The following is a 57,671-nucleotide window of genomic DNA, read 5'->3' on the forward strand; positions in this document are numbered from 1 at the left end:
TGGAAGGCGCGCAAGGGCGACCCCTGCGGCGCCGTCTACGCGCCAATCGGCACGTTGCTGGGCAACCGCAGCGGCTACGTGCTCGACGCTCAACTCAACCTGCAACCCATCGGCGTCGCCGGTGAGCTGTACCTGGGCGGCGAGGGCGTGGCCCGTGGTTACCTGGAACGTCCGGCGCTGACCGCCGAACGCTTTGTGCCGGACCCGTTCGGCACGCCGGGCAGCCGCGTGTATCGCAGCGGCGACCTGACCCGTGGCCGTCCGGATGGCGTGGTGGATTACCTCGGTCGCGTCGACCACCAGGTGAAAATCCGTGGTTTCCGCATCGAACTGGGGGAAATCGAAGCGCGTCTGCGTGAACAGGACGGCGTCGGTGAAACCGTGGTCGTCGCCCAGGATGGCCCGACCGGCAAGCAGTTGGTGGCGTATGTCGTGCCGGCCGATGGTTCGCTGGCCAACGACACCGAGTTTCGCGAAACCCTGCGCCGTGGATTGAAAACCCATCTGCCGGACTACATGGTCCCGGCGCACTTCATGTTCCTGGCCCGGATGCCGCTGACCCCCAACGGCAAGCTTGACCGCAAAGGCCTGCCGCAACCGGATACGGCGCAGTCGCAAGGCGCCTGGGTGGAGCCGGTGACGCCGTTGCAGCAGCAGGTCGCGGCGATCTGGGCACAGGTGCTGGGGGCCGAGCGTATTGGCCTGAACGATCACTTCTTCGAGCTGGGCGGGCATTCGTTGCTGGCCATGCAGGTGATCTCCCGTGTGCGTCAGTTGCTTGAGCGGGAAGTGGCCCTGCGCACCTTGTTCGAGCAACCGCAGCTGGAAAGTTTCGTACTGGCCTTGCAGGCGACAGACCAGGCGCTGGCGCCGCCGATGCTGGCGATCGGGCGTGAGCAACCGTTGGCGTTGTCCTTCGCCCAGGAGCGCCAGTGGTTCCTTTGGCAACTGGATCCGCGCAGTGCGGCTTACCATATTCCCAGCGTGCTACGCCTGACCGGGCGCCTCGACCAGCAGGCCTTGCAGCGCAGCTTCGACGCTCTGGTGGCGCGGCATGAGAGCTTGCGTACCCAGGTGTACCAGGACGGCGAGCGCGCGTTTCAGTTGATTCGCCCAGCGACCGCCCTGGTGATCGCGCGGGTGGAGGCCGACGCCGAGAACCTTCAACAGCAGGTCGAAACCGAGATTGCCCGGCCATTCGATTTGCAGGCGGGCCCACTACTGCGCGTTACCTTGCTGCGCCTGGCCGACGATGAGCATGTGTTGGTGCTGGTGCAGCACCACATCGTGACCGATGGTTGGTCGATGCAAGTGATGGTCGACGAACTGGTGCAGCTGTACGCCGCCCACTGCCAGGGCCAGGCGCCGCAATTGCCGGAACTGGTGCTGCAATACGCCGATTACGCGCACTGGCAGCGCCAATGGATGGCGGCGGGCGAGCGCGAGCGTCAACTGGCGTATTGGCGGCAATTGCTCGGCGGCGAACAGCCGATGCTGGAACTGCCTACCGCGAACGCGCGGCCAGCGGTGCAAAGCTATCGCGGTGCAAGCCTGCAACTCGAATTGCCCCAAGCGCTGGCAACCGGGCTCAAGGCCTTGGCCCAGCGTGAGGACGTGACGCTGTTCATGGTGTTGCTGGCGTCTTTCCAGAGCCTGTTGTACCGCTACAGTGGTCAGCCGGACATCCGCATCGGGGTTCCGATTGCCAACCGCAACCGGGTTGAGGTGGAGCGCGTCGTCGGTTTCTTCGTCAACACTCAAGTGCTCAAGGCCGATATCGACGGGCAGATCACCGTCGGCCAGTTGTTGCAGCAGGTCAAGCGCCGCAGCCTGGATGCCCAGGGCCATCAGGACCTGCCGTTCGAACAGTTGGTGGAAGCCCTGCAACCGGAGCGCAGCCTGAGCCACAACCCCTTATTCCAGGTGATGTTCAACCACCAAAGCGATGCTGGCCTGATGACCTCGGGGCACTCACTGCCGGACCTGCGTGTAGAAGGGCTGGATTGGGGCAGCCACACCGCACAGTTCGACCTGAGCCTGGACACCCAGGCCTCGGCGGATGGCATCCACGCCACCCTGACTTACGCGACCGACCTGTTTGACCCTATCGTGCTCGAGCGCATGCTTGCCCATTGGCAGAACCTGCTGCAGGGCATGCTCAATGACCCGCAGCAGCGTGTCAGCCAGTTGCCGTTGCTGGACCCTTGCGAACAGCAGGTGTTGGTAGCGCAATGGAATGCCACCGCTCGCGATTATTCGCGCCAGCCGGTGCATCATTTGATCGAGGCTCAGGCGGCGCAGACCCCGGACGCTCCGGCACTGGTCTTCGCTGCCCAGCGCCTGGACTATGCCGAGCTGAACCGGCGCGCCAATCGCCTGGCCCACCGCCTGATCCGTGCGGGCGTCGGCGCGGATGTGTTGGTCGGCCTGGTCGTGGAGCGTTCCGTCGAAATGGTCGTCGGCCTGCTGGCCGTGCTCAAGGCGGGCGGCGCCTATGTGCCGATGGACCCGGACTACCCGCGTGAGCGCCTGGCGTACATGCTCGAAGACAGTGGCGTGAAACTGCTGCTGACCCAATCCCATCTCCTGCAACAGCTGCCGATTGCCCAAGGCGTCGAATGCCTGGTGCTGGGGGAGTCGGCGTTCGAGGATTACCCCGACACCAATCCTGACATTGTGCTGGACGCTGAAAACCTCGCGTATGTGATCTACACCTCCGGCTCCACCGGCCAGCCCAAGGGCGCGGGCAACCGTCATTCGGCACTGGCCAACCGCTTGTGCTGGATGCAGGAAGCCTACGCCTTGAGCGCCAGCGATACGGTCTTGCAAAAGACACCGTTCAGTTTCGACGTCTCGGTGTGGGAGTTTTTCTGGCCACTGATGACCGGCGCGCGGCTGGTCGTTGCGGCGCCGGGTGATCACCGTGACCCCGCCAGGCTGGTGGCGCTGATCAACGCCGAGCACGTGACGACGTTGCATTTTGTGCCTTCGATGTTGCAGGCGTTCATGCAGGATGCGGCAGTGTCCAGTTGCCACAGCGTGCAACGCATTGTATGCAGCGGTGAAGCACTGCCGGTGGATGCCCAGCAACAGGTATTTGCCAAATTACCCGCAGCCGGCTTGTACAACCTGTACGGGCCGACGGAAGCCGCCATCGACGTGACCCATTGGACCTGCATCGATGAACGGCGTGACACGGTGCCCATCGGCCAGCCCATAGCCAATCTGCAGACCTATGTGCTGGATGCCCAGTTGCAAGTGGTGCCCGCAGGCGTGGCGGGCGAGTTGTACCTGGGCGGCAAGGGGTTGGCGCGTGGCTACCATCGCCGTCCCGGGATGACCGCCGAGCGTTTCATTGCCTCGCCGTTCGAGTCGGGTGCCCGCTTGTATCGTACCGGTGACCGTGTGCGCCAGCGCAGCGACGGTGTGATCGAATACCTCGGGCGCCTGGATCACCAGGTCAAGTTGCGGGGCCTGCGGATTGAACTGGGTGAAATTGAAGCGCGCCTCCTCGAAACCGCTGAAGTGCAGGAGGCGTCGGTGCAGGTTGTCGATGGCAAGCACTTGGTCGGCTATCTGGTGTTGCAGGCGCCCAGTGAACACTGGCGCGAAGCGCTCATTGCGCACCTGGCTGCGCATTTGCCCGACTACATGGTGCCGGCCCAGTGGGTGCTGTTGGAGCAGATGCCTCTGAGCCCCAACGGCAAGTTGGACCGCAAGGCACTGCCCAAGCCCGATGCGCGCCAGCACGAGCAGGTATTCCGCGCCCCGCAGAACGAGTTGGAGCAACGGCTCGCGACGATCTGGGGCGAGGTGCTGGACGTCGAGCGCGTTGGCCTGGATGACAATTTCTTTGAACTGGGCGGTCATTCGCTGTTGGTGTTGATGCTCAGGGAGCGCATCCGCAAGGCCACCGGCAGGGTGCTGTCGGTCAGCCAATTGATGCTTAACCCGACGGTTGCCGGGCAGGTGAATTGCCTGGGTAACGGCGCGGGGCCTTCGTTGATCGTCAAGCTCAACAGCCAGACGCAAGGGACGCCGTTGTTCCTGTTCCACCCCAGCTATGGCTCGGTGCATTGCTATAAGGCCATTGGCTTGGCGCTGCGCGAGCAACGGCCGGTGATGGGCGTGATCTGCCGTGCACTGGCCGAGGAGGGCAGTGCGGTACCGAGCTGGCAAGCGATGGTCGAGGATTACACCGGGCAATTGCTCGCTGCCTGGCCCGAAGGCCGTTATCGCCTGGCTGGCTGGTCAATGGGCGGCAACCTGGCCATGGAAGTCGCTTATGCGCTGGAGCAAGCCGGGCGCGAGGTGGAAGTGGTCGGTTGGATCGACGCCTCGCCACCGTATTGGCTCAAGGCCTATTGGGACGCGGCGGTGACGGCGGATGACGATGAACTGTCGGTCAACCAGCGGCGTGTAGAACTGTTGCAGGTCATGTTTCCTGCCTCGAGCCAGCAGATCCACGCGGCGTGGCAGGACAGCCAGGCGCTCTTCAGCGATGAAGTGCAGCAATGGCAGGCGCTGGGTGCCTGGGCTGAAGACGCGTTGGGTGAGACGTTCCGGGAGATCAAGGCAAGCTTGCTTGAGGGGGACGAGGCGCAGATTTCCTGGGAACTGGACCGCACCCTGGGCCAGCGCCTCAAGGATGCCGACTTCAAGCCGCTCAAGGCGCCGATCAGGTGCTGGTGGGCCGCCGCGAGCCGTGCGGGACAGCATCGCCGGTTGATCGAAGCGACCATGGAGCAGGTGGTGGGCCGCGCGTGCGTACAGCAGTCAGTGATGATCGACTCCACCCACGACCGCATCATCGATAACGCCGCGTTCGTACAGAGCTTCGCCGATGCCATGAAGTAACTGTCCGCGTTATCCAACGCCCCTGGCCCAACGGCCAGGGGCGTTTTTTTTGCCTTGCCTGCGTGTTGTGCGGGCAGCAAAAAGCCCCTGGTCATTGCGCATGGCCAGGGGCTTGGGGCGGTGCGTCTAGCGTCTATGCATCAGAAGTTCCAGCGAGTGCTGAGCATGATGTTACGCGGGTCACCGTAGTAAACCGAGTTGTAGAAGCCGATGTTGGTGTAGTACTTCTTGTCGAAGACGTTGTTGACATTGAGGCTGGCCGATACGTTCTCGGTGACCTGGTAGCGAGCCATCAGGTCCACCAGCCACAGGGGATCCTGGGAGAAGTTATCCTGGCTGCCGGTGGTGTAGTTGTTGGTCAGCAGCTTCCAGCCCGTACCCTGCCAGCGCACGCCGCTGCCCAGGGTGAGTTTGTCCAGGGCGCCGGTCAGCTTGTAGCTGGTGTAGATATTGACCTGGTCTTCCGGTTCCCAGGTGGAGAGTTTTTCACCCTCTTTGTCACGCATGATCTTGTGCGTATAACCCGCCTGCAGCTGCCAGCCGGGGGCCAGCTCGCCGGAGATTTCCGCTTCGTAGCCCTTGGTCTTGGCCTTGGTGCCCTTGGACGCATAGTCGAGGCCCGGGTAGCTGTCGGGAATGTAGTCGTTATCGTCGATGGCGCGGTTTTTCTCGTGCACTTCGAAGTAGGCGAGGCTGGCGTTGAGGCGTCCATCGAAGAATTCGCCTTTGAAGCCGACCTCGTAGTTCTTGCCTTCATCCGGCTCGATCGGCTTGTTGTTGCGGTCGCGGTAGTCGTCCTGTGGCAGGTAGATCTCGGTGAAGCTGGCATAGGCCGAGAGGTTTTCGGTGAAATCGTAGGTAAGGCCGGCGTAAGGCACGACCTTGCCGGTGTCCTTGACCTGGCTGGTGCCGCTGACCTCGTAGTTGTTGACCCGGGTACCCAGGATCAGGTGCCAGTCATCAGCGAGGCTGAAGCGGCCGGTGATGTACTGGGCGCTCTGGCGGGTGAGCTCGTCGTTGCGTTTGGTCTGCGGGCCACGGTCAGGTTTGGGAACCTCGCCGTTCCAATTGAAATAGTCGTAGTTGTTGTTGATGGCGCGGGTGTAGTCGCGGCCCAGCCAGCGGGAGCGCGAGACCGAGGCGCCGATCACCAGTTCATGGTCACGTCCGAACAGGCTGAAAGGCCCGGTGGCATAGAGGTCGCCGGTGTCGCTGGTGGTCTCGCCATTGTAGGTCCGCGTGAGCAACATGGACTGACCGGTGGTGACGTTGGGCGCCAGCAGGGCGGACAGCGGTGCCTTGTAGCCATTGATCTGGTGGTTGTACTGGGCCTTGCCGACCCAGCCGTTATCGAAGGTGTGTTCCAGGGTCGCGAAACCGGTACGGGTGTACTGCGCCCACTTGCTGAACTTGGCGCCATTGTTGAACGAACGCGAGGTGCTGATGCGGTTGCCGGCGCTGTCATACAGCGAGGCCGAGCCCGACCAGCTGGAGCCTTGCGGGTCGCTGTCCTGGTAGTCGCCGCCGACGGTCAGCAGTGTGTCCGGTGACAGGTCGAACTCCAGGATGCCGTAGTACACGTTGGTCTTGCGCTGGTAATGATCGAGGAACGTGTGCTTGTCCTGGTAGGCGGCCACCGCCCGACCGCGCACGTTACCGGTCTCGGTGAGAGGACCGCCGACGTCGACTTCCGAGCGGTAGTTGTCCCAGGAACCGGCGCCCAGATCGACGTAGCCCTTGAATTCCGAGGTTGGCTTCTTGCGCACCATGTTGATGGTGCCGCCAGGGCCGCCGGCACCGGTCAGCAGGCCGGTAGCGCCCTTGAGGATCTCGACGCGGTCGTAGATCACCGTGTCGGTCAGGGTGTGGCCGGACGAATACTGGGCATCCTGCAGGATCGGAATGCCGTCGTACTGGAAGTTCTGGATGGCGAAGCCACGGGAGTAGTAGCTGGTCCGCTCACTGTCGTACGCGGCAACGGTGATGCCGGGGGTATGGCGCATCACGTCGTCGATCGACTTGAGGTTGAAGTCATCCATGGCCTGGCGCGTCACCACCGAGATCGATTGAGGCGTCTCCCGGGGCGTCAGCACCATTCGGGTCGCGGTCGCGATGGTGCCGGGGGTATACGAGCCGGAGCCCTCGGTAATGGTGCCGAGCTGGTTGGCGGTCACCTGGGTGGCGCCCAGTTCCAGGGCGGACGAACGCCCGGCCGTGAGCGTCATGGTGTTGCCCTGCAGGTCGTAATCGACCCCCGTCCCGGTCAGCAAGGTGGTCATGGCCTGGCCAGGTTGCATCTTGCCCTTGACCTTGTGACTGCGTTTGCCTTCTACGTCGGACGGGCTGTACAGCACTTGCAGGTTGGCCTGCCGACCAAATTCTTGAAGAGCGCTCCCCAGTGACTGGGCGGGGACATTCAGCTCGATCTCCTGCGCCTGAACATAACCTGCGACTGGCAGGGTCAGCGCAACGGCAATGGCGCCAGGGAGCACGTGGGTGTTCAAGAGGCGGCGCATGGAGAGTGCCTTGCTCAAGGGACTCAGACCAAATGTTGCTGGCATGGGTGAATTCTCTTCTAGGTATTTAGTGGGCAGATTATAAATATTTGTTGTGGTTGGTTCTCATTACCACTAGTGAGACGTTCCTACCTGTGGAAACCGGAAAAGAATTTTCAGGCCGGCTCCATTTCGTGCACCACCTGGCCCGCACGTAGCCGTACCAACTGGTCGGCGATATCGAAATAGCGGTCGTCGTGGCTGATCACAATGATGGTCTTGCCCAGGCGCTTGAGGTCCGGCAGCAGCTCGGTGTAGAACACGCGGCGGAAGGCCGGGTCCTGGTCGGCGGCCCATTCGTCGAACACCAGCACCGGGCGCTCTTCCAGCCAGGCGTTGACCAGTGCCAGGCGCTTGCGCTGGCCGGTGGACAGGTCGGTGGTGCTGAATACGCCGTCCTTGACGCTGACCTTGTGCGCGATTTCCAGGCGCTCCAGGTACTTGGCGGCGCTGTCCAGCGATTGGGTGGCGCTGCCCTGGACCAGGTCGTCGAACAGGTAGTAGTCGGCGAACACTGTGGTGAACAGCTGGCGATAGTCATCACGCGCCGGATCGGTCACCGTTTCGCCATTGAGGCGGATTTCCCCGGCCTCGGGTTGATACAGGCCCAGCAGCAGCTTGATCAGGGTGGTCTTGCCGCAGCCGTTCTCGCCGACGATAAACACGATATCGCCCTGCTTGATGCTCAGGTTGATCGGCCCCAGGTGGAACGGTTGGCTGCCTTCCACCGGCGGCGGGCTGTAGCTCACGCCGCGCAGCTCCAGGCTGTGCACCACCGGTGTCGGCGCTTCGCTGCCGTCCATCAGTAGGTGCGGTTCGGGGGAAGAGAAGCGTTCGGACAGTTCGGTGATGCGCGCAAACGCAATGCGTGCCTTGCCGATGATCGGCAGGTAACCCACCACGTGTTCCAGCGGGCCCTTCATGTACAGCAGCACCAACACAAAACCGGTGATCACCGCCGGGTCCGGGTTCGGGTTGTAGGCCTGCATCGCCAGCGCCAGGCCGATGACCACAAAGAACAGCATCGAGCCGAAGGTCTTGGCGACGATATAGATGTTCACCGAACGCACCTGGATATCGCTGATACGGTCGGCGGTTTCCTGGATGCGGTGGGTGTTCATGCGGTAGCGGCGGGGCCGGTGGATGCGCAACTCCTTGGCGCCGGAAGCGATTGCCGAGTAGTAGCGTTGCAACTCGTCTTCCTGGTCGCGGGCCTCGTCGAAGCCGCGAATGCCCTTGGCGCCGGCAATGAATTGCACGCTGCTGCCGATGACGATCGCCACCACCATCATCAGGAACATCGGCACCGACAGGTACGCCAGGTACCCCAGGCAGCCCAGGGTCACGGTGGTGGCGATGGCCAGCGGGGTGAAGGCAAAGGAGAAGTCGCTGATGGTGTCGACGTCATGGGTCAGCACCGGGATCAGGCGGTGGGAGCGATACTGTTCGATCTGCTCGATGGGCGCCGACAACACCTTTTCGCCGAGATCCTTGCGCAGGGCGGCAATGATCCGCTGGCCCACATAGTTGGTGCCGATATCGGAGACGATCGAACTGGTCAGCGCCAGCACACACAGCGCCGCAAAGCTCAGGATCACGCCCTGGGTCATGCCGGTGGAAGTGTGCAGCGCGTTATTGATGGTCGCCAGCAACAGCGTGATGGCCAGGCCGCCGGCCATGCCCAGGGCGATGGAGACCGTCACGATGGTGCGAAACGGCCTGAGCAATGCAAGCAAACCTGTGAAGGCGCCGCGCTTGGGGTCGGTCATAAGTACTTCCCGGAAAGTGAAAAAGAGGGGGCTGGGCACACAGACCCTTACCCATGACAAACGAAGGATTGGCGCGACTATTTAGCTCGGCGTGCCCGGCGGTGGCGGTGGCGGATAAATTGCGCGTGGGCTGGTTCGTTCTTGTGGTGTAGGCGCTCGCGTATCGGCGCGTGCCTGATTTTTCCAGCGAGAGCGAAACAATGACGAAAAAGAACCTGGTGTACGTGTGGTCCCTGCGCAATGCCGCTGCCGACAAGGCCGGCCAGCCGGTGGCCTACAAGGACCACGAGCGCTACATGAAGTCGGTGCTGGAGTTTCTGGTGGGGTCGCTCAACGACACGTCACTGGGCGAGGCCTACAACCTGGTGGGCGTGGTGTATGACGACGATGAGCAGAACCCGCGGGATCAGCAGTTGGTGGCCGACTACGGCTTTGCCTATAAGCCCGGCCGCCAGTGGCTGTACCCGGCCGACCTGCGAGTGCAGGGGCGCCTGGTCAACGATCTGCTGCTGAGCGTGCCTTCCACCTATCGGCGCCTGCCCCGGGGCAGCGCCGAACATCTCGCCGGCAAGCAGGATTTCGAACGCCGCCTGCATGACACCTTGGTGGAGCTGAAAGCCGATATTGTGGTGCTCGATGGCCTGCTGGTGATCCTGGACGAGCTGGTGCGCCCCGGTGCGCCGTTTGCCCGTCGTATCATGAACATCCACCCCGGTATCACCCGCATCGAATCGCCCTATGAACGCCGGGGTGCCTACGCCACCTGGAATGCCTTGTACGGTGCCCGCGGACAAGCCGTGGTGGACTGGGCGACCAAGCAGACGCAGCCGTGTGAGCCTCTGTACCTCACTGGTGCCTCGTTCCACTACGTGGACAACGGCATCGACTCCGGCGAAGTGTTCCACGACGTGCTCAAGACCGAGATCTCGCCGGACGACACCATCCTCGAACTGCGCTGGAACAACTTCAACAACAGCCTGTTCCCGGCGTTGCATGAAGGCCTGGAGTTGTTGGCGCAGAAGGGGGTCTAAGCCGCGCACGATTTGACTGTGGGAGGGGGCGCTTGCCCGATGGCGGAGTATCAGTCAATGGCGATGTCGACTGCCGCACCCCATCGGACGCAAGCCCCCTCCCAGATTAAATCCCGTCAGCTTCAGAGATCGCGCACGACCCTGAAGCCGATCCAATCACCCCGCGTCTGCGGATAGATCGTGTTGCGGTTCCCTGAGCGCGAAAACACTGGCGCCTCGCCCCAGTCATTGCCGCGAATCATGTAGCCCTCACAGTTTGGCTCCATCCATGCGCTACCGTCGGTGGGGGCGCCGATGTAGCTGGAGTGCTCGCAGTCCGCCACGCGCTCATAGACGTTGCCATGCATGTCATACATGCCAAACGCATTCGGCGGGTAGCTGCCCACGGGCGAGGAATAGCTGTAGCCGTCCGCCGGGCCGTAGGTGTTGGCATGCTTGGCGATGCTGTAGCCCTTGCCCTCGTCGAACGGGAACGGGAATGGCCCGGTGGAGCCGGCGCGCGCGGCGTATTCGCGCTGGGCCTCGCTGACCATGTGGTACTGCTGGCCGGTCTTTTTCGACAGCCAGGCCACATAGTGCTTGATGTCGTCCATGTCCATGCACACCGCCGGCTGGCGCGGGCCCTGGGGATAGCGCGGCTTGCTGGCGATGCATTCGCGGCCGGGGCGGGTGTCGCCGTCGGCGATCTTCACCCCGGTCTGGCGGATATAGCTGTCCCATTCACCGGCGGTGATGTGGAAGCGGCTCATGGCGAATGGCTTGGCGAAGGTCACTTCATGCATCGGGCCTTCGTCCGGTTCGCGGCCGACTTCGTCTTCCGGCGTCCCCATGGTGAAGGTGCCGGCGGGCAGTACCACCATTTCCGGGCAGTCCTTGCAGTCCTTGAACACTTTGCCCGGTTGCGGCGTGGCAGCCTGAACCAGGCCCGGCAGCAGCGCGCCGCACAGGGCGGTCAGTGCCAGGGTCGTCAGGGGTTTGAGTCGCAGTGGCGTCATAGGGGCCTCTCGTGCAAAGGGAAAAAGGCGCGTCACAACCGCTGGCTGAGCAGGGTCATGAAGCGCTGGATTTCGTCGGAGTTGTTGAGCAGGCCGGGCGCCGTGCGGATCACCGGGCCGACGTCGCGGTCCACCGCGTCGATCACCACGCGGTTCTTCTGCATGTAGGCCGCCACCCGATCACTGTCCTGGCCCTTGACCCGGAAGAAGGTAAAGCCGGCAGACAGTTCGGGGCTGCGCGGCGTGACCAGTTCGATCTGCGGGTGCGCCAGCAATTGCGCCTTGAGTTCGGCGTTCAGCCCATGGATGCGCGCCTGGACCGGCGCCTTGCCCAGTTGCAGGTGCAGCTTGAAGGCCTCATCCGCCGCCCAGCGATGCTCGAAGGCGTGATAGCCGCCGGGGGTCATGATGGTGGCGAAGTCCTTGTCTTCGGAGAAGGTCGGCACCATGGGCGTGACGTAGGTGTTTTCAGGGTTGCGCGCGCACACCAGCCCGGTGCCCCGCGGACCGAACATCCATTTATGGGTGCCGGCGATAAAGAAGTCGCAATGCATGTCGGGGAAGTCGAGGTTTTCCACGCCGAAACCATGCACGCCATCCACCACATAGAGGAGGCGGTCCTTGTCGTCGCGGTTGCGGTTGTGCGCCGCCACCAGCTTGCCGATCTCGCCGATGGGCAGTTTCACGCCGCTGCCGGACTGTACCCAGGTCATGCCCAGCACCCGGGTATTGGGGCGGATATTGCGCTGGATATTGCCCAGCACCTCGTCGACAGAGACCTGGCTGGCCCGCTCGAACAGCTTGATCCGGCGCACCTGGGTGCCTTCCTTGAGCACGCGAAAATCCAGCACGTTCTGGGTCGCGTAATGCTCATGCACGGTGGTGAGGACTTCCTGGTCCGGGCGCACCTTGATGCCGCCATAGATCATCGCCAGGCCTTCGGACGTGCTGCCGGTCAGGGCGATCTGCGCCGGGGTGGCCTTGAGGTAGCGGCCGGCCCATTCGCGTACCTGGCCTTCGCGTTTCCAGGTTTCCTCCAGGTCCCAGTCCATAGCGAGCCCTGGGTTGCGGTCGATCTGGGCGCGGTAACGCTCGATGGCCTCGCGTACCGGCCTGGGGTGCGAGGCCACCAGGAAGTTGGAGAAGTGCAGGTAATCCGGGTCCTGGTTGAATAGCTGCTTGAACCCCGTCCATGGGTCATCCGTGGTGGTGGCAGCCAGTGCCTGCGGGATGAGTGCAGCGCCCAATGGCAGGCTGGCGGCGAATACCCCGGCCTGCTTGAGAAACGTACGACGGTCAGTCATGGACTTGCTTCTAGGTGATTAGCGGTTGGCCAAGGGTCTGGCGGCTTTTTGTACCTGGTCCCAGACCCGCAGGAAGTTGCCTCCCCACAGCTTGGCGATGTCGGCTTCGGAGTAGCCGCGCTGGAGCAGTTCGGCGGTGACGTTGCGGATTTCGCCGACGTTGTTCCAGCCGTCGATACCGCCGCCGTCGTTGAAGTCTGAAGCGATGCCGACGTGATCGATCCCGATCTTGCGCACGGTGTAGTCGACGGCGTCGCCCCAGTCCTTGAGCGTGGCCTTGGGTTCTTCCTCAAGAATCCCGTACAGCCCTTGGGCGTACTGGCCGAACTTCTGCTCCGGCCAGGCCGCGATGATCGCGTCCCCCGGCATCAGGGCCATGGCCAGGTTGGGCAGCGGCGGCAGGTCGAAACGCGCGCGCAGGGTGTTGAGCTTGTCCTGGGTCGGCTGGCTCAGGGGGCGTATATAGGCCGGGAAGCCCACCACCTGCACCACGCCGCCGCTGTTCTTGATCAGTTGCAGTTCCTTGTCGCTGAGGTTGCGCGGGATGTCCACCGACGCGCGCGGTGCCGAGTGGGACGCCACCATCGGCGTGCGACTCAGGTGCGCGACTTGCTCCAGGGCCTTGGTCGACATCTGCGACACGTCAATGATCACCCCCAGGTCATTGAGGCGCTGCACCGCTTGCTTGCCGATGTCCGACAGGCCTTCGAGGGCATCGACGGAATCATTGAAAAACGGCAGTGGGCGCGACGAGTCGGACCAGGCGTTATTGCCGATATAACTGAAGCCGAACATGCGCATGCCACGGGCGGCCCACAGGTCCAGCTGGTTCAGGTCATTGCCCAGCGGGTAGGCGTTGAGCATGCTGATAAAGATCGCGAACTTGCCTTCGCCATGCAGGCGTCGAAAGTCATCCGGGGTGTAGGCGATGCCGACCTGATTGGGAAAATCACGCACCATGCCGGAGATGATCTTGTAGCGCACCTCCTGCTCATGGCGGGCTTCCTCGACGAAGCCGTCAGTGGGCTTGTGCGGGGCGTTGGGGCCATTCCAGATTTCCGGCCAGCCGAAGATCGTCAGGGCTGCGCCGGACAAGCGCCCGCGTGCCGCCTTGGCCAGGTCGAACTGGCCGCTGCCGTCCTTGTCCGCCTCGTTGCCGGCGGTGCCGAAGTCCATGGGCACAGTGATGTGGCTGTCGAACGACAGCAGGCGGTCCTGCAGTTCATTGGCCTGCTTGATCACTGCGAGCGGGTAGCCGGCATTGCCCTTGAACCAGTGATCCCAGATCAGGAAACCGGCCCCGGCGCCGATGGCCAGTGCCAGCGGCAAGCCGATGTACAGCGCCTTTTTCGAACGTGGTTTTGTCATTGCCATCTCAGTCAGTTGAGGCCTTCGCTATCAGGGAAGAACGAGTGGTGCGCGGGGAAATTTAGGCGGCGCGGGCAGGGCGGTAAATTTCCCCGGCCTGCAAACGTTCTAGCTCTGATAAAGCCGTTTCCTAAGGTAGACAATGACCATCTCTCGACGTGGGTTCATCGCAGGCCTGGCGCTGACCGGCGCGGCTGTGCCGGCCGCCTTCTATGCCCATCGCGAGTTGACGCGCGAAGAAGAATTCCCCATCACTCCCGGCGAAGCCACCGTGGACCTGGCCGACACCGCCGGGCAGCATCTGGCCAACACCTTGCGCGGGGTGTGGCGCCTGCGCCTGGGAGGCCGCGATGCCGGCCTCAAGGGCCTGCCGCTGCAAGGCCTGGAACTGTTGCTCGACATCGCCCCCCGTGGCCGTGGCCTGCGCGGCTACCTGGACACCGCCGCCAACCTGCGCAGCGAAGGCGAACCGCGCTACCGCGTGCTGGGTGACCTGCTGACGGGCGAGGGCGCCTTGCTCTACTGGCGCCTGATCGATCGTGATGCCGTCGACGGCAGGCCCGCCTATGAGTTCAAGATGACCCTTGATGAGGTATGGGCCGACTTCGCCAACGCCGGCAGCGGCACCCTCAGTGGGCAGATCCTCGACCTGGATCGCCCCCTGGCCTTGACCGAACGTGACAACCGCTTTATCGCCCACAAACAGCTGTTTCCCGAAGCCCGCCAACGCATCGGCCTCAACCCGACCCTGCTGGCCTGGCTGATTGCTCCGGAGCACCGCCTGTTTCACCAGCTGTGGCACGCCACCCGTGACCAGTGGCACAAACTCTCCGAAGAAAAACGCGACGCCCTGCGCGGTATCGGCTGGCAACCCGGCCCGCGCGGCAAGGAGCGTGACGCCCGTGGCAAACACAAAGACCGCAACGGCTCGGGCATCGATTTCTTCTTCATGCACCGGCATATGCTCGGCACCGCGCGTTCCATGCAGGATCTGCCCTCGTGGCCCGTATTCCCCGAGCCGCAACCGGCGCTGGAGCGCGACCGCCTAGGCTTCCTGCGCTACTTCGACAACCACGACGGCTTCGCGCTGCCGCCCACCTGGTCAGCCCCGGACGACAGCGAATACACCCAGTGGGTCAGCGACATCAAGGCCGCCGAGACCTACCACAGCAACTTCCAGGTCTGGGAATCGCAGTACCGCGACCCGCGCTACCTGGCCAGGCTGACCTTGGGCCAACTCGGTTCCGAAATGGAACTGGGCCTGCACGACTGGCTGCACATGCGCTGGGCCTCGGTGCCCCGCGACCCGTCCAACGGCGCGCCGGTCCCCCTGGCCCGCGACCCGGCAGATTTTGCCCCGCGCTGGTACGCGGCGGAAAACGACTTCCTCGGCGACCCGTTTTCATCCCATGTAAACCCGGTGTTCTGGCACTTCCACGGCTGGATCGACGACCGTATCGAGGACTGGTACCGCGCCCACGAACGCTTCAACCCCGGCGAAGTCCGGCGCCTGGACGTCAACGGCGTGGCCTGGTTCGCCCCGGGGCGTTGGGTCGAAGTCGACGACCCGTGGCTGGGCCCGGACACCCATGGCTGCAGCACCACCCCGGGGTTGCAGATGGGCAAGTCGATGGAGATGGACCCGGAGACCATGAAGCTCGCCTTGCGCATTACCTTTGGTGAGGACGAGCACCTGTTGCAGGGCCTGTTCAAGCGCGTGCCGAAGCGGCCCTGGTATGCGCGGCATTTGAAGGTGAAGACCGTCTAGCGACGTTCTCGCTCCCGTTCGGGAGCGATTACCTGCCCTGAAAAAACGTTGAACCCTCGCTGCCTCCCTCTTGTCCCCGCTTCCCATGTCACCCCCCAGCGCCCAAATCCCTTAATTTTCCAACCCTGCCGGAAGCCCCTCCAGGCCTGCGGCTGCGCCTGCATTTTTTTCACCGGGCGCTCCAGCACACCCGATTCCAAACGGCAGCTGAAAACGGACTTTCTTCTCCACCGTGACTTATCAGGCAGGTTACCCCCATGCAGTTCAGCGAATTATTGGCAGCGATTTCCACCCACGCGATCCGTCTGCAAAGGGAAGAAGACGACCTGATTGTCCTGGGTGACGATGAGGCATTGGACGATGCGTTGTGGGATCAACTGATCGCCCACAAACCGCGCTTGCTTACGCTGGTGACCGAGCATGGCGGGGACTGGTTGAGCCCGGCCTATCGCATCACGCCGGACATGGTGCCGCTGGTCAATCTCGACCAGCTGGCGCTTGACCGTATCGTCGCGGCGATCCCCGGTGGGGCGGCGAATGTGCAGGATATCTACCCGCTGGCGCCGTTGCAGGAAGGCATGCTCTATCACCATCTTTCGGCAGCGCAGGGCGATCCCTATGTGTTGCACGCCCAGTTTGTGTTCGATAGCCGTGCACGTTTGGCGGCCTTTGTCGAAGCCTTGCAATGGGTGATCGATCGCCACGACATCCTGCGCACCTCCATGGCCTGGGAACGCCTCGATGAACCACTGCAAGTGGTGTGGCGCAAGGCAACCCTGGCCTGTGAAGAGGCGCACTTCAGCGGTGGCGATGCCCTCGACCGCCTGTTGACGCGCTACGACGCGCGCACTTACCGCATGGACCTGGGCCAGGCACCGCTGCTGCGCCTGGTATTCGCCGATGACCCGGCCAACCAGCGTGTGGTTGCCATGCTGTTGTTCCACCACACCATCCTCGATCACACCGCCCTGGATGTGGTACGCCATGAAATCCAGCTGTACTTGGCCGGCCAGCAAGACCAGGCCCCTGAGCCCGTAGCGTTTCGCCGTTATATCGCCCAGGTGCGCCACGGGGTCAGCGAGCAGGCCCATGAGGCGTTTTTCCGCGAGATGCTGGCGGACATCGACGAGCCGACCTTGCCGTTCGGCTTGCAGGACGTACAGGGCGATGGGCTGGGCATCGACGAGGCGCGTATTTCCGTCGACAGCGATCTGAGTCGCCGCCTGCGCAGCCTGGCGCGGCCGCTGAGGGTAAGCGTGGCGAGCCTGCTGCATCTGGCCATGGCCCGTGTCCTGGGCGTGGTTTCCGGTCGCGATGCGGTGGTGTTCGGTACGGTGATGCTCGGGCGCATGGGGGCGGGTGAGGGCGGTGAGCGGGCCTTGGGCATGTTCATCAACACCTTGCCGTTGCGGGTGGATGTGGGCGCGCAGGGCGTGCGCGCCGGGGTGCAGGCAACCCATGCGCGACTCACCGCGTTGCTCGAGCATGAACATGCCTCCCTGGCACTGGCCCAGCGTTGCAGTGGTGTGGCCGCGCCGACGCCGCTGTTCAGTGCGATGCTCAACTACCGGCACAGCGCCGCGGGCGACATGGCCGCGGTGATTGAGGTCGCTGAGGGCATCCAGGTACTGGGCGCCGAAGAACGTACCAATTACCCGCTGACGGTCAATGTGGATGACCTGGGCGAAGACTTTGCGCTGACGGTGATGGTCGATGGGCACATCGGCGCGCAGCGTGTCGCCGGCTACCTGCACACGGCGCTGGAGAGCCTGGCCCAGGCCCTGGAACACCATCCGGACACGCCCCTCGACCGCCTGGCGATCCTGCCCGACGAAGAGCGCCACCACCTGCTGCACAGCCTCAACCCTAGCCCTCGCACCTACGCCGACAGCGCCTTGATCCACCAGCAGGTCGAACTCCAAGCCGCCGCCCAGCCGGAGGCCATTGCCCTGCGGTTCGACCAGCAGCGTCTGAGCTACCGCCAGCTCAACGAGCGCGCCAACCAGGTCGCCCATCGCCTGCTGGCGCAAGGCATCCGCCCCGACGACCGCGTGGCCATCTGCGTCGAACGTGGCCCGGAGATGATCATCGGCCTGCTGGGCATCCTCAAGGCCGGCGCCGGCTATGTCCCCATCGACCCGGCCTACCCGCTGGAACGCATTGCTTACACCCTGCGCGACAGCCAACCCCTGGCCGTGCTGGTGCAAGCCAACACCCGTCACCTGGTGGGCGAGCTGGCGCCGATCGACCTCAACGGCCTGCGCGGCGAGTCCATCGTCAATCCGCATGTGATGCTCGACCCGCACAACCTGGCCTATGTGATCTACACCTCCGGCTCAACCGGCCAGCCCAAGGGCGTGATGGTCGAGCATCGCCAGGTGGCGCGGCTGTTCAGCGCTACCGAGCACTGGTTCGGCTTCAACCGCAACGACGTGTGGGCATTGTTTCATTCCTTCGCGTTCGATTTTTCGGTGTGGGAAATCTGGGGGGCGCTGCTGCACGGCGGCCAGTTACTGATCGTGCCGCAACTGCTCAGCCGTTCGCCGGACGAGTGCTACACGCTGCTCTGCGAAGCGGGCGTCAGCATCCTCAACCAGACCCCCAGCGCCTTCCGCCAACTGCTCGCGGCCCAGGGCGACAGCCCCCAGGCCCATTCCCTGCGCCAGGTGATTTTCGGCGGCGAGGCCCTGGAGCCGGGGATGCTCAAGCCGTGGTACGCACGGGCGATCAACGCCGGTACGCAGTTGGTGAACATGTATGGCATCACCGAAACCACCGTGCACGTGACGTACCGCGCCCTGGAAGCGGCGGACGCGCAGTTGGTCGGCGTCAGCCCGATCGGCGGGCCTATTCCCGACCTGCAACTGTATGTGCTGGACGCCCACCACGAGCCGCTGCCGGTTGGCGTGGTCGGCGAGTTGTACGTCGGCGGTGCCGGTGTGGCGCGGGGGTACCTCAACCGGGATGGGTTGACCGCCGAACGCTTCCTCAGCGATCCGTCCACCGGACTGCGGATGTACAGGACCGGCGACCTTGGACGCCGGTTGGCCGACGGCAGCGTGGAGTACCTGGGGCGCAATGATGACCAGGTGAAGATCCGCGGCTTCCGGATCGAACTGGGCGAAATCCAGGCGCGCCTGGCCAGCGCCCAAGGGGTGCGCGACGCGGTGGTGATCGCCCGTGAAGATCAACCGGGGGACAAACGCCTGGTGGCCTACGTGATTGCCGAGGGCGACACCCGCGTCGCGGCGCTGCGTGATCACCTGCTGCTGAGTCTGGCCGAACACATGGTGCCCAGTGCCTTCGTGCTGCTGGAACGTTTCCCGCTGACCACCAACGGCAAGCTCGACCGCAAGGCCTTGCCTGCACCCGACGCCGATGCCGTGGCCCGGCGCAGCTACCAGGCCCCCCGGGGGCACGTGGAAACCGCCATCGCCGGCATCTGGCAAGACCTGCTCAAGCTTGATCGCATTGGCCGCGATGACCATTTCTTCGAACTGGGTGGCCACTCCCTGCTGGCGGTCAAGCTGATCGAACGCATGCGCCAGGTGAGCCTCAGCGCCGACGTGCGCGTGTTGTTTGGCCAACCCACCCTGGCAGCACTCGCGGCGGCGGTGGGCGGGCAAGCGGAAGTGCAGGTGCCGGCCAACTCGATCCATGCCCACAGTCAGGTCATCACCCCGGATATGTTGCCGCTGATCGATCTCGACCAGGCCGCCATCGATCACATCCTCCACAGCGTGCCCGGCGGTATCGGCAATGTGCAGGACATCTACGCCCTGGCGCCCTTGCAGGCAGGCATTCTCTATCACCACCTGGCGACCACCGACGGTGACCCCTATGTGTTGCAGGTGCAGTTGGGCTTTGACGATCAGGCTGCGGTGGATGCCTTTATCCTGGCGCTGCAGAGCGTGATCGAGCGCAATGACATCCTGCGCACCGCGATCCTCTGGGAAGGCCTGGACGTGCCGGCACAGGTGGTCTGCTGCCAGGCGCCGCTGGCCGTGGAGCGCATTGAAGCCCCGGGCGTCGATGCCCTGGCGTACCTGCAACAGCGCTTTGACCCACGCCACTATCGCCTCGACCTGTCCCGCGCTTCACTGATGCGCCTGGCCTACGCCGAGGATCAGGGACGTTTCGTCGGCATTCTGCTGCTGCACCATATCCTGCTCGACCACACCGCCCTGCAAGTGCTGGTGCAGGAAATGAGTGCCAGCCTGGCCGGGCGCAGCGCGCAACTGCCGGATGCGGTGCAGTACCGCAACTATGTGGCCCAGGCGCGCCTTGGAGTCAGCCAGGCCCGGCACGAAGCGTTCTTCAGCGAGATGTTGGGCGATATCGACGCGCCGACCCTGGCCTTCGGCTTGCAGGACGTGAATGGTGACGGCAGCGGCATTGTCGAAGCGCACTTGCCGCTGGAGCCGGCATTGAGCCTGGGCCTGCGCGAGCAGGCGCGGCAATTGGGCGTGAGCACGGCGAGCCTGGTGCACCTGGCCTGGGCGCACGTGCTGGGGCAAGTCTCCGGGCAGCAGGAGGTGGTGTTCGGCACCGTGCTGCTTGGGCGCATGCAGGGTGGCGAAGGTGCCGACCGCGCCCTGGGGATGTTTATCAACACCTTGCCGCTGCGGGTCAGCGTCGGCACCGTCGGCGTGCAGGCCGCGGTGCGCGCCACCCATGCGCGCCTGGCAGACTTGCTCGTGCATGAGCACGCGCCGCTGTCCCTGGCCCAGCGGTGCAGTGGCGTACCGGGTTCGTTGCCGTTGTTCAGCACGCTGCTCAACTACCGTCACAGCGCGCCGGCGGACGTGCCGGGAGACAGTCCGTTTGCCGCTTCAGGCATCCGGATCCTCAGTTCCGAAGAACGCAGCAATTACCCGCTGGTGCTTAACGTCGATGACCTCGGCAGCGGCTTCGCCCTCACGGTGCAAGGCGTGGCCAGCCTGGACGCGCGGCGTGTCGGCGACTATATGCTCACCGCCTTGCGTCACCTGGTGACCGCGCTGCAACAGGCGCCCACCACGCCGATGCTGGCCGTGTCGATCGTGCCGCCGGCCGAACGTAACCAACTGCTGGTGGACTTCAATGCCACCGCCCGGGACTACCCGTCGCAGCTCACCGTGCCGCAACTGTTCGAAGCCCAGGTCCTGGCGCGCCCCGAAGCGGTGGCGGCGGTGCAGGGGCCGTTGTCCCTGAGCTACCGCGACCTTAACCGCCGTGCCAACCGCCTGGCCCATCACCTGATCAGCCAGGGCGTGCAGCCAGGGGAAAGCGTGGCGATTGCGTTGCCGCGCAGCCTCGACTTGCTGATCTGCCAACTGGCGATCCTCAAGTGCGGCGCCGTGTATGTGCCGTTGGACATCAATGCGCCGCTCGAGCGCCAGGCGCTTATCGTGCAGGACAGTGGTGCGCAGCGGGTGCTCAATACCTTGGCCGACCTGAATCTGGAGGCGCAGTCGCCGCACAACCCGCAAGTATTGCAGTCATCGGAAAGCGTGGCGTACATCCTCTACACCTCCGGCTCCACAGGCGCACCGAAAGGCGTGCAAGTGCCCCACCGCGCCATCTCGCGCCTGGTGCTCAACAACGGCTATGCCGAGTTCAACCCGCGCGACCGCGTGGCCTTTGCCTCAAACCCCGCTTTCGATGCCAGTACCCTTGAGGTGTGGGCACCGCTGCTCAACGGCGGCTGTGTGGTGGTGGTCGAACAGGCGGTGCTGTTGTCCCAGGCGGCGCTGGCGTCGTTGCTGCAGGAGCAGGCCATCAGTGTGTTGTGGATGACCGCCGGGCTGTTCCACCAATACGCCGATGCACTGATGCCGGTATTGGCGCAGTTGCGTTACCTGATCGTCGGCGGCGATGTGCTCGACCCGCTGGTGATCGACCGCGTGCTCAAGCACGGCAAGCCCCGGCACCTGCTCAACGGCTACGGGCCGACCGAAGCCACCACCTTTGCCACCACCCATGAAATTACCCAGGTGGGCGAGGGCGGTATTCCGATTGGCCGGCCGATTGCCAATGCCCAGGCCTACGTCCTGGATGCGCACCGTCAACTGCTGCCGTTGGGCGTGGTCGGCGAGCTGTATATTGGCGGCGCGGGCGTGGCCAAGGGGTACCTGAACCAGCCGCAACTGACCGCCGAAACGTTTATCCCGAACCCGTTCGGCGCGGGCCTGCTGTACCGCACCGGAGATCTGGTGTGCTGGCAGGCCGACGGCACCTTGCTGTACCGGGGGCGCAATGACCTGCAAGTGAAGATCCGTGGTTTCCGCATCGAACCCGGCGAAATCGAAGCCTGCCTGGCCGCCTTCCCTCAGGTGGACCACGCCGTGGTGCTGGTCCGTGAAGACGAGCCTGGCGACAAGCGCCTGGTGGCTTACTACACCGCTGACGCGCCGCTGCCGATCGAAGCGCTGCGCGCCCATCTGCAGGGGCGGCTGCCGGACTACATGGTGCCGTCGGCCTATGTCTGGCTGGCACTGTTGCCCCTCACTGCCAATGGCAAACTGGACCGCAAGGGCCTGCCGGTACCGGATGCAGGCGCGCTGCTCAGCCGTGGGTATGAGGCGCCGGAAGGCGAGGTGGAAACCCTGTTGGCGCAAATCTGGCAGGATGTGCTCAAGCTTGATCGCGTCGGCCGTCATGACCATTTCTTTGAGCTGGGCGGGCACTCGTTGCTGGCGGTCAGCCTGATCGAGCGCATGCGCCAGGCCGGTCTGAGCACCGATGTGCGTGTGCTGTTCAATCAGCCGAGCCTGGCGGCGCTCGCGGCGGCAGTCGGCAGCGGCCGTGAGATTGCGGTGCCGGCCAATGGCATTCCTGCGGGCTGTACCCGGATAGTGCCGTCGATGCTGACCCTGGTGAGCCTTGATCAAGCGGCCATTGACCGGGTCGTCGCCAGCGTCCCTGGCGGTGCGGCGAATGTGCAGGATATCTACCCGCTGGCGCCGCTGCAGGAAGGCATTCTGTACCACCATATCAGCGCCGAGCAGGGCGATCCGTACCTGCTGCAATCGCGCATGGCCTTCGACAGCCTTGAGCGGTTGCAACGGTTCATGGGCGCGCTGCAACAGGTTGCGGCCCGTCACGACATCCTGCGCACCAGCGTGGTCTGGGAAGGCCTCGACAGCCCGGTCCAGGTGGTCTGGCGTGAGGCGCCGCTGGTGGTTCAGGCGATTGACCTGGACCCGGCGCACGGCGATATCCTCGAACAACTGCATGGGCGTTTCGATGCGCGCCACTATCGCCTGGACATTACCCAGGCGCCGTTGCTGCGTATGGTCTACGCCCCGGACCCGGCCAACCGGCGGGTGGCGGCGATCCTGCTGTTCCACCACCTGGCGCTGGATCACACGGCGATGGCGGTGGTGGGGCGGGAGATGGACGCGTTCCTGTTCAACCAGGCACAGGACTTGCCGCTGGCCGCGCCGTTCCGTAACTATGTGGCCCAGGCGCGTCTTGGCGTGAGTGTGGACGAACACGAGCAGTTCTTCCGCGCGATGCTCGCCGACGTCGATGAGCCCACCTTGCCGTTCGGCGTGCAGGACGTGCAGGGTGACGGGCGCGCTATCGAAGAGGCCGAGCAGGCCGTGGACGCCGCGTTGGCCCAGCGGCTGCGGGAACAGGCGCGATTGCGCGGCGTCAGTGCGGCGAGCCTGATGCACCTGGCGTGGGCGCTGGTGCTGGGGCGTGTCTGTGGGCGTGACGAGGTGGTATTCGGCACCGTCCTGATGGGCCGCATGCAGGCGGGCGACGGCGCCGACCGTGCCTTGGGGATGTTCATCAACACCTTGCCGCTGAAGGTGAACGTGGCCGTCGACGCGGTGGCCGCGCTCAAGGCGACCCATGGGCGCTTGAGCGCCTTGCTCGGTCACGAACACGCCTCCCTGGCCCTGGCCCAGCGCTGCAGTGGCGTGGCGGCTTCCACGCCGCTGTTCAGCGCCTTGCTCAACTACCGTCACAGCCACCCCGGCGAAATGGCCCGCGACGGCCATGGTATTTGGGAAGGTGTGCAGCTGTTGGGCGGTGAAGAGCGCAGCAACTACCCGTTGACCCTCAGTGTCGATGACCTGGGTGAGGGCTTCGGCCTGAGCGTGTTGGCGCTGCCGCGCATCGGCGCGGGGCGCGTGTGCGCTTACATGGCCAATGCCATCGAGCAACTGGTCGACACCCTGGAAAATACCCCGCACACCGCGCTGGACCAGCTGGATATCCTCCCGGCCAGCGAACGCGAAACCCTGCTGCGCGAGTTCAATGCCACGGTGGCGGATTTCCCCACCGGGCACACCGTGCATGGCGCCTTCGAAATCCAGGCCGAGCGCCAGCCCCATGCCATTGCCGTGGTGCAGGACGGCACATCCCTGACCTATCGCCAGCTCAACCAGCGCGCCAACCAGTTGGCCCATCACCTGCTGGCGCAGGGGGTGCAACCGGATGACCGCGTCGCCCTGTGCTGCCGGCGTGGGCCGCAGATGCTGGTGGGATTGCTGGGTATTCTCAAGGCGGGCGCAGGTTATGTGCCGATTGACCCGGCCTATCCCGCTGCACGCATTGCTTACTTGTTGCAGGACAGCGCTCCTGTGGCGGTGCTGGCGGAAGCGAGCACCCGCGAGCTGCTGGGTAATGTCGCCAGCATCGACCTGCATGAGCACCACCATCCCAACGTGAGCAATCCGCAGATCGCCGACCTGACCCCGGCGCACCTGGCCTACGTGATCTACACCTCCGGCTCCACCGGCCAACCCAAGGGCGTGATGGTGGAGCACCGCAGCGTGGAAAACCTGGTGCATTGGCACTGCGAAGCCTTTGGCCTGAGCGCCATCAGTCACACCAGCAGCGTCGCCGGTTTTGGTTTTGACGCAATGGCCTGGGAGGTGTGGCCGGCATTGTGCGTGGGCGCCACCCTGCACCTGCCGCCTTCCGAGCTGGGCAATGAACAGATTGATGACCTGCTTGCCTGGTGGCTGGCGCAGCCCCTGGACGTCAGCTTCCTGCCCACGCCGGTGGCCGAATATGCGTTCAGCCAGGACCTGCACCACCCCACCTTGCGCCTGCTGCTGATCGGCGGCGACCGCTTGCGCCAGTTCAGCCAGGAGCGGCGCTTTGCCGTGATCAACAACTACGGGCCTACCGAGGCCACGGTGGTTGCCACCTCCGGCCGCGTGCGTGCCGGGCAGGCGCTGCATATCGGCCGGCCCATCGCCAATGCCTGCGTCTACGTGCTGGATGAGCACTTGCGGCCGGTGCCGGTGGGTGTCGCCGGTGAACTGTATGTGGGTGGCAGCGGCGTGGCTCGCGGATATCTGAACCGTGCGCAGATGACGGCCGAACGCTTCCTGCAGGACCCGTTCAACGCCGGTCGCATGTACCGCACCGGCGATCAGGTGCGCTGGTTGCCCGACGGCAATCTTGAGTACCTGGGACGCAACGACGAGCAGGTGAAAATCCGTGGCGTGCGCGTCGAGCTGGGCGAAATCGAAAGCTGCCTGGCGGCGTTGCCAGGGGTGGGCGAAGCGGTGGTGCTGGTGCGCGAGGGGCGCATGGTGGCCTGGTTCACCGAACACCACCCGCTGTCCATCGAAAGCCTGCGTGAGCAACTGCAGGCGCACTTGCCGCAGGCCTTGGTGCCGGTGGCCTACGTGCGGCTCGACGTGCTGCCCCTGACCGCCAACGGCAAGCTCGACCGCCAGGCCTTGCCGGCACCGGACCAGACCGCCGTGCTGAGCCGTGAGTACGAAGCTGCGCAAGGCGCCGTGGAAACCACCCTGGCAAGGCTCTGGGCCGAAGTGCTGCAGGTCGAGCAAGTGGGGCGCCACGATCACTTCTTTGAACTGGGGGGCCATTCGTTGCTGGCGGTCAGCCTGATCGAGCGCATGCGCCAGGTTGGCCTGAGCGCCGACGTGCGCGTGCTGTTCAGCCAGCCAACCCTGGCCGCCCTGGCCGCGGCCGTGGGCAGTGGTCGCGAAGTCCAGGTGCCGGCCAACCGCATCCCGGCTGATTGCCAGCGCATCACCCCGGACCTGCTGTCCCTGGTGACACTCGATCAATCGAGTCTGGACCAGGTCGTCAGCTGCGTGCCCGGCGGCGCCGCGAATGTGCAGGACATCTACCCCCTGGCACCCTTGCAGGAAGGCATTCTGTACCACCACCTCACGGCCGGGCAGGGCGACCCCTACCTGCTGCAGTCGCACCTGGCGTTTGACCGTATCGAGCGTCTACACGCCTTCGCCCAGGCGCTGCAGCAGGTGATCGATCGCCACGATATCCTGCGCACCGGGGTGGTCTGGGAGGGCCTGGTGCAACCGCTGCAAGTGGTGTGGCGCAAGGCCCGATTGCCACTTGAACACTTGCACTTGCAAGGCGATGTACTGGCCGGCCTGCATGAGCGCTTCGATGCCCGGCGCTACCGCCTGGACATCAGCCAGGCGCCCCTGATCCGCCTGGCCTATGCCGAAGACCCGGCCAACCAGCGCGTGGTGGCGGTGTTGCTCTATCACCATATCGTCCTCGACCACACCGCCTTCGACGTGGTGCTGCGGGAAATGCAGGGCTACCTGCTCGGCCACCCGGCGCCCACCGCCGCGCCGATGCCGTACCGCAACTACGTGGCCCAGGCACGCCTGGGTGTCAGCGAGCAGGAGCACGAGGCGTTCTTCCGCGACATGCTTGGCGATGTCGATGAACCCACCTTGCCCTTCGGCCTGCAGGATGTCCGCGGCGACGGCAGCGCTATCGAAGCGCACAGCCTGCAATTGGACAGCGACCTTAACCGCCGCCTGCGGGCTCAGGCCCGTTTGCTCGGCGTGAGTACGGCGAGCCTGTTCCACCTGGCCTGGGGCCAGGTCCTGGCGGCCACCTCCGGGCGGCACAGCGTGGTCTTCGGCACGGTGCTGGTGGGGCGCCTGCAAGGCGGCGAGGGCGCCGACCGTGCCCTCGGCGTCTTTATCAACACCTTGCCCCTGCGCCTGGATATCGACGCCCAAGGTGTGCGTGCAGCCGTGCGCACCACCCACGCACGGCTCAGCGCGTTGCTCGGCCACGAGCATGCCTCCCTGGCCCTGGCTCAGCGTTGCAGCGGTGTGGCGGCACCGGCGCCGTTGTTCAGTTCGATGCTCAACTATCGCCATCGCGGCGCCGCCACCCGTTCCCAGGACGCGCAACACGCCTGGGAGGGCATGCAGACCCTGGTCAACGACGGGCGCACCAACTACCCGCTGACCTTGAATGTGGACGACTTGGGCGATGGCTACGACGTGACGGCATTGGCCCACGTCGATGCGCAACGGATCTGCGGTTATATGCAAGTGGCCTTGGCCGGGCTGGTCGAGGCCCTGGAGCAGGCGCCGCACCAGGCGCTCCATCGGCTGCCGATCCTGGGGGCCGAGGAGCGGCAAAAACTGCTGGTTGAATTCAACGCCACGGAGGTGAACTACCCCCTCGACCAGACCCTGCACGGGCTGTTCGAGGCCCAGGTCATGCGCACGCCGGATGCCGTTGCCGTGAAAGCGCACGAGCAACAGCTCACCTACCGGCAACTCAACGAACGCGCCAACCGCCTGGCCCATCATCTGCGTGAATTGGGTGTCCAGCCGGAATCGCGGGTGGGGATTTGCCTGGAGCGCGGCCTGGACATGCTCATTGGCCTGTTCGCCATCCTCAAGGCCGGTGGCGGTTATGTGCCGCTCGACCCGGCGTACCCGCTGGAGCGTATCGCCTACATGCTGCACGACAGCGCGCCGGTGGTGGTGCTGGCGCAACGTGCGACTCGTGGTGTGCTCGGCGAGGTGCCGGTGATCGACCTCGACCAGCCCACCTGGCAGCACCAGAGTGCGAGCAACCCCGAGGTGCCGGGCCTCACCGCCCGTAACCAGGCCTACGTGATCTATACCTCCGGCTCCACCGGCCAGCCCAAAGGCGTGATCAATGAGCACGCCGGGGTGGTCAACCGCTTGTTGTGGATGCAGGACGCCTACGGCCTCAAGGCCCATGACGCAGTGCTGCAGAAAACCCCGTTCAGCTTTGACGTGTCGGTATGGGAGTTCTTCTGGCCGTTGTTCACCGGCGCCCGCCTGGTGATGGCGCGCCCCGGCGGGCATAAAGACCCGGCCTACCTGTGCGATGTGATCGAAGCTGAGCAGATCACCACCTTGCACTTTGTGCCGTCGATGCTCGATGTGTTCCTGGCCCACGGCGATGTCAGCCAGGCGGCGGGGTTGCAACGGGTGATGTGCAGCGGCGAAGCCCTGCCGGGCAGCCTGGTGCGCCGCTTCAAGCAGCAGTTGCCGGGGATCGGCCTGTACAATCTGTACGGCCCCACCGAAGCCGCGGTGGACGTGACCGCCTGGAACTGCGCGCGCCCCAATGCAGCGGACAACACCCCGATCGGCAAACCCATCGCCAACACGCGCCTGTATGTGCTGGATGGGCAGTTGCAACCGGTGCCGCTGGGCGTGGTCGGCGAGCTGTTTATCGGCGGCGTGCAGGTGGCGCGGGGTTACCTGAACCGTCCCGAGTTGACGGCCGAACGTTTCCTCAAGGACCCCTTCACCCCCGGTCGTCTGTACCGCACCGGTGATCTGGGGCGCTACCTGCCGGACGGCAATATCGAGTACCTGGGCCGCAATGATGATCAGGTCAAGATCCGTGGCCTGCGCATCGAACTCGGGGAAATCCAGGCGCGCCTGCTTGAGCATCCTCAGGTCAACGAAGCGGCGGTGGTCGCCCGTGAAGACCGGCTCGTCGCGTACTACACCGGTACCCCTGCCGATATTGAGCAACTGCGTGCCCACCTGTTGCAGCACCTGCCGGACTTTATGGTACCCGCGCTGTTCGTACACCTCGACGCGCTGCCCCTGAGCCCCAACGGCAAGCTCGACCGCAAGGCGCTGCCGGCGCCTGGCATGCAGGCGCTGCAGGGGCGTGAGTACCAGGCGCCGGAAGGTGATACCGAGATCCTGCTGGCGCGGCTGTGGGCCGAGCTGCTGAACGTGGAGCGGGTAGGGCGCCTGGATAATTTCTTTGAACTGGGCGGGCACTCGCTGCTCGCCGTGAGCTTGATCGGGCGCCTGCGCCAGGAAGGCATGGAAGCCGATGTGCGGGCGCTGTTCGAACAGCCGACGCTGGCCGGCTACGCCGCAATGACCGAACGAATGGAGATCGTCCTGTGAGCCTCTTTGAGCTGCTGGCAACCCTGAAAACCAAGGACATCCAACTGGCGCTCAAGGGCGAACAGTTGTCGGTGCAAGGCAACAAGCAGGCCTTGAGCGACCCGGCGATCCTGGCCGCGTTGCGTGAGCACAAACCGGGGCTGATCGAGCTGATCAAGGCCGGCGAATACGCACCGACCAAGGCCGGTGAAGTCGCGGTGCCGGCCAATGGCATTGCGCCGGGTACCGAACGCATCACGCCGGACATGCTGACGTTGTCATGCCTTGACCAGGACGAGATCGACCGCATCGTCGCCACCGTCGACGGCGGCGTGGCGAATATCCAGGACATCTACCCGCTCGCGCCGCTGCAGGAAGGCATTCTGTTTCACCATGCCAGCGCCGGACAGGGCGACCCGTATGTGATGCAGTCGCAGTTCGCGTTCGACAGCCTGGCGCGGTTCGACGCGTTCGCCCAGGCCCTGCAAACCGTCATGGATCGCCATGACATCCTGCGCACCGGCGTGGTCTGGGATGGCCTGCAACAGCCGTCGCAAGTGGTGTGGCGCCGGGCGTGCCTGCCGGTGCAGGCCCTTGAACTGGACCCTGCCGACGGCGACATCGGCGCACAACTGCACGCGTTGTTCGATGCCCGTCACTATCGGCTCGACGTCACCCAGGCGCCGCTCCTGCGCCTGGTGCACGCCGATGATCCGGCCAACCAGCGCATTGTCGCCACCTTGCTGTTCCACCATATGGCCCTGGACCACAGTGCCCTGGAGGTGGTGTGCCATGAAATGCAAGCGTGCCTGCAGGGGCAGGGCGCGACGCTGGGCCAGGCGGTGCCGTTTCGCAACTATGTGGCGCAGGCACGGTTGGGCATCAGCGAGCAGGAACACGAGCAGTTCTTCCGCCAGATGCTGGGCGACATCAGTGAGCCAACCTTGCCCTTCGGTTTGCAGGACGTGCAGGGCGATGCACGGGGCATCCGCGAACTCAGCCTGCCCTTGGCGGCGCCGTTGAGCCGACGCCTGCGCACTCAGGCACGGCAGCTGGGCGTCAGCGCGGCGAGCCTGTTTCACCTGGGCTGGGCGCAGGTGTTGAGCGCATTGTCCGGCAAGCAACAGGTGGTCTTCGGCACGGTATTGATGGGCCGCCTGCAGGGCAGTCATGACACGGAACGGGCCCTGGGGATTTTCATCAACACCCTGCCGTTGCGCGTGGATGTGGACGCCCAGGATGTAGGCGCCGGGGTTAAGGCCACCCATGCGCGGCTCACCACATTGCTGCGCCATGAGCATGCGCCGCTGGCCCTGGCCCAGCGTTGCAGCGCCGTGATTGCCCCCACGCCCTTGTTCAGCGCGCTGCTCAACTATCGTCACAGCGCACCCGCCGCCAGCGCCGAGGCCGTGTCGGCATGGCAGGGCATCGTCGCCCTGAGTGCCGAGGAACGCACCAACTACCCGCTGACCTTGAGCGTCGATGACCTCGGCGAGGACTTTGGCTTGAGCCTGCTGGCCAGTGCCCAGGTGGACCCGCAGCGTGTGTGCGCCTACCTGCAAACCGCCCTGGAACACCTGGTGACTGCGCTGGAACAGGCGCCGACCACCGCGTTGAACCAGGTGACGGTCGTCCCCGTTGCGGAGCAACGCCTGGTGCTTGAGCAGTTCAACGGGACCTCGGTGAGTTTTCCCCAAGGCACCACCCTGCATGGGCGTATCGAAGCCCAGGCCGCGCTGACGCCCGATGCCATCGCCGCCGTGCACCTCGAGCGCACACTGACCTACGCCGAGCTGAACCAGCAAGCCAACTTGTTGGCCCATCATCTGTTGGCGTTGGGGGTCAAGCCCGATGACCGCGTGGCCATCGTCGCGCGCCGGGGCCTCGATACCCTGGCCGGGTTGCTGGCGATCCTTAAATCCGGTGCCTGCTACGTACCGGTGGACCCCTCCCACCCGGCCGAACGCCTGGCCTACCTGCTCAGCGACAGCGCCCCGGTGGCGGTGCTGGCCCAACACGCCTTGCTCGAGCGCCTGCCTCCGCTGGACGTGCCGGTGATCAACCTCGATCGCTACACCTGGCACCATCATTCGGCGAGCAATCCCGTGGTCGCCGTCACACCGAGCCATCTTGCCTATGTGATCTACACCTCCGGTTCCACCGGCCTGCCCAAAGGCGTGATGGTGGAGCACCACACCGTGGCCAACCTGGTGGACTGGCATTGCAACGCCTTCGACCTCTGCGCCGGGCGGCATACCGCCAGCGTTGCCGGGTTCGGCTTCGATGCCATGGCCTGGGAAGTGTGGCCGGCGCTGTGTGTCGGGGCGACGCTGCACTTGCCACCGGCCCACGACGGCCCCGAAGACATTGATGCACTGCTGGCCTGGTGGTGCGCGCAGCCGCTGGATGTGGCTTTCCTGCCGACACCGGTGGCCGAGTACGCCTTCAGCCAGACCATCGAACATCCCACCCTGCGCACGTTGCTGATCGGCGGCGACCGCCTGCGTCAGTTCGGGCGCGCGCAGCGGTTTGAGCTGATCAACAACTACGGCCCTACCGAAGCCACGGTGGTCGCCACGTCTGGCAAGGTCGAGGCGGGACAGGCGTTGCATATCGGCAAGCCCATCGCCAATGCCACGGTCTACCTGCTGGACGCACAGCAGCGTCCGGTGCCATTGGGTGTGGCGGGTGAGGTGTACGTGGGCGGCAAGGGTGTGGCACGCGGCTATCTGAACCGGCCTGAATTGAGCGCCGAACGCTTCCTGCACGATCCCTTCAATCCCGGCCGCATGTACCGCACCGGCGACCTGGCGCGCTGGCTGCCGGACGGCAACCTCGAGTACCTGGGGCGCAACGACGACCAGGTGAAAATCCGCGGCGTGCGCATCGAACTGGGTGAAATCGAAACCCAGCTCAACCTGTTGCCCAGCCTCCAGGAAGCCGTCGTGCTGGTGCGTGAAGACCGGCTGGTGGCCTATTACACGGAAAGTCCGCAGTTCGACCCGCTGGTCGTCGGCGATATCCGCGCCCATCTGCTGGCGCACCTGCCGGACTCTATGGTCCCGGTGGCCTTCGTAAAGCTGGATGCGCTGCCCTTGACCGCCAATGGCAAGATTGACCGCAACGCCCTGCCGGCGCCGGACATGACGGCAGTGTTCAGCCGTGAATACGCAGCCCCTCAAGGCGAGATCGAAATCCTGCTGGCGCAGATCTGGGCCGATGTGCTGCAGGTAGAACGGGTCGGTCGCCATGACCACTTCTTCGAATTGGGCGGGCATTCGTTGCTGGCGATGCGCATGGTGTCGCAGATTCGCCAGCGCCTGGGCGTGGAACTGTTGCTCAGCGAGCTGTTTGCCAATGCCGAACTGACGGCTGTCGCCCAGGTGCTGGCCCAGGCGGGTCGCAGCACCTTGCCGGATATCCTGCCGGCCAACCGCGATGAGCCCGTGCCGCTGTCGTTCGCCCAGCAGCGCCTGTGGTTCCTGGCGTTGATGGAAGGCGCCAACACCGCCTACAACATTCCCATCGGCCTGCGCCTGCGTGGGCAGCTGCATGTGCAAGCGTTGCAACGGGCGCTGGCGCGCATCGTCGCGCGCCATGCCACCCTGCGCAGCCGTTTCGCCCAGCACGGCGACGAAGCCCAGGTGCTGATCGTCGCCGCCGAAGACGTGTTGCCGCTGCAAGTGCAGGACTTGCGTCGCCACCCGCAGCCGCAACAGGCCCTGGATGCGCTGATCCATGGCGAAGCCTCGGCACCCTTTGACCTTGAGCGTGGCCCGCTGCTGCGCGGGCGTCTGGTGGTGATGGCTGACGAGCACCATGTGCTGCTGCTGACCCTGCACCATATCGTTTCCGACGGTTGGTCCATGGGCGTGCTTACCCGTGAGCTGATGGCGCTGTACCGCGCGTTCAGCCATGGCCAGCCCGACCCGCTGCCGCCGCTGGCGATCCAGTACGGTGACTTTGCCGTGTGGCAGCGCCTATGGCTCAGCGGAGAAGTACTGCAACGCCAGAGCCACTATTGGCAACAGGCCCTGGCCGGTGCGCCGGCGTTGCTCTCCTTGCCCACCGACCGCCCGCGCCCGGCCCGCCAGGACTACGCCGGCAGCAGCGTCGAGGTGCACCTGGACGAACGTCTCACCGCCGGGCTCAAGGCCTTGAGCCAACGCCATGGCTGCACGGTGTACATGACCTTGATGACGGCCTGGGCCGCATTGCTGGCGCGGCTGTCCGGGCAGCAGGATGTGGTGATCGGCTCACCGGTGGCCAACCGTACGCGCAGCGAGGTGGAAGGGCTGATCGGCCTGTTCGTCAACACCCTGGCGGTGCGCATCGACACCTCGGGCGGGCTGAGCACCGAGGCGTTGCTGGCGCGGATCAAGGCGCTGACATTGGCGGCCCAGGCCCACCAGGACCTGCCCTTCGAGCAAGTGGTGGAAATCATCCGCCCGACGCGCAGCCTGGCCCATAGCCCGTTGTTCCAGACCCTGCTGAGCTGGCAGGACAGCAGCGCGCCGACCCTGGCCCTGGGCGACCTCGCCCTGGAAGGCATCGTCGAGAACAGCCACTTCGCCAAGTTCGACCTGTCGCTGAACCTGGGGGAAGTGCAGGGCACGATCCTCGGCGCGCTGGAGTACGCGGTGGCGCTGTTCGATGAGTCGACCGTGCAGCGTTACGTCGGCTACTTCACACGGTTATTGCAGGCCATGGTCGATAACGACCAGGCGGTGCTGGAGCATGTGCCGCTGGTGGACGCGCGCGAGCGCGAGCGTTTGCTGTTCGACTTCAACGCCACCCAGGCGGACTACAACCTTGACCAGACCGTACACGGGATGTTCGAAGCCCAAGTGGCACGTACGCCGGAGGCGATTGCGGTCAAGGCCGGCGAGCAGCAACTGACCTATGCCGAACTGAACGCACAGGCCAACCAACTGGCCCATCACCTGCACGCGCTGGGCGTGCAGCCGGACTCGCGGGTGGCAATCTGTGTGGAGCGCAGCCTGGCCATGGTGGTCGGCCTGTACGCGATCCTCAAGGCCGGCGCTGCCTATGTGCCGTTGGACCCGGCGTATCCACGCGAGCGCCTGGCCTACATGCTTGAAGACAGCGCCCCCGTTGCCGTGCTGGCCCAGGCTTCGACCCGCGATCTGCTGGGCGCGGTACCGGTAGTCGATCTGGACCAGCCGTGCTGGCAACACCATTGCATCGACAACCCCCAATTCGCGGGCCTGGCTGCCTATGTGATCTATACCTCCGGTTCCACCGGCCAACCCAAGGGCGTGATCAACGACCACGCCGGGGTGGTCAACCGTCTGTTGTGGATGCAGGACGAATATGGATTGACCGCTCAAGACCGCGTCTTGCAGAAAACCCCGTTCAGCTTCGACGTGTCGGTGTGGGAGTTCTTCTGGCCGCTGTTCACCGGCGCGTGTCTGGTGATGGCGCGTCCCGGTGGGCATAAAGACCCGGCGTACCTGTGCGACGTGATCGAGGCTGAACGGATCAGCACCGTGCACTTCGTGCCCTCGATGCTCGATGTGTTCCTGGCCCATGGCGATGTGAGCCAGGCCGCCGGGCTGGCGCGGGTGATATGCAGCGGCGAGGCCTTGCCCGGTAGCCTGGTACGGCGCTTCAAGCAGCAGTTGCCCGGCAGCGAACTGCATAACCTGTACGGCCCCACCGAAGCCGCCGTGGATGTGACCGCGTGGAACTGCGCAGGCGCGGTGACACCGGATAACACCCCCATCGGCAAGCCGATTGCCAATACGCGCATGTACCTGCTGGATGGGCAGTTGCAGCCGGTGCCGCTGGGCGTGGTCGGCGAATTGTTTATCGGCGGCGTGCAAGTGGCTCGCGGTTACCTGAACCGCCCGGAACTGACCGCCGAACGTTTCCTCAAGGACCCGTTCAGCGCCGGACGGATGTACCGCACCGGCGACGTCGGACGTTATTTGCCCGATGGCACTATCGAATACCTGGGTCGCAACGATGATCAGGTGAAGGTTCGCGGCCTGCGTATCGAACTGGGGGAAATCCAGGCGCGCCTCACCGAGTATGCCGCTATCAACGAAGCTGCCGTGGTCGCCCGCGACGATCACCTGGTGGCGTACTACACCGGTGTGCGCAGCGAGATCGAAGCCCTGCGCGGCCATCTGCTGCAGCACCTGCCGGAGTTCATGGTGCCGGCGATTTTCGTCCACCTCGAGGCGTTGCCCCTGAGCCCTAACGGCAAGCTCGACCGCAAGGCCCTGCCTGCACCGGGTGCGGATTCGGTGAGGGGGCGCGAGTACGAGGCGCCCCAGGGTGATACGGAAGTCACCCTGGCCAGCCTGTGGGCCGAGTTGCTCAATGTGGAGCGCGTGGGACGTCATGACAACTTCTTCGAGTTGGGTGGCCACTCACTGTTGGCCGTCAGCCTGATAGGGCGTATGCGTCGCCTCGGGTTGTCGGCGGATGTGAAGGTGCTGTTCGGCCAGCCGACCCTGTGTGCTCTGGCGGCAGCGCTGGGTGGCGGGCGTAGCGTGGCGGTGCCGGTCAATGGCATTGCCGAGGGGGCCACGGCGATCACGCCGGACCAGTTGCCCCTGATTCAACTGGATCAGGCCGACATTGATCGTATTGTCGCCGGCATCCCCGGTGGTGCGGCGAATGTGCAGGATATCTACCCGCTGGCGCCGCTGCAGGCCGGCATGCTCTATCACCATCGCGCGGTGCAGGGCGACGATGCCTACGTGCTGCAGGCGCAGTTCGCCTTTGATTCCCGCCAGCGCCTGGACGCGTTCGCCCGGGCGTTGCAGGCGGTGATCCAGCGCCACGACATTCTGCGCTCGTCGTTTCACTGGGACGGCCTGGAAGAACCGCTGCAAGTGGTGTGGCGCAAGGCGTCGCTGCGCGTCGAAAGCGGCCCGTTGCCCCAGCGCCTGGACCTGGCCCAGGCGCCTTTGATGCGCCTGGTCTACACCGAGGAGCCCCAGCGCGTGGTGGCCACGCTGCTGTTCCATCACCTGGTCATGGACCACTTGGCCCTGGATATCCTGCAGCGCGACATGCAGGCCTTCCTGCTGGGCGAGCAGGATTCGTTAGGCGCAGCGGTCCCGTATCGCAACTATGTGGCCCAGACCCGCAGCGGTGTCGATGCACACGAAGGGTTCTTCCGCGAGATGCTCGGTGACATCGACGAGCCCACGGCAGTCCCCGGCCTGGGCGCCGATGAGCCGGCCCAGTTGAGCGTGGATCCCGCACTGAGCCAGCGCCTGCGGACCCAGGCGCGCCAGGCGGGTGTCAGTGCCGCAAGCCTGATGCACCTGGCCTGGGCCCATGTACTGGGCAAGGTGTCCGGCCGCGAGCAGGTGGTGTTCGGTACGGTCATGCTGGGTCGCCTGCAAGGTGGCGAGGGGGCCGAGCGGGCCATGGGGGTGTTTATCAATACCTTGCCGTTGCGGGTCGACCTGGGCGAACGTGCGGTACGCAGTGCGCTGCGCGCTACCCATGCCCGACTTACCCAGCTGCTCAGTCATGAACACGCGCCATTGGCCCTGGCTCAGCGTTGCAGCGCAGTGCCGGTGGCGACGCCGTTGTTCAGCGTGTTGTTCAACTATCGCCACAGTGCGCCGCACGCCGGTGGTGCGGCCGACGCGTGGCAGGGCATTCAATTGCTCAAGACTCAAGAGCACAGCACCTTTGGCCTGTCGATGAGCGTGGATGACCTGGGCGCTGGTTTCAGCCTCAAGGCCAGGGGACCGGGTGCCCGGCGTCTATGCGAGTACCTGCATATCGCACTGGAGCAACTGGTGCAGGCGTTGGAACACAACAGTGACCTCGCCATCGGCCGCTTGCCGATCCTGCCCGACGCCGAACGTCGCCGGCTGCTGGCATTCAATGCGACCCGGCGCCCATTCCCGCGCGAGCACACGGTGCAACGTCTGTTCGAAGCCCAGGCCCAGGCAACGCCCAACGCACTGGCGGCGGTGCAGGGCGAGCAGGCCTGGAGTTACGGTGAACTGAACCAGCGTGCCAACCGCCTGGCCCATCACCTGCTGGGGCTTGGGGTGCGCCCCGCCGATAACGTTGCGATCCTGCTGCCACGCTCCCTGGACCTGTTGGTGGGCCAACTGGCGGTGCTCAAGTGCGCCGCCGCCTATGTGCCGCTGGACAGCAACGCTCCGGCCGAACGCCAGGGCTTTATGCTGCAGGACAGCGGCGCGACGTGGCTGCTGAGCCGCAGTGAAATGGCTGCCGATTACCCCGCACAGCGCCTGGACCTCGACACCCTGGCCCTCGATTCGCAACCGAGCCACAACCCGGCGCTGTCGCAATCGAGCGACAGCGTGGCGTACATCATGTACACCTCCGGCTCCACCGGTACGCCGAAGGGGGTGCGGGTGCCCCATCGCGGCATCACGCGGCTGGTGATCAATAACGGCTATGCCGACTTCCAGGCCGGCGACCGCGTGGCCTTCGCTTCCAACCCGGCGTTCGACGCCAGCACCATGGACGTCTGGGGCGCGCTGCTCAATGGCGGGCAGGTGCAGGTGATCGAGCACACCACGTTGCTCGATCCGGTCGCCTTTGGCCGGGCGCTGCAAGGCGTGACGGTGCTGTTTGTGACCACGGCGCTGTTCAACCAATACGTGCAACTGATCCCTGACGCCCTGGCCGGCCTGCGCATCCTGTTGTGCGGCGGCGAGCGTGCCGACCCGGCGGCCTTCCGCAGCCTGTTGGCCCGGGCGCCCGCACTGCGCCTGGTGCATTGCTATGGGCCGACGGAAACCACCACCTACGCCACCACCTATGAAGTGCGCGCGGTTGCCGATGACGCGGACAGCGTGCCGGTGGGCCGGCCCATCTCCAACACCCAGGTGCACGTGCTGGATGCGCACTTGCAGGAGGTGCCGCTGGGCGTGACCGGTGAAATCTGCATCGGCGGCGACGGCGTGGCCACCGGGTACCTGAATCGCCCGGACCTGAGCGCGGAAAAATTTGTGCAGGACCCCTTCAATGAGGGGGCTTTGATGTACCGCACCGGCGACCTCGGCCGCTGGAACGCTGAGGGGTTGCTGGAGTGCATCGGCCGTAATGACGACCAGGTCAAGGTCCGTGGCTTCCGTATCGAGCTGGGTGAAATTGAAGCGCGCCTGGCGACCCACGGAAGCATTCAGGACGTGGTAGTACTGGCCCGTGAGGACGCCCCGGGCGACAAGCGCCTGGTGGCCTATTTCACTTGGGTGGCCGAGCCCGTCGCGATCGACAGCGTACGCGCCCATCTGCAGGGGCAGCTGCCGGACTACATGCTGCCGTCGGCCTATGTGTCGCTGGAGCGCTTGCCGTTGACGGCCAATGGCAAGGTCGACCGCAAAGCCTTGCCGGTCCCGGCCCTGGACGCGTTGTCCTGCCGCGAATTCGAAGCGCCGGCTGATGCACTGGAGCAGACCCTGGCCCAGCTGTGGGCCGAGGTGTTGAAGCTGGCGCAGGTGGGCCGGCATGACAGCTTCTTCGAATTGGGTGGGCATTCATTGTTGGCGATTCGCCTGGTCAACCTGATGGAGGAGGCGGGGTTGCAGGTGTCCCTGGCCGAGCTGTTCCAGCACGCCAGCGTCGCCTCGGTGGCCGCCATGCTGCGCCAGCGCACCCAGGCGCCGGAGCGTGATACTGCAGTGATCACGGTACGCAGCAGCGGCTCGCAGGCGCCGTTGTTCCTGGTTCATGAGTTCAGTGGCATGGACGTGTATTTCCCGGCGCTGGGCCAGCACCTGCCCGGTGACTATCCGATCTACGGCCTGCCGGGCGTGGCACTCGGTGAGGCGCACCTCAACACCATGGAAGGCTTGGCGGCGCGCATGGTCGGCCTGATTCGCGGCATCCAGCCCCACGGGCCTTATCGGATCGCCGGCTGGTCGTTTGGCGGAGTGCTGGCCTACGAAGTGGCGATGCAATTGCTCGGGCAGGATGAGCCGGTGGCGTTCCTTGGCCTGATCGACAGTTACGTACCGCGCATGACCGACCAGGGCAAGGCGCGCTGGAGCGGTCCGGATGCCCTCAAGCGGCATTTGCTGTTGCAATGCACGGCCTATTGGAACGCACAGGGAGGTGTGGATGAACTGGCGAGGATTGAGCAACTTGAGGCACAGCTTGGACAGTTGGACTTTGCGGGTCTGCTGCAACGCTGTCGCGATCAAGGTCTGTTGTACGCGCAAATGGCGGCAGCGGCGGACGCGGACCTCTTGAGCTTTATCGAGCGCGAAGTGGGGCATGGGCATGCGCTGGCGCACTACAGCCTGTTTCCGTTGCCGATGGCGGTGCATCTGTTCAGCGCCCAGGAGCGCCCTACCGAGTTGGCGCGGCGCAGCGAGTCCCTGGGCTGGAACGACGCCCTGGCACCCGGGCAACTGCTGCGAGTGGAGGTGCCTGGGGATCACCAGAGCATGATGCAGGCGCCCCATATCCAAGGCTTGGGTCGCGCCATGAGCGCGGCGTTGCTGGCAAGTACGCCGGTGAGCCAGGCGCCGCACCAGCCGCTGTTGCGAATTCAAGGCGGCCGCGCCGGGTATGCGCCACTGTTCTGCGTGCCGGGCGCGGGGGACAGCGTGACCGGGTTTGTCGGCTTGAGCGAAGCGCTGGGGCGTGACTGGCCGCTGTTCGGTCTGCAGCATCGGGGCCTTGATGGCGAGGCGGTGCCCCACAGCCAGGTCGAGGCGGCCGCGCGCTGTTACCTGACGGCGCTGGAGCACGAGTGCCCGCGTGGGCCGGTGCATCTGGTCGGGCATTCCTTTGGTGGCTGGATCGCATTGGAAATGGCCCTGCGCTTGCAGGCGGCCGGGCGCGAAGTGGCATCTTTGACGGTAATCGACAGTGAGGCACCGGCTGGCGCGGGGCGGCCCTATACCACCACGGCGGCGTTGGTGCGATTGATCGAGGCCATGCAGTTGGCCGCGGGCAAGGCGTTTGGCATTGATCTCGTGGACTTTGCCGGGCGCGATGAGCGCGCGCAGCGGCAGGCGTTGCATGGGGGCATGGTCGACGTGGGGTTGTTGCCGGCCCGTGCCAGTGTGGACGCGATGACGGGGCCGGCGCGTACCTATGGCGCGGCGTTGCGCACGGTGTATCGGCCTTTGCGGCGCTATGAAGGTGCGGTGCGCCTGGTACTGGCCGAGGACCCGGCGCTGGACGCGGCGGGGAATCAGCGGGAGCAGGGGAGGATGATCGAGGGGTGGCGCAAGCAGGGCAGCGCTTTGGAGGTCTGGTATGGGGCAGGGAACCACTTCACCTTGCTCAAGGTGCCGAATGTTCACAGGCTGGCGCGCTGGTGGTTGGACGGCGTGGTGATTGGGGAGGTGGTTTCGTGAAGAGGGTTTACCCCCTCCCGCCTATGGACTCCCTCAAAAAAGCCCAACCACTTTTCATGGTCATTTATGCAAACTTCTAAGCTCCGCAAAACCGGCCTGCTTGCAGTCCTGGCCGTCGCCATCGGCCTCATCGTCTACACGGTCCAGGCGCCCGCCGACGCCCCGCAATACCTTACGGCCAGCGTCGAACGCGGCGATATCGAAAACGCCGTGCTGGCCACCGGCGTGCTCGAAGGCATCAAGCAAGTGGATGTCGGTGCCCAGGTTTCCGGGCAGTTGAAGTCGCTCAAGGTCAAGGTCGGCGATAAGGTGAAGCAGGGCCAGTGGCTCGCCGAAATCGACCCGTTGATCCTGCAAAATACCCTGCGCAAGGCCCAGGTGGATGAGGAAAACCTCCAGGCCCAGCGCCGGGCCACGGCGGCGCAGCTCAAGCAGGCCAGGTCGGTGTATGAACGCTACAAGGGCTTGCAGGATGACGAGTCGGTGTCGCGCCAGGACTTCGAAGACGCCGAGTCGACGTTCCAGGTGCAGCAGGCCAACCTGCTGTCCCTGGATGCGCAGATCAAGAGTGCGCATATCCAGATCGACACCGCCAAGGTCAACCTGGCTTACACCCGCATCGTTGCGCCCATCGATGGCGACGTGGTGGGCATCGTCACCCAGGAAGGCCAGACCGTGATCGCCAGCCAGCTGGCACCGGTGCTGTTGAAGCTGGCGGACCTGGATACCATGATGGTCAAGGCCCAGGTCTCGGAGGCCGATGTGATTCATATCAGCCCCGGCCAGCAGGTGTACTTCACCATCCTCGGCGAAGCCGACAAGCGCTACTACGCCAAGCTGCGCGGTACGGAACCGGCGCCGCAGAACTTCCTCGAAACCCAGACTGCCGGCACCCCCAAGCAGAACACGGCGGTGTTCTATAACGCACTGTTCGACGTGCCCAACCCCGACCATCGCCTGCGCATCGCCATGACTGCCCAGGTGCGCATCGTGCTCGACACCGCCCAGGCGGCGTTGATGGTGCCGGTGGCCGCGCTCGGCCCGCGCAACAACGATGGCCGCTACTCGCTGCGGGTGCTGGACGCCAAGGGCAAGGCCGTGGCGCGGGAGGTGAAGACCGGTATCAATAACAACGTCAAGGTGCAGGTCCTGGAGGGCCTGGCCGAGGGTGAGAAGGTGGTGATCGGTGACGCGTCGCCCACCGTGGCGGGGAACTGACGGATGACCCAGCCACTGTTGGAACTCAAGGGCATCACCCGCAGTTTCATGGCCGGCGAGCGTGAGTTCATTGCGCTCAAGGGTATCGACTTGACCATCCATGCCGGGGAAATGCTGGCGATTATTGGCGCCTCGGGTTCCGGCAAATCGACCCTGATGAATATCCTCGGCGGCCTGGATTACGCCACCGCCGGCAGCTACAGGATCAACGGCATCGAAACCCGCTCGCTGGGCAATGACCAACTGGCGGAGCTGCGCCGCGATTACTTCGGGTTTATCTTCCAGCGCTACCACTTGCTGGCGCACCTCAGCGCGTTGCACAACGTGGAAATGCCGGCGATCTACGCGGGCACCCCGCAGACCCAGCGCCACAGCCGCGCACGTGAGCTGCTGGAACGACTGGGCCTGGCCAGCCACACCAGCCATCGGCCCAGCCAGCTGTCGGGCGGCCAGCAGCAACGGGTGAGTATTGCCCGGGCCTTGATGAACGGCGGGGAAGTGATCCTCGCCGACGAGCCCACTGGCGCCCTCGACACCCACAGCGGCAAGGAGGTGATGCGCATCCTGGCCGAACTGCACGCGGCCGGGCACACGGTGATTATTGTCACCCATGACCCGAAAGTGGCGGCCAATGCCCAACGCATCGTCGAGGTCAGCGACGGCGAGATCATCAGTGACAAGGCCAATGACAGCAGTGGCCTGGACCTGCCTGCCGAGGCGCCGCTCGAGGCCAGGCGCGGCGGAGTACGCCGATTGGTGGCAAGCCTGGGGCTGTTCAAGGAGGCGTTCAACATGGCCTGGGTCGCGCTGGTGTCCCATCGCATGCGCACCTTGCTGACCATGCTGGGTATCGTCATCGGCATCACCTCGGTGGTGTCGATCTCGGCCATCGGCGAAGGCGCAAAACGCTATGTGCTCAAGGACATCCAGGCGATAGGCAGTAACACCATCGATATTTTCTCCGGCACCAGTTTCGGCGACAGCCGCGCCTCGGCCATCGAGACGCTGATGCCCTCGGATGTGGAGGCCCTGAACCGGCTCTACTACGTCGACAGCGCCACCCCGGTGGTGGGCCGCAACCTCTTGCTGCGTTTCGGCAATATCGACCTGGACGCCCAGGTCAATGGCGTGAGCGACCGCTACTTCAAGGTGAAGGGGCTGAAACTCGAAGCCGGCATCGCCTTCAGCGAAAGCGATGCACGGCGCCAGGCCCAGGTGGTGGTGATCGACCACAATACCCGGCAACGCCTGTTCGGGCCGAATGTGGATCCGCTGGGCCAGGTGATCCTGGTGGGCAACCTGCCGTGCACGGTGATCGGCGTGACGGCGGACAATAAGAACATGTTCGCCGCGAGCAAGGCACTCAACGTGTGGGTGCCGTATGAGACAGCGGCAGGGCGTCTCTTAGGCCAGCGCCATCTGGACAGCATCACCGTGCGCATCAAGGACGGCCAGCCGAGCAAGGTGGTGGAAGACAACGTCAATGCGCTCATGCTGCAACGCCACGGCACCAAGGATTTCTTCACCAATAACCTCGACAGCATCATGCAGACGGTGCAGAAAACCAGCCGTTCCCTGGCGCTGCTGTTGTCGTTGATCGCGGTGATCTCCTTGCTGGTGGGGGGCATTGGCGTGATGAATATCATGCTGGTGTCGGTCACCGAGCGCACCCGCGAGATCGGTATTCGCATGGCGGTGGGCGCGCGACAGTCGGATATTCGCCAGCAGTTTTTGGTGGAAGCGGTGATGGTGTGCTTGATCGGCGGGATGATTGGCATCGCGCTGTCCTTCGCCATCGGCTATCTGTTTTCGTTGTTTGTGAAAGAGTGGGAGATGGTGTTTTCCCTGGGGTCGATCATCATGGCGTTTGGCTGCTCGACACTGATCGGCATTGTGTTCGGCTTCGTGCCGGCGAGGAACGCGGCACGGCTGGACCCGATTGAAGCGTTGGCACGGGATTGACCTCCCCGCAGCTGCCGAACCTCGGCGAGGCAGCTGCGGGGAGAGGGCTTAGAGCGCGGTGTCGTCGGTGGAGTACATCCACCGCAACAACGAATGCCGCCCGCTGATCCCCAGCTTGATCGCCGCCCGCTTTAGGTAGCTTTCAATGGTGTTGACCTTTAGTGCCAGTTGCTCCGCCAACTCCGGCGCCGTGCGCCCGGCCAGCAGGCCCACGCACACCTCCAGCTCGCGGTTGGAAAGGCTCAGCCCCGATTGCACCAGGCGTTCCTGAATGCGTCGACGCAGGGTATCGATGCCCTGGTTCTGCGATAGGTGCGGGTCGCTGTCACCGCGGCATGGCTGAATCGCGGTGATGTGTTTTTCCACCAAAGGCAACAACAGCGTGGAGAAGTCCTGCAACATGCTGCGTTCCTGGGGCGAAAAGCTTTCTGACTGGTGGGAGCGGTACACCGACAGCACGTAGCGCACATCATCCTTGTGGCGTGTGAGGTGCAATTGTGCGGCCGGTTGCGCATCGCCCAGGGCCGCCACCGAATCGGTGTAGACCGGGCTGATCTTGCGGCGGGTGTGACCTTCGGGACTCACGCGCACTTGGGTGATATGGGTGGCATCCACTGCCAGTTGGGTGAGGATCAGGTCATGCAGCATGCGTGGGAAATCGCGACTGCCGGTGCTGGCGATGACCTTGCCTATATGTGGGAACAGGTGTGAGTTCATCAGTTCGTCCATGAGTGTCGAATGCAGGACGTATGCTAGTACAGCCTGGCGGCGGCAGGGGGATCCAATCGGCAAAAAACCGTATTAAACCCGGCCAACGGTGGTCGGATCCGTCCGGCCACCGTCGTGGGAAAGCAGAACCGAGGGCCTGGGGCTTATCGCGCCGACTGTACCGCCATCGGCGCTTCGCGCGGTACGGCGCGGGTGCACTTGGCCAGCGCCTGCTGCACGTCCGCCAACAGGTCGGCGACGTCCTCAAGACCCACCGATAAACGCACCAGGCCTTCGCTGATACCGTGATGCGCGCGTTCTTCAGGGGTGTAGGTGCTATGGGTCATGCTCGCCGGGTGCTGGGCCAGTGACTCGGCGTCGCCCAGGCTGACCGCGCGGGTGAACAATGTGAGGGCGTTCATGAAGCGTCGTCCGCTGTCGATCCCGCCCTTGAGTTCGAAGGCGATCATGCCGCCGGCCTGGCTCATCTGCCGCGCCGCCAATGCGTGTTGCGCGAAGCCGCGCAGCCCCGGATACGTCACCCACTCCACGGCGGGATGCGCCTGCAAGGCTTCGGCCACGGCCTGGGCGTTGCTGCAATGGCGGTCCATGCGCAGGGCCAGCGTCTTGAGGCCGCGCATCAACAGGGAGGCGTCCTGGGGCGACATCACCGCGCCGGTCAAGTCCTTGAGGCCTTGCAGGCGAATGCGCTGGGCCAGGGCCTGGTTGCTCACGGCAATGCCGGCGGTGATGTCGCCATGGCCGCTGAGGTACTTGGTGGCCGAGTGCACCACCACATCGGCGCCCAGTTCCAGCGGCCGTTGCAGGTACGGCGTGCAGTAGGTGTTATCCACCACCACGGTCACGTTCGGCTGTTGATGGGCGAGGGCGGCCACGGCGGCGATGTCCACCAGTTGCAGGGTGGGATTGGCCGGGGTTTCGCAGTAGACCATGCGCGTGGCGGGGCTGAGTGCCGCTTGCAGGGCCGCCAGGTCGGTGAGGTCCACGTGGCGCACCTTGATGCCGAATTCGCCGATACCGTGATGCAGCAGGGCGAAGGTGCAGCCGTAGAGTGTCTGGCTGACGATCACCTCATCGCCCGGGCGCAGCAGGGTCCAGAACGTCGCGGCAATCGCGCCCATGCCGGAACTGAACGCCACCGCCGCCTCGCCGTTTTCCAGGGTGGCCATGCGGGACTCCAGCAGGGCCAGGGTCGGGTTGGAAATGCGCGTGTAGAAATGGCCACCGGCCTCGCCGGCGAAACAGGCGGCGCCGTATTCGGCGGTGGGGAAGGCAAACGTGGCCGACAGGTAGATCGGCGGCACGAGTGCGCCGTGGTGGTCCTTGGGGTCGTAGCCGTGGTGGATAGCACGGGTGGAAAAACCGAATGCATTGTGTTTAGTGTTCATGTCGGATGCTCCTTATTTCCTACAATGCTATGCTTATAACCACGGCTGTATTTTCCAAACTTTGCCGACAAATCCCGTGTCCTGGGATGAAAACTCGATAAAAACAATAAACAGAGGCACGTCATGCCCATCACGCTGGATCGCACCGACAAAGCGTTATTAAACGCCCTGCAGGGTAATGCCCGTTTAACCGTGGCCGAGCTGGCCGACCGCGTGTCCCTGACCACGTCACCGTGCTGGCGACGGGTCAGGAACCTGGAGGAGAGCGGAGTGATCAGCGGCTACCAGGCGATCCTCTCGCCCAAGGCGCTGGGGTATGGGGTGACGGCGTTTGTCAGCATCATGATGGAGAGCCACACCCAGGAAATCGCCCGGGCGTTCGAGCAACGCCTGTTGGATATTCCGGAAATCGTGGCCTGTCATAACGTGTCGGGACGCTATGACTTTTTGCTCGAAGTGGTGGCCAGGGACCTGGAGTCGTTCGGCGAGTTTGCGCGGGAGGTGTTGCAGACGCTGCCGTGCGTCAAGGAGATCTATTCGAGTTTTTCCTATAAATCGGTGCGACCGTTGCGGGTGATTCCATTACCAGGTTGATCGCACCATTGGTCACCTGTTCTTCCCCGTAATTGGCTATTTCTCCCCCACGGCCCGGTGGCTAACCTAGCCACCACTTCCCACCGTTCCGGAGTTCCGCATGCAAGCCCGTACCGATTTCTACACCGCTTCCCCAGACGCCATGAAAGCCATGCTTGCCCTGGAAGCCGCCGTCGGCAAACTCTCCATCGAACTGCCATTGCTGGAGCTGATCCGCCTGCGGGTCTCACAGATCAACGGCTGTGCCTTCTGCCTGGACATGCACACCGCCGATGCCCGCAAGGGTGGCGAGACCGAGCGTCGCCTCTACACCTTGTCGGCCTGGCGCGAAACGCCGTTCTTCACCCCGCGTGAACGCGCGGCATTGGCCTGGGCCGAGAGCCTGACGCTGCTGAGCCAGACCCACGCCCCGGACGCAGACTTCACCGCGCTCGCCGCCGAGTTCAGCCCCCGGGAGCAAGTCGACCTGAGCGTGGCCATCGCCACGATCAACAGCTGGAACCGCCTCGCGGTAGGTTTCCGCAAGATGCCTGAATAAGCCTCAGAAATTCACCGAAGCACTCAGGCGCGCCGTCAGCGGCGCGCCCTGGAACAGATAGTCATCGCCCATGTACTCGCCCGCGTCGCGCCAGTAGCGCTTGTCGAACAGGTTGTCGACGCTCAGGCGAAACACCGTCTCGTAGCCGTCGACCCGGGTGGTGTAGCGGCTGCCGACGTTGACCACCGCGTAATCCCCCACCTCCACATTGCCGCTGCGATTGGCGTACTTCTTGGCGCTGTATTGCACGCCGCCGAGCACCGCCAGGCCATTGACCCACGGCAACGCATAATCGGCATACACACTGGCGCGCAGCTTGGGCACGTTGATCGCCTGGTGCTCTTCGTATTCCGGCGTGCCGCTGCCGCTGACCCGTGCACGAATCGCCGCCACGCTGGTGGAAATCTGCAGGCGCTCGGTGGCCCAGCCGTTGGCCGACAGTTCCACGCCGGTGTTTTTCTGTTCGCCCTGTTGCACGTAGGTGAACTGGCCGGCGCCATCCGGCTTGGCGTACTGATAGGCCTGGCGTGTCTGGAACACAGCGGCGGCGAAGCTGATGCGGCGCCAGTCGTATTTCACCCCGGCCTCGATTTGCCGCGAGGTGGTCGGGGCCAGGGTTTCATCGGCGTTGTTGGCAAACCACGGCGCGGTGCCGCCCAGGGACAGGCCTTTGCTGTAACTGGTGTACAGCGAGATGTTTTCCACCGGTTTGTAGATCAACGATGCCTGGGGCAGGAACACGTATTGCTGGGTATGGCGGGCCTGGTTGCCAGTGACACCGTCGAAGGCTTTTTCATCCAGGCGCACTTCACGGCCACCGAGGAGGGTTTGCCAGTCCTCGTTGAGGCGGATGCGGTCGGTGACGAACAGGCCATACTGGCGGCTGTCGAGGGTGCGATGGCTGTCGTTCAACGGCTTGTCGGTGGGCGTGAACGTCGGCGCGTCAGCGTCGATATTGGCCGTGCCGATGTACTCGTTGACGGACTTGCGCTTGTCGATCACCCGGCGAAACGCGCTGGTGCCGAAGGTCAGTTCATGGCCGATGCCTGCGGTGTCGAACAGGCCGGTCATCGCCGCCTGGACTTCATCGTCACGGCGGGTGTCGTCGGGGCTGCGGTAGTCGTAGACGTCGTAGTTGCCTTCGGGCGTGAAGTGGTTGCCGACACCGTTGGTGTCGCCGCCCCAGGCAAACGAACTGTAGTCATCGATCACCACCTTGCTGCGCGCGGCGCTGACGCTGCCTTTCCACTGGTCGCTGAAGCGGTATTCGAACGTGCCGTTGAGGTTCAGCGAATCGATGCCGACCTGCCTGGAACCGCTCTGGTGGCCGAGCAGTTTTTTCGGCGAGGCGTCGTGGGGCACCTCGGTGCCGCCCAGCAACTGGTAGCCCGGTACCGAGCGCTGTTGCTTGTTCTGGTATTCCGCGTCCAGTTGCAGCACCGCGTCGGGGCTGATGTTCCAGTCGAAGGCCAGGGACACAAAGTCGCGCTGGCCGTTGGCGTGCTCCACATAGGCATTGAGGTCTTCATGGGCGACGTTGGCCCGCAGACCGAATTGCTGCTCGCTGCCAAACCAGCCACCCACGTCGGTGGCGATATAGCCACTGCCGCGGTCATCGGTGGACACCGTCACCTGGCGCACGTCTTCCGGGCGCTTGGTCACGTAGTTGATCACGCCGCTGGGTTCGGAAATCCCGCTCTGCAAACCGGCCAGGCCCTTGAGCACTTCCACCTGCTGTTTGTTTTCCAGGGCGACGTTCTGCTCGCCGGTGATGGTGCGTCCGTTGATCTTGTAGCTGCTCGCCGCATTCAGCGAGAAGCCACGCACCACGAAATTTTCGTAGTAACCGATGGGGGCGTAGCTATCGCCCACCGAAGCGTCGTTGCGCAGCACTTCACTGAGCAGGCGCGCTTGCTGGTCCTTGATCAGCGCGGCATTGATCACCGTGATCGAGGCCGGAGTGTCCAGCAGCGGCGCCTCATTGAAGCCGCCGACCGAGGCGGTGTCTGCGCGATAGCCGGACGCGTCCTCGCCCTGGACCTGCACCGCCGGCAGCTCGAGTTGTGCCGCCCAACTGTTGCCGATCCCGCCGCTGAGCAGCAGGCCGAGGACGAAACGTGTACTGACGACGGGACGAAAACGCAAAACCATGGGGGAGGGCCTTAAAGCGCAGGGCGGGGGGCGCATAAGCTAGGCATAACCGCCCGGTTTTACAAGTGAGACGTCCCGTCTCAGCCCGCTCACTGAATGACGTGCCTCTCGACAGCCTGCGTGCCCACCTGCGATAGACAGGACTTCTCTAACCCTTGCAGGAGATCATCATGGGTATCGCTGGAAAAGTTGCGCTGGTGACCGGCGCCGGGCAGGGCATTGGTCGGGCCATCGCCCTGCGCCTGGCACAGGACGGTGCCGACATCGCCCTGGTCGACATCAATGGCGCCAAGCTCGAAGCCGTGGCCGCCGAAGTCGTGGCCCTGGGGCGCAAGGCCTCGGTGTTTATCGCCGACGTGTCCAAGCGCGACCAGGTGGTGGCGGCGGTCGAACATGCACACCAGACCCTCGGCGGATTCGACATTATCGTCAACAACGCCGGGGTCGCGCAGATCGACGCGCTGCTGGACGTCAGCCCGGAACAGGTCGAGCGCACCCTGGGCATCAACGTGCAGGGCGTGTTGTGGGGCATCCAGGCGGCCGGCAGGAAATTCAAGGCGCTCAAGCAAAAGGGCAAGATCATCAATGCCTGCTCCATCGCCGGCCATGAAGGCTTTGCGCTGCTGGGCGTGTACTCGGCCACCAAGTTTGCCGTGCGCGCCTTGACCCAGGCGGCGGCCAAGGAACTGGCGAGCGTCGGGATCACGGTCAACGCCTATTGCCCGGGCGTGGTCGGCACCGACATGTGGGTGGAGATCGACAAGCGCATGGCCGAGATTACCGGTGCCGAAGTGGGGGCGACCTACAAGCAGTACGTCGATGGGATTGCCCTGGGCCGTGCGGAAACGCCGGAGGACGTGGCGGGGTTGGTGGCCTACCTGGCCGGGCCGGACGCGGATTACATGACCGGGCAGGCGCCGTTGATCGACGGTGGGCTGGTTTATCGCTGATCTCCCAAGGCCGACGGTGTTAAATGTGGGAGGGGGCAAGCCCTAATGCCAGTCAGTTAGGGAGGAACACTGTAAATGTGGTGAGCGGGCTTGCCCCGCGTCGGGCTGCGCAGCAGCCCCAGTGCAGCCCCAGTAAAGCGGAATGCGGTGTATCAGAAACTCCATAGCGGCTGTTTTGGGGCCGCTACGCGGCCCAACGCGGGACAAGCCCGCTCGCCACAGGGGAACTCGCCGGTCTCTGAAAATTGTGTAGATACCTATGCCACGATGAGTATGGGCGAGCTCCCACATTTGGAGCTGTGTCAGATTAGAGGTATTTGAGCCAGGCCAGGTCGCGGCGGCGGGCCTTGAGCCCGGCGAACCAGCGCACCGGCGGGTAGAGCGCCAGGGGCAACACCAACGCCACCAGCCACACCGCACCGATACTCTCGAAGCCAAAGTAGTTGCCCTGGTTCAGGCCAAGCAGCGCGACACAGGCGACATACAGCACTTTCAGCACATAAAGGTGCAGCAGGTAAAAGAACATCGGCACGGACCCAAACACCGCCAACACGCCGATCCAGCGTCGATGCCCCGCGCGTTCAAACGCCAGCAACAGCAACAGTCCAATGCCCAGAGTCAACGCCAGGAACAGCAGCGAAGGCGGGTACTTGGTGACGTTGAAAAAGCTCATCAGCGTCTGCACGCCGTTGTCATATGCCTGCCAGGGTTTCTCGCCGTAGCCATTGAGCCCACGCAACAGCACAAACCCCAGCAACGCACCCAAGCCGCCGAGCAGCAAATACCACTGGCGCACGGCAGGCCGCGTGGCATTGGCAAACCACGGTCCCAGGCCGTAACCCAGGGCAATCACGCCGATCCACGGCAGTACCGGGTAGGTCGTGCGCAGGCGCAGGCTGTCGGATACGTCAATCCAATTGCGTTCATGCAGGATCGTCCACGGAATATGCAACGCCGAGCCTGGGTCGAAGTGCAGCCCATCCAGCAGGTTGTGCCCGCCGATGATCACCAGCGCCAGCACGATCAACAGCGGGCGCGGCAACCACACCAGGGCGGCGAGGGCGAGCATGCTGATGCCAATCGCCCAGATCACCTGCAGATAGATCACGCTGGGCGGCAACTGGAAGGTCCAGGCGAAGTTGACCAGGGTGAACTCCAGCACCACCAGGAACACCCCGCGCTTGAACAGGAACGCCGACACATCGCGGCGGCCCTGGTATTTCTGGCCGTATAAAAACGCGGATAAGCCCGTGAGCAACACAAACACCGGCGCGCACAGGTGGGCGAGGGTGCGGCTGATAAACAACGCGGGCTCTGTGCTGTCGATGCTCATCGGGTCGCTGACCTGGCGATGCAGCAGGAAGGTTTCGCGTACGTGGTCGAGCAGCATGAACAGGATCACCAGGCCGCGCAGGGCGTCGATGGAGAGCAGGCGTTGGCGCAGGGGAACGGCATCGGTCATGGGCGGAATCACAGGGCAGGGCGGAAAATTGGCGTTATCCTATAACATTAATCAACGTGTTGCCCTCCATTGATCCCGCTTCTGATACCTTCAGTGAACTCACACCCGGAGACCCTGAGCATGAGCACCCCTCAAACCGTCATCGACTTCTGGCAGCACGCCGGCCCCAAGCGCTGGTTTGCCAAGGACGATGGGTTCGACGCCACCTTTCGCGACACCTTCCACGCCACCCACCTGCAAGCCGCCCGGCGCGAGCTGGAAAGCTGGCTGGATTCAGCCGAAGGCGCCTTGGCCTTGCTGATCCTGCTCGACCAATACCCACGCAACGCCTTTCGCGGCACCGCGCACATGTTCGCCACCGACCCGCTCGCGCGCCTGTATGCCCAGCGCATGGTGGACGCCGGGCTCGACCAGCAGGTTGAGCCGGCATTGCGGGCGTTCTGTTATTTGCCGTTCGAGCACTCGGAAGACCCAAAAGACCAGCAACGCTCCCTGACCCTCAATCAGCAACTGGATGCCAACACTTACCGCTGGGCCAAGGAGCACGCGCAGATCATCGAGCGCTTCGGGCGCTTTCCCCATCGCAATGCGGTGCTGGCCAGGGTCACCACGGATGATGAGCGCGCCTTTCTGGACAAGGGCGGGTTTGCCGGTTAACCCGCTATTCCGCCCGGGAATGCCCCTATAAAAACCGCGCATTGTCTTTCTCGGCGCGCATCTCGTAGCGTAGGGCTTCACCCAAGGAGCCCCGTTATGAACCAGCCCCCGTTGCGCCTCTACGTTGATTCGCTCTACACCAGCCCGTACGCGATGTCGGTGTTCGTCACCCTGCGGGAAAAAGGCCTGGCCTTCGACCTGGTCACCCTGGACCTGGACACCGCGCAGAACCAGACGGCCGACTTTGCCCAGCTATCCGTGACCCAGCGCGTGCCGACCCTGGTAGAGGGCGATTTTGCCTTGTCGGAATCCTCCGCGATTACCGAGTACCTGGACCAGGCCTACCCCGAGACAGTCGTGTACCCGGCCGATCCCAAACAGCGGGCGAGGGCACGACAGGTGCAGGCGTGGTTGCGCAGTGATTTGCTGCCGATTCGCCAGGAGCGTTCGACCCTGGTGGTGTTTTATGGGCAGAAAATGCCGCCGTTGTCAGCCGACGCCCAAGGGGCAGCCCGGCGCTTGATCAGTGCGGCGCAGGTGCTGTTGGCGGGCAACCCTTCGTACTTGTTCGGTGAGTGGTGCATTGCTGACGTGGACCTGGCGGTGATGCTCAATCGTCTGATTCTAAACGGCGACAGCGTACCTGCCGAGTTGGTGGCTTATGCGCAGCGCCAGTGGCGCCGGCCGTCCGTGCAGGGGTGGGTCAACCTGCAACGTCCTGCGCTGTAGCGCTGGCCGTCATTTGCATGACGCGCCGGTCCAGGTCTTCCCAATCGGCCATGCCCAGCACCCGCGTGGTGTTCAAGCCACGCAGGTAGCCGCGCAACTGCTGGGCACTGGCGTGCACCTGGTCGGCCTCCGACGCCTCATCCAGCAGTACCTGTTCATACTCGACCAGGTAATCGGCGACCCGCTCGCGAAACTCCGGCAAGACGGCTTCGCGGATGCGGTCGAAGGTTTTCTGGTGGGGCTTCATGGCGTGGTCCTTATAGGTTTTATGTGAGCACTATCGGTTCAGATAATAGTCACCATCATGCAACGCAAGTTCTGTTTTTTCAGGAAAAGCGCAAAATCACCCCCATCGAGACGCTGTTCAAGGAAATGCGCGATGAGGACGTTGATTCAGCTGGGTTTAATGATGCTGATGCTGGGCACTGTGATCGTCAACAACGCAGCGATCGCTGATGAATTGCGTGCAGGCCATTTGCTACCTATCGTCGGTAGCGTAGACTCCCTGCAGCATGCGCAATCGGTGGGTGTGTTGTTAAGCGATAACACCCGCGACAACCTCAGCTACCTTGAACGCTACCACGACATGGCCTTGAACGGCGCCAGGGATACCCTTGACGCACGTATCCGCGAGGCGTTCGTCAACAGCTCCGACCCGGAACTGGCCATTGATTGGTTAATGGGCTCGCTGCAGGGAACCTTTTTGTCGGTGACGGTCTACGACAACCTGGATGCCCTGGTGCAGGCTCGCCCCGATGTGGTGGTGATGCTCGATACCCATAACCAATTGCTGACCCAGCGCAACGATCAGGTCGAAGCGCGTTTTATCGCACGGTTTTATGACGCGAACCTGCAATACATCGCCAAGGCCGAAGGCTCGGTGCACAGGCAGGTGCCCTCGGTGTGGGTGCACGACAAGGCCGCACCGGAGATTGCCGCGCGGATCGAACAGCAGCGGGATGTGCAGCTCGATGCGTTGAAGCAGTTCGATGCCTCGCTCAAGGCGCTGGTTCGCGCGGGTTGATGTGAACCTTTATTTTTAGACTCAGGATTTTTTCATGCGCTCTTTTTTCGTACCGGTCGCGGCCCTGTTGCTGGCCGGTTGTGTTTCCGCCCCCAATAATCCGACCTTGACCCTGCAAACCGGCAAGAGCCCGGAAGCCTATGTGCAATGCCTGCTTCCTAAGCTGGAAAAGCACGGGATCACGTCGACGGTGACCCAGACCTCGCGCCACGCCAAGCTGGTGTTGACCAGCAAGATTGCCGCCGATGACGTGCTGGAGGTCTACAAGGCGGGGGACGGCGGCAAGGTGTTTTTGTACGAGCGCAAGCCGCTGGCGTCGACCATTACGCCGTCGCGGCTTGAACAGGTGGCGCAGGAGTGCAGATAACCCATGTGGAAGAGGGCAAGCCCCTTCCACATTTGAATCTGCATAAGGCCTAAGGTCTGGCTTCGTTGCTGAAGCTGTTAACCGTTTTCACCAGCCCTTGAGCCGCCAGTGCCACCAACTCCCCACCTTTCTGCACCGTCGCCAGCGCCGGGTCCGAGCCCATGCGCCCGTCGGGGAAGCGGGCGCGGAAGTCCAGGGCCTCACGGATCGGCCCGGTGTTGGCGATCTGCGGGGAGTAGTCGGCCGATTTGATCGCGTCCGGAAACGCCCACTGCGTCACCGCGATTTCCGAAGGCGTCGCATGGCTGCCATGGCCTACCGGGAATTGGCGGTGCGCCAGGTCAGTGACGCCTTCCAGGTCCCACCAGTTCACCAGCTTCAACGCAAACCCGGCAGGGCGGCGGCCGAAGCTCGCCTCGGCGTACAGCTCGGAAAACGCCGCTTCAATCGTGGCGATATTGCCGCCGTGGCCGTTCAGAAACAGGATCTTGTCGAAGCCATGCCCGGCCAGCGAGCGCACCCAGTCGCCAATCGCAGCGATAAAGGTGGAAGGGCGCAGGGAAATGGTGCCGGGGAAACCCAGGTGGTGCTGGGCCATGCCGATATTGAAGGTCGGGCCGATGAGGATGTCGGCGTTCTTTTGCGCCTCATGGGCGATGATTTCCGGGCACATCCAGTCGGTGCCCAGCAGGCCGGTGGGGCCGTGTTGTTCGTTGGAGCCGATGGGGATCACCACCGTGCGGCTGCGTTCCAGGAACTGCCCGATCTCGATCCAGGTCGATTGATGTAGAAGCATGCGAAGCTCTCTTTTATCTGTGGGGACAGGCTAACCGCCACGGATTGTACGACTACTCGCCACCTGCTGGGGTTTGCAATTGAGGTACGTCGAGGACTTCAGCCAACGTTGGTCGGGGTACCACGAAAACATGAACTGCCCATCCTTGAGCTTGTCCACCACCTGGCGTGCCACCTGCGGGCGCACGGCCGGGCAACCCTGGCTGCGGCCGATGCGGCCTTCGCGCTTGCTCCACAAGGGGCTGACGTAGTCGGCGGCGTGAATCACGATGGCGCGGTCGCGGGCCTGGTCATTGAACCCCGGCTCCAGGCCGTCCATGCGCAGCGAGTAGCCATGGGTGCCCAGGTAGCTTTCCTGGGTGCGGAACAGGCCCAGGCTGGATTGATGGCTGCCTTCCAGGTTGGAGAATTGGGTGGCGAAGTTTTCCCCGGACTTTGCGCCGTGGGCCACCAGGTCGCGCAGCACCAGGGTTTTCTTGCGCAGGTCGAAGATCCACAGCCGACGGGCGGTCGAAGGCTGGGAGTAGTCAATCACGGCCAGGCGCTCGGAGCGTTCTTCGCCATTATTGACGGCGCATTGCACGGCGTTCAGGGCGCTTTTCAGTACCGTGGGATTGAGTTCTGGAGCCGAGCGCGCCAGGCTGCTATACAAGGAAGGAGGGTTGCCATTGGCGGCGAGCGTAATATTGCTCAGTAAAGCCAGGCCCACGGTGACCAAACCGAGGCGGCATATAAAAGTCAGCATCTACAGTACATCCCCCCACTGTGGATTGGAGCAAAGCTATTGTTCAAAAAACACGCATGTTACTTGAGCATTTGCCTGCTCGTTGCACCATTGGTCGCCACAGCCGACGTGCTGCCGGTCGAGCCATTGCCGGTCACCACGCCGGCGCCGGTCGAACTGGCCCCGCTGCAACAGGCGCTGGCGCAACTGCCGGGTGTCTGCCCCGGCCTTGCCGCGCAGATAGATGCTGCCACGCAACTGCGCCTGCAAGCGTTCTACCAGCAGCAGGGGAATGGGCCGCTGTGGTCCGCCAATGATCGCCGCGAGGCACTGCACGCCCAATTGCAGCTGCTCGCCGACGACGGCCTGGACCCCACCCACTATAGTCTGCCTGCGACGGATGCCACGGCCAATGTGCTGTGCAGCGACATCGACATCAGCCAGCACTACCTGCAAGCCCTGCAGGATCTGCATTACGGGCGCCTGCAGCAATCGCGCTTCGAACCGCTGTGGCATTCGCAGCCGCCCACCCGCGACCCCGACACCGAAGTGCTGGCCCTCTCGGCCCTCGGCCTGCAAAACATGGCGCAAGCCTTTGACCAGGCGCGCCCCAGCGCCGATCTGTACCGCAGCCTGCGCAACGCCTATTCCACGGTGCGCCTGCAACCCTTGCCCCATTGGGATCCGGTCGGCAGCGGGCCGTTATTGCGTCCCGGCATGGACGACCCACGCGTCCCGGAACTGGCCCGTCGGCTCCACAGCGGTGGCTACCTGTCCGTGGAACCCAAGGGCGCGGGCAAACAATACGGTCCGGAACTGGTCGCGGCGGTGAAGGCCTTCCAGCTCAGCCACTCCCTGCAATCGGACGGCGTGATCGGCGCCGGCACCGTGGCCGAACTCAATATCAGCCCGGCCATGCGCCGCGAACAACTGCGTATCAACCTCGAGCGTTTCCGCTGGCTGGCCCAGGACCTGGAGCCCGAAGGTGTACTGGTCAATGTGGCCGCCGCGCAACTGAGCGTGTACCAGAGCGGCATCCCGGTGTGGCAAACGCGCCTGCAAGTGGGCCGCGCCGAACGCCAGACGCCGCTGCTCAAGTCACGCATCACCCGGCTGACCCTCAACCCCACCTGGACCATCCCGCCCACCATCATGCGCGAGGACAAACTCCCGGCCATCCGCCTCAACCCCGAGTACCTGCGCCAGCAGAACCTGCAAGTGCTCGACGCCGAAGGCCACCCGCTGGCGCCGGAAAATATCGACTGGGCGCGCCCCGGCAATATCCTCCTGCGCCAGGAAGCCGGTCCGCGCAACCCGCTGGGCAAGATCGTGATGCGCTTTCCCAACCCGTACTCGGTGTACCTGCACGACACCCCGAGCCAACCGCTGTTCACCAAAGGCCCACGGGCCTTCAGTTCGGGTTGCGTAAGGGTTGAACAACCGCTGCTGTTGCGCGACCTGCTGGTCAGCCCGGCCGAACGCGCGCGCACCGATGAACTGCTGGCCACCGGCGTGACCCATGAATTCCGGCTGGCCACCCCGGTGCCGGTGCTGCTGGGCTACTGGACAGTGCAGGTCGACGGCCAGGGTGACCTGGTGTATGCGCCGGATATTTATGGGCGCGACCTGGTGTTGATGAAGGCGATGGGGAGTGTGCTCTAGGGCATTGCCGTGTGGGCAATGATTGACGCGACGGCCTCGGTAGCTGTCACGGAGGCCGTGTCCAGGGTCAACACGGGTTGGCCCCAGCGCTCGTATTCGTGCGTCGATACCGACTGCCAAGTCGGCGGCGTCAACCCAGGAATGTCGCCCGTACGGGTTTCCACCCGGCGCCGGTGTTCGTGTGCGTCTGTACACACCACCTGAATATTGACCAGCGCCACGTCTGCCGTCGCGGCCGTCGCTGCCCAGGCTGCCCGACTTTCCTGGACCGGATTCACGCAATCGGCGACGACCCTATGGCCCAACTGCAAGTTACTCAGCGCCAGCGCATTCGCCACGCCGTAGCCGCTGGCACCGACATCACCTGCCAATACGCCCGCGTCGCGAATCGCCTGTTCGATCACATCGATGCGCAGGTAAACCGCACCGGTCTGGCGCGCCAACTCGCGGGCAATCGTGGTCTTGCCGGTGCCGGGCAGGCCGCTGAAGACGATAAGCATGCTTGACTCTCGATAAGGGTGGGTCGGTTCAGGGTATCCTCCCGTTCCCCCACCGGTCGACCCCAGGACAGCCCATGACCTTGCCGTTCA

29 protein-coding genes (1 of these 29 running past the window's edge) are annotated in these 57,671 nt (G+C 64.2%); 16 read left to right on the forward strand and 13 right to left on the reverse strand.

Features of this window, described 5'->3' with window-relative positions; translation table 11 throughout:
* Window positions 1-4,857 (forward strand): amino acid adenylation domain-containing protein (locus AC07OP_RS27270; protein ID WP_495102898.1); only part of this gene is annotated, 4,857 nt, incomplete at its 5' end.
* Window positions 4,858-4,997: 140 nt separating this feature from the next.
* On the opposite strand, the gene AC07OP_RS27275 is transcribed toward AC07OP_RS27270, so the two are convergent.
* Together AC07OP_RS27275 and AC07OP_RS27280 are read right to left on the reverse strand one after the other, a co-directional pair.
* Window positions 4,998-7,373, reverse strand: a complete 2,376-nt coding sequence (locus AC07OP_RS27275) for a TonB-dependent siderophore receptor (RefSeq protein WP_495102897.1) — start codon at window positions 7,371-7,373, stop codon at window positions 4,998-5,000.
* Between the two features lie 155 nt (window positions 7,374-7,528).
* On the reverse strand, window positions 7,529-9,181 hold the full coding sequence (locus tag AC07OP_RS27280) for a cyclic peptide export ABC transporter (RefSeq protein WP_495102896.1): 1,653 nt from the start codon (window positions 9,179-9,181) through the stop codon (window positions 7,529-7,531).
* Between the two features lie 200 nt (window positions 9,182-9,381).
* Here AC07OP_RS27280 and AC07OP_RS27285 point away from each other — a divergent pair, with 200 nt between their 5' ends.
* Complete coding sequence (locus AC07OP_RS27285; protein WP_495102895.1) at window positions 9,382-10,212, forward strand: formyltransferase family protein; 831 nt, start codon at window positions 9,382-9,384, stop codon at window positions 10,210-10,212.
* A 122-nt stretch (window positions 10,213-10,334) separates the two neighbouring features.
* On the opposite strand, the gene pvdO is transcribed toward AC07OP_RS27285, so the two are convergent.
* Genes pvdO through pvdM form a run of 3 tightly spaced genes read right to left on the reverse strand, consistent with a single transcriptional unit; the run spans window position 10,335 to window position 13,879 of the window.
* Window positions 10,335-11,207: a dihydropyoverdine dehydrogenase gene (gene pvdO, locus AC07OP_RS27290; protein WP_495102894.1), complete on the reverse strand. Its 873-nt coding sequence runs from the start codon at window positions 11,205-11,207 to the stop codon at window positions 10,335-10,337.
* Between the two features lie 32 nt (window positions 11,208-11,239).
* Window positions 11,240-12,511: a pyoverdine-tailoring periplasmic protein PvdN gene (gene pvdN / locus AC07OP_RS27295; protein ID WP_495102893.1), complete on the reverse strand. Its 1,272-nt coding sequence runs from the start codon at window positions 12,509-12,511 to the stop codon at window positions 11,240-11,242.
* 18 nt (window positions 12,512-12,529) lie between these two features.
* A complete protein-coding gene (gene pvdM, locus AC07OP_RS27300) occupies window positions 12,530-13,879 on the reverse strand; it encodes a pyoverdine-tailoring dipeptidase-like protein PvdM (RefSeq protein WP_495102892.1) in 1,350 nt (449 codons plus the stop codon).
* 142 nt (window positions 13,880-14,021) lie between these two features.
* On the opposite strand from pvdM, the gene pvdP reads away from it, so the two are divergent.
* From pvdP to AC07OP_RS27325, 5 genes are all read left to right on the forward strand, one after another.
* Window positions 14,022-15,647 carry a pyoverdine maturation tyrosinase PvdP gene (gene pvdP, locus AC07OP_RS27305; RefSeq protein WP_495102891.1) on the forward strand — a complete coding sequence of 542 codons (1,626 nt, stop codon included), beginning with the start codon at window positions 14,022-14,024 and terminating at the stop codon, window positions 15,645-15,647.
* A gap of 257 nt (window positions 15,648-15,904) precedes the next feature.
* Window positions 15,905-28,810 carry an amino acid adenylation domain-containing protein gene (locus tag AC07OP_RS27310; RefSeq protein ID WP_495102890.1) on the forward strand — a complete coding sequence of 4,302 codons (12,906 nt, stop codon included), beginning with the start codon at window positions 15,905-15,907 and terminating at the stop codon, window positions 28,808-28,810.
* A complete protein-coding gene (locus tag AC07OP_RS27315; protein ID WP_495102889.1) occupies window positions 28,807-40,131 on the forward strand; it encodes an amino acid adenylation domain-containing protein in 11,325 nt (3,774 codons plus the stop codon). Before AC07OP_RS27310 ends, AC07OP_RS27315 begins: the two co-directional genes overlap by 4 nt.
* A 66-nt stretch (window positions 40,132-40,197) precedes the next feature.
* Window positions 40,198-41,349 carry a macrolide transporter subunit MacA gene (gene macA, locus AC07OP_RS27320; protein ID WP_495102888.1) on the forward strand — a complete coding sequence of 384 codons (1,152 nt, stop codon included), beginning with the start codon at window positions 40,198-40,200 and terminating at the stop codon, window positions 41,347-41,349.
* A gap of 3 nt (window positions 41,350-41,352) precedes the next feature.
* Window positions 41,353-43,311 carry a MacB family efflux pump subunit gene (locus tag AC07OP_RS27325; protein ID WP_495102887.1) on the forward strand — a complete coding sequence of 653 codons (1,959 nt, stop codon included), beginning with the start codon at window positions 41,353-41,355 and terminating at the stop codon, window positions 43,309-43,311.
* A 48-nt stretch (window positions 43,312-43,359) separates the two neighbouring features.
* On the opposite strand, the gene AC07OP_RS27330 is transcribed toward AC07OP_RS27325, so the two are convergent.
* Both AC07OP_RS27330 and AC07OP_RS27335 read right to left on the reverse strand, forming a co-directional pair.
* Window positions 43,360-44,028, reverse strand: a complete 669-nt coding sequence (locus tag AC07OP_RS27330) for a helix-turn-helix transcriptional regulator (protein ID WP_495102886.1) — start codon at window positions 44,026-44,028, stop codon at window positions 43,360-43,362.
* A 155-nt stretch (window positions 44,029-44,183) separates the two neighbouring features.
* The gene (locus tag AC07OP_RS27335; RefSeq protein ID WP_495102885.1) at window positions 44,184-45,428 is read right to left on the reverse strand and encodes a methionine gamma-lyase; all 1,245 of its coding nucleotides are present in this window, start codon (window positions 45,426-45,428) and stop codon (window positions 44,184-44,186) included.
* A gap of 123 nt (window positions 45,429-45,551) precedes the next feature.
* On the opposite strand from AC07OP_RS27335, the gene AC07OP_RS27340 reads away from it, so the two are divergent.
* Both AC07OP_RS27340 and AC07OP_RS27345 read left to right on the forward strand, forming a co-directional pair.
* The gene (locus AC07OP_RS27340; RefSeq protein WP_027606550.1) at window positions 45,552-46,022 is read left to right on the forward strand and encodes an Lrp/AsnC family transcriptional regulator; all 471 of its coding nucleotides are present in this window, start codon (window positions 45,552-45,554) and stop codon (window positions 46,020-46,022) included.
* Window positions 46,023-46,122: 100 nt separating this feature from the next.
* Window positions 46,123-46,560 (forward strand): carboxymuconolactone decarboxylase family protein, encoded by a 438-nt coding sequence (locus tag AC07OP_RS27345; RefSeq protein ID WP_065941158.1) that lies wholly within the window; start codon window positions 46,123-46,125, stop codon window positions 46,558-46,560.
* Between the two features lie 3 nt (window positions 46,561-46,563).
* Here AC07OP_RS27345 and AC07OP_RS27350 read toward each other — a convergent pair whose 3' ends face one another.
* A complete protein-coding gene (locus tag AC07OP_RS27350) occupies window positions 46,564-48,711 on the reverse strand; it encodes a TonB-dependent siderophore receptor (protein ID WP_495102884.1) in 2,148 nt (715 codons plus the stop codon).
* A gap of 170 nt (window positions 48,712-48,881) precedes the next feature.
* Here AC07OP_RS27350 and AC07OP_RS27355 point away from each other — a divergent pair, with 170 nt between their 5' ends.
* A complete protein-coding gene (locus tag AC07OP_RS27355; protein ID WP_495102883.1) occupies window positions 48,882-49,661 on the forward strand; it encodes an acetoin reductase in 780 nt (259 codons plus the stop codon).
* Between the two features lie 307 nt (window positions 49,662-49,968).
* On the opposite strand, the gene AC07OP_RS27360 is transcribed toward AC07OP_RS27355, so the two are convergent.
* Window positions 49,969-51,123, reverse strand: coding sequence for an acetyltransferase domain-containing protein (locus tag AC07OP_RS27360; protein ID WP_495102882.1), 1,155 nt, complete (start codon window positions 51,121-51,123; stop codon window positions 49,969-49,971).
* Between the two features lie 120 nt (window positions 51,124-51,243).
* On the opposite strand from AC07OP_RS27360, the gene AC07OP_RS27365 reads away from it, so the two are divergent.
* Window positions 51,244-51,780 (forward strand): DUF924 family protein, encoded by a 537-nt coding sequence (locus AC07OP_RS27365; RefSeq protein ID WP_495102881.1) that lies wholly within the window; start codon window positions 51,244-51,246, stop codon window positions 51,778-51,780.
* A gap of 96 nt (window positions 51,781-51,876) precedes the next feature.
* Entirely contained in the window at window positions 51,877-52,509 is a 633-nt protein-coding gene (gene yfcF / locus AC07OP_RS27370) for a glutathione transferase (RefSeq protein WP_495102880.1), read from the forward strand.
* On the opposite strand, the gene AC07OP_RS27375 is transcribed toward yfcF, so the two are convergent.
* On the reverse strand, window positions 52,484-52,756 hold the full coding sequence (locus AC07OP_RS27375) for a hypothetical protein (protein ID WP_027607230.1): 273 nt from the start codon (window positions 52,754-52,756) through the stop codon (window positions 52,484-52,486). The two genes, yfcF and AC07OP_RS27375, sit on opposite strands and share 26 nt — an antisense overlap.
* Window positions 52,757-52,888: 132 nt before the next feature.
* Between AC07OP_RS27375 and AC07OP_RS27380 the strand changes: the two genes are divergently transcribed.
* Both AC07OP_RS27380 and AC07OP_RS27385 read left to right on the forward strand, forming a co-directional pair.
* Entirely contained in the window at window positions 52,889-53,533 is a 645-nt protein-coding gene (locus AC07OP_RS27380; RefSeq protein ID WP_495102879.1) for an ATPase, read from the forward strand.
* 34 nt (window positions 53,534-53,567) lie between these two features.
* Window positions 53,568-53,900, forward strand: coding sequence for a hypothetical protein (locus tag AC07OP_RS27385; protein WP_495102878.1), 333 nt, complete (start codon window positions 53,568-53,570; stop codon window positions 53,898-53,900).
* 49 nt (window positions 53,901-53,949) lie between these two features.
* Here the strand turns inward: AC07OP_RS27385 and AC07OP_RS27390 are convergent, their stop codons facing one another.
* Window positions 53,950-54,696, reverse strand: coding sequence for a creatininase family protein (locus AC07OP_RS27390; RefSeq protein WP_495102877.1), 747 nt, complete (start codon window positions 54,694-54,696; stop codon window positions 53,950-53,952).
* Window positions 54,697-54,726: 30 nt separating this feature from the next.
* Window positions 54,727-55,440 (reverse strand): murein L,D-transpeptidase catalytic domain family protein, encoded by a 714-nt coding sequence (locus tag AC07OP_RS27395; RefSeq protein WP_065941854.1) that lies wholly within the window; start codon window positions 55,438-55,440, stop codon window positions 54,727-54,729.
* A gap of 39 nt (window positions 55,441-55,479) precedes the next feature.
* Between AC07OP_RS27395 and AC07OP_RS27400 the strand changes: the two genes are divergently transcribed.
* Window positions 55,480-57,081, forward strand: a complete 1,602-nt coding sequence (locus AC07OP_RS27400) for a L,D-transpeptidase family protein (protein ID WP_495102876.1) — start codon at window positions 55,480-55,482, stop codon at window positions 57,079-57,081.
* On the opposite strand, the gene AC07OP_RS27405 is transcribed toward AC07OP_RS27400, so the two are convergent.
* On the reverse strand, window positions 57,078-57,581 hold the full coding sequence (locus AC07OP_RS27405; protein ID WP_495102875.1) for a P-loop nucleotide/nucleoside kinase family protein: 504 nt from the start codon (window positions 57,579-57,581) through the stop codon (window positions 57,078-57,080). The two genes, AC07OP_RS27400 and AC07OP_RS27405, sit on opposite strands and share 4 nt — an antisense overlap.
* A 74-nt stretch (window positions 57,582-57,655) precedes the next feature.
* Here AC07OP_RS27405 and dapF point away from each other — a divergent pair, with 74 nt between their 5' ends.
* Window positions 57,656-57,671 carry the 5' end (the start) of a diaminopimelate epimerase gene (gene dapF / locus AC07OP_RS27410; protein WP_495102874.1) on the forward strand. Its footprint extends 788 nt past the window's final position, so the window shows 16 of its 804 coding nt (coding positions 1-16); its start codon is at window positions 57,656-57,658; its stop codon lies off the right edge, out of view.

The sequence above is a fragment of the Pseudomonas sp. GW821-FHT09D08 genome, from assembly GCF_059416305.1.

Excerpts from the sequence above, each read along its gene's own strand:
- AC07OP_RS27275 (WP_495102897.1), bottom strand. The coding sequence starts at position 7,373 with ATGCGCCGCCTCTTGAACACCCACGTGCTCCCTGGCGCCATTGCCGTT.
- AC07OP_RS27280 (WP_495102896.1), bottom strand. The coding sequence starts at position 9,181 with ATGACCGACCCCAAGCGCGGCGCCTTCACAGGTTTGCTTGCATTGCTC.
- AC07OP_RS27285 (WP_495102895.1), top strand. The coding sequence starts at position 9,382 with ATGACGAAAAAGAACCTGGTGTACGTGTGGTCCCTGCGCAATGCCGCT.
- pvdO (WP_495102894.1), bottom strand. The coding sequence starts at position 11,207 with ATGACGCCACTGCGACTCAAACCCCTGACGACCCTGGCACTGACCGCC.
- pvdN (WP_495102893.1), bottom strand. The coding sequence starts at position 12,511 with ATGACTGACCGTCGTACGTTTCTCAAGCAGGCCGGGGTATTCGCCGCC.
- pvdM (WP_495102892.1), bottom strand. The coding sequence starts at position 13,879 with ATGACAAAACCACGTTCGAAAAAGGCGCTGTACATCGGCTTGCCGCTG.
- pvdP (WP_495102891.1), top strand. The coding sequence starts at position 14,022 with ATGACCATCTCTCGACGTGGGTTCATCGCAGGCCTGGCGCTGACCGGC.
- AC07OP_RS27310 (WP_495102890.1), top strand. The coding sequence starts at position 15,905 with ATGCAGTTCAGCGAATTATTGGCAGCGATTTCCACCCACGCGATCCGT.
- macA (WP_495102888.1), top strand. The coding sequence starts at position 40,198 with ATGCAAACTTCTAAGCTCCGCAAAACCGGCCTGCTTGCAGTCCTGGCC.
- AC07OP_RS27325 (WP_495102887.1), top strand. The coding sequence starts at position 41,353 with ATGACCCAGCCACTGTTGGAACTCAAGGGCATCACCCGCAGTTTCATG.
- AC07OP_RS27330 (WP_495102886.1), bottom strand. The coding sequence starts at position 44,028 with ATGAACTCACACCTGTTCCCACATATAGGCAAGGTCATCGCCAGCACC.
- AC07OP_RS27335 (WP_495102885.1), bottom strand. The coding sequence starts at position 45,428 with ATGAACACTAAACACAATGCATTCGGTTTTTCCACCCGTGCTATCCAC.
- AC07OP_RS27340 (WP_027606550.1), top strand. The coding sequence starts at position 45,552 with ATGCCCATCACGCTGGATCGCACCGACAAAGCGTTATTAAACGCCCTG.
- AC07OP_RS27345 (WP_065941158.1), top strand. The coding sequence starts at position 46,123 with ATGCAAGCCCGTACCGATTTCTACACCGCTTCCCCAGACGCCATGAAA.
- AC07OP_RS27350 (WP_495102884.1), bottom strand. The coding sequence starts at position 48,711 with ATGGTTTTGCGTTTTCGTCCCGTCGTCAGTACACGTTTCGTCCTCGGC.
- AC07OP_RS27355 (WP_495102883.1), top strand. The coding sequence starts at position 48,882 with ATGGGTATCGCTGGAAAAGTTGCGCTGGTGACCGGCGCCGGGCAGGGC.
- AC07OP_RS27360 (WP_495102882.1), bottom strand. The coding sequence starts at position 51,123 with ATGACCGATGCCGTTCCCCTGCGCCAACGCCTGCTCTCCATCGACGCC.
- AC07OP_RS27365 (WP_495102881.1), top strand. The coding sequence starts at position 51,244 with ATGAGCACCCCTCAAACCGTCATCGACTTCTGGCAGCACGCCGGCCCC.
- yfcF (WP_495102880.1), top strand. The coding sequence starts at position 51,877 with ATGAACCAGCCCCCGTTGCGCCTCTACGTTGATTCGCTCTACACCAGC.
- AC07OP_RS27375 (WP_027607230.1), bottom strand. The coding sequence starts at position 52,756 with ATGAAGCCCCACCAGAAAACCTTCGACCGCATCCGCGAAGCCGTCTTG.
- AC07OP_RS27380 (WP_495102879.1), top strand. The coding sequence starts at position 52,889 with ATGAGGACGTTGATTCAGCTGGGTTTAATGATGCTGATGCTGGGCACT.
- AC07OP_RS27385 (WP_495102878.1), top strand. The coding sequence starts at position 53,568 with ATGCGCTCTTTTTTCGTACCGGTCGCGGCCCTGTTGCTGGCCGGTTGT.
- AC07OP_RS27390 (WP_495102877.1), bottom strand. The coding sequence starts at position 54,696 with ATGCTTCTACATCAATCGACCTGGATCGAGATCGGGCAGTTCCTGGAA.
- AC07OP_RS27395 (WP_065941854.1), bottom strand. The coding sequence starts at position 55,440 with ATGCTGACTTTTATATGCCGCCTCGGTTTGGTCACCGTGGGCCTGGCT.
- AC07OP_RS27405 (WP_495102875.1), bottom strand. The coding sequence starts at position 57,581 with ATGCTTATCGTCTTCAGCGGCCTGCCCGGCACCGGCAAGACCACGATT.